Source organism: Hamadaea sp. (assembly GCF_013362815.1).
Taxonomy (GTDB): Bacteria; Actinomycetota; Actinomycetes; order Mycobacteriales; family Micromonosporaceae; genus Hamadaea.
Genome location: NZ_JABFVK010000014.1, coordinates 1 through 57458 on the forward strand (window position 1 = coordinate 1; position 57458 = coordinate 57458).

The window sequence follows — 57458 nt, forward strand, 5'->3', positions numbered from 1 at the left end:
GACGCGCCCGCCGGACCCGGCGCCGGACGCGCGCGCCGCGGCGGACGCGCGCGCAGCGCATCAAGCAGCGGACGCGTAAGGCGCATCACGCGCCGCGCGCGCCCGGAGCATCATGCGAGCGAGGCGAAGGCTCCCATCCGAGCAGCTGCCGAGCCTTCGCAATGCTCCACCGCCGCGCAGAGGTGTCGCCGGAGATGAGGAACGTCGAGCAACCGTCCCGATAGTCCACAGCGGACAGTACGGCGGCGGCGAGATCGCTGGCCGCGGTGGGTTCGACGAGTACGCCGTCGCCGGTGTGGTGCAGGATCGGTTCGCCCCACCGGGTCCAGGCCGGCCAGTCGGTGTCGGCGGTCGGCCAGGTGAGCCGCAGGATGGTCACCGTCATGTCCCATTCGCGGACGGCGGCTGCGCATACCTGCTCGCCGAGGTGCTTGGTGAGCCCGTAGAGGTCGGTCGCGTCCGATGGCTCGTCGCCGGTGAGCGTACGGTCGAGCAGGTCGCGGTAGACCGACAGGCTGCTGATGTGGACGGCGTGCGGGACGCCGTTCTCGTGTGCGGCCAGGAGCGCGAGGTGCACCGACTTCACGTTCACGTCGTACGCCTCGGCCGCCCCGACGGCGGGATCGAGGTCGTCGGATCCCATGGCACAGTGGATGACGACGTCGACGCCTTTCGTCGCGTCGCGCAGGGACGGCAAGTCGGTGGCGTCGCCTCGAATGAAGGCGCCGCTAGTGGGGGGTCGCCGGTCGAAGACGACGACGTCGTGCTCGCGGCTCAGAAAGGGGAGCAGGAGCGAGCCGACGTACCCGGAGCCCCCGATGAGCAGTATGCGCATCAGTCGATGATCCCACCAACGCGCGCGCCGAACGGAGATGATCGAAGCGTGAGCGCTTCCCGCCCGAGTTGGCCGCCGACGGTTCAGCCGATGCTGGCCACCGCCGGGGTCATTCCGGAGGGGCCGGGCTGGGCCTTCGAGTTCAAATGGGACGGCGTACGCGCCATCGCGTCCACCAGCTCGGCCGGCGATCTGCGCCTGATCAGCCGCAACGATCTGGACTTGACGAGCAGCTATCCGGAGCTGGCGGAGCTGGGGGCGTACCGGTCGCTCACGCTGGACGGGGAGATCGTGGCGCTCGATCCCACCACCGGCGCACCGTCGTTCGCGCTGCTCCAACGCCGCATGCACGTCAGCCGGCCGTCGGCGGCGCTGATCGCGGCCGTGCCGGTGCGCTATTTCGCCTTCGACCTGCTCTATCGGCGTACCACGCTGCTGTCGAAGCCGTGGAGTCAGCGGCGGGAGGGCCTCGACAAGCTCGGTCTCGGGGGCACGTCCATCGCGGTTCCGCCGTACTTCACCGGCGACGGCGCGGACGTGCAGGAGGCCGCGAAGCAGCAGCGGCTCGAAGGCGTGGTCGCCAAGCGGACCGACGGCGTCTACGAGCCCGGCCGCCGCTCGCGGGGCTGGATCAAGACGCCGCTGTTCGACACCGCCGAGGCCATCGTCTGCGGCTACACCGCGGGGGAGGGCCGTCGCGCGGGCACTCTCGGCGCGTTGCTGCTCGGCGCGTACGACGCTGCGGGCAGCCTGCGGTTCATCGGCCACGTCGGCACCGGCTTCAGCGACAAGGTCCTCGACCAGCTCATGGCCCTGCTCAAGCCGCTGGTCCGCGCGACGTCGCCTTACGACGAGGAAATTCCCAGGATGTACGCGAAGAAGGCGCGGTGGGTCGAGCCGAGTCTCGTCGGAGAGGTCATGTATCGCAACGTGACCCCGGACGGGCGGTTGCGGCATCCGTCCTGGCGGGGATTGCGCCCCGAGCGCCGGCCGGCCGAGGCCCGCATCACCTGGTGACGCCGCCCGTGGAAAACGGCTTGCCCGCTGGGCGCGACTGGAGTTTCCTCGTGCGGTGCGCCTTGACCCGATCGACATCGTCCCCTACGACCCCGCCTGGGAGACGGCGTACGCCGATGAGCGCGACCGGGTGACGACCGCGCTCGCCGGCTGGCTGACCGGTCCGGTCGAGCACATCGGCAGCACCTCGGTGCCTGGCCTGCCCGCCAAACCGATCATCGACATGCTGGCCCGCGTGCCGAAGTGGGATCCCGCGCTGACCTGGCCGCTCGCCGACGCACTCGCCGCCATCGGCTGGGTACACGCCCCGGAGCCCACCGACGACGCCCAGCGCAAGTGGTCGTTCTGTTTCCCCGACGCCAGGTGGCGTACGCATCACCTCCACGTGGTGGGCGAAGACTGGAACTGGCGGCCGCTGCTGGCGTTCCGGGATCACCTGCGGACGCATCCCGCCGACGCCGCCGAGTACGCCCGGATCAAGACCGAGCTGGCGGCGACGGATCGGCACGACCGACCGGCGTACCGAGCGGGCAAGGCGCCGTTCATCGAGTCGATCCTGACCCGGCTGTCCGCCGAGGGCGAAACACGGACGATCAAGCTTGAATGAGCGAGCACTCACTCAGTAAGCTCGTGCCGTGAAGACCGAGCCGAACCGACGCCGCCGAGTGCCCGCGATGGCCCCGGAGGACCGCCGCGCCGCGATCATCGCGGCGACGATTCCGCTGCTCAAGGAGCACGGGGTGCTGGTCACCACGAAGCAGATCGCCGAGGCGGCCGGAGTCGCCGAAGGCACCATTTTCGGCGTTTTTGCCGACAAACCATCCCTTATCCGCGCTGCCATCATGACCGTTTTCGACCCCACGCCGGTGGAGCGGGCGCTGTCGGCCATCGACCCGGAGCAGGACCTCCGCGGCCGCCTGGTGGACGCGGCCCAGATCCTGACGCGCGGGATGAAGGAGAGCGGCAAGCTCATCGGGCTCATCCGGACCTCCGCCAAGGGTGAGGACGAGTCGGGTGAACTGGTCGGCCGCATGAAGGAGATGCGCGAGCGGACCTTCGGCGCGGTCGCCCGGGTGATCGCGCCGGACCGGAGCCTGCTGCGCGTATCACCGGAGACGGCCGCTCACATGCTTGTCAGCCTGGTCTTCGCGATGGGTCACCAGGGGTTCTTCGGGCAGGCCACCCCGCCCGACGTCCGCCCGCTCGACGCCGACCAGATCGTCAGCCTGCTCCTCGACGGGCTGCTCGTCCGCGAGGAAGCCGGCTCGGACCTGCCGGACATCGGGACGATGCTGCTGGACGGCTGGGAGCGGGACCTGACGCAAAAAGCAGCGAATGACACAGCGAACCGATCGGGAGAATGATGCTCGTCCGCCTGTTGCGTAAGCACCTGCGGCCCTACCGGGGGGCGATAGCCCTGGTGGTGCTGCTGCAGTTCATCTCGACCCTGGCCACGCTCTATCTGCCCACGCTGAACGCCGACATCATCGACGACGGCGTGGTCACCGGCGACACCGGGTACATCATCAAGATCGGCGGGGTGATGCTGGGTGTCACCCTGATCCAGATCGCCTGCTCGATCGGGGCCGTCTACTTCGGGGCGCGTACCGCGATGGCGGTCGGCCGGGACATCCGGGCCGCGCTGTTCGACAGCGTGGAGTCGTTCTCCCTGCGGGAGGTCGGCAAGTTCGGGGCGCCGTCGCTCATCACCCGGACCACCAACGACGTCCAGCAGGTGCAGATGCTGGTCCTGCTCACCTTCACCTTGATGGTGGCTGCTCCGATCATGATGGTCGGCGGCGTGATCCTGGCGTTGCGGCAGGACGTTCCGCTGTCCGCGCTGCTGCTGGTCATCGTGCCGATCCTGTTCGCCATCGTGGCGTTCCTGGTCGTCCGCATGCGCCCGCTGTTCCGCCTGGTGCAGGAGCGTATCGACAAGGTGAACCGGGTCGTCCGCGAGCAGATCACCGGCATCCGGGTCATCCGGGCGTTCGTCCGCGACGAGCGCGAGCACGCCCGGTTCGGCGCGGCCAACCAGGAGCTCACCGACGTCTCGCTGGCGGTCGGCAAGCTGATGGCGACCGCGTTCCCGACGGTCATGCTGGTCGTGAACGTCTCCAGCGTCGCCGTCTTGTGGTTCGGCGGTCACCGGATCGCCGGGGGCGACATGGAGATCGGCGCGCTGACCGCGTTCCTGAGCTACCTCATGCAGATCCTGATGTCGGTCATGATGGCGACCTTCATGTTCATGATGATCCCGCGCGCCGAGGTCTGCGCCGAGCGGATCGAGGAGGTGCTGGACACCGAGTCCAGCGTCGTCCCGCCGGCCGACCCGGTCACCGACGTCACCCGGGACGGCCGTCTCGACCTGCGGCAGGTGGAGTTCCGTTACCCGGGCGCGGAGGAGCCGGTGCTGCGCCGGATCGACCTCACCGCCCGGCGGGGGGAGACCACCGCGGTCATCGGTTCCACGGGTTCGGGCAAGTCGACACTGCTCAACCTGGTGCCCCGGCTGTTCGACGTGACGGGCGGCGAAGTCCTGGTCGACGGCGTCGACGTACGCCGCATCGACCCGGCGCTGCTCGCGACGCTCGTCGGATACGTGCCCCAGAAGCCGTACCTGTTCTCGGGGACGATCGCGTCGAACCTGCGGTACGGCAACCCGGACGCGACCGACGAGCAACTGTGGCGGGCGCTGGAAGTGGCGCAGGCCAAGGACTTCGTCGCCGAGCTGCCCGACGGGCTCGAGTCGCCGATCGCCCAGGGCGGCTCGAACGTCTCCGGCGGCCAGCGCCAGCGCCTGGCGATCGCCCGGACGCTGGTGCTCGGGCCCGAGATCTACCTCTTCGACGACTCGTTCTCCGCCCTCGACTACGCCACCGACGCCCGGCTGCGGGCGGCGTTGAGGTCCGAGGTCGCCGACGCGACCGTCGTCATCGTCGCCCAGCGGGTCAGCACGATCCGCGACGCCGACCGCATCCTCGTCCTGGACGAGGGCGAGGTCGTCGGCGAGGGCACCCACAGCGAGCTCATGGCCGACAACCCGACCTATCGGGAGATCGTCCTCTCGCAGCTCACCGAGCAGGAGGCCGTCGCGTGACCAGCAACGAATCCCCGAACGGCAAGGCCGCCGCGCCGCAGGGCGAGGCACCGGCCGCTCCCGTACGCCGTCCGCAGGCCGGTCCCGCCTTCGGGCCGGGCCGGATGATGGGCGCCCCGGCGGAGAAGCCACTGGACTTCAAGGGCTCCCTCAAGCGGCTGCTGAAGATGCTGCGGCCGGAGCGGGGCATCGTCGCCGCCCTGATGGCCTTTGGCGTCGCCAGCGTCTTCCTGTCCGTGCTGGGCCCGAAGATCCTCGGCAAGGCGACCGACGTCATCTTCGCCGGGGTCGTGGGCCAGCAGTTCAAGGCACCTGGGATGACCAAGGACCAGGTCATCGCGGGTCTGCAGGCGTCCGGCCAGAACCGGGTCGCCGACATGCTGTCCTCAATGGACTTCACGCCCGGCCAGAGCATCGACTTCGACCGACTCGGCACGATCCTGCTCTGGGTGCTCGGCATTTACGTCGTGGCCTGGCTGTTCGGCGTGATCCAGGGCCGGCTGACCACGGTCGTCGTGCAGCGCACCATCTACCGGCTGCGCGAGCAGGTGGAGATGAAGCTGTCCCGGCTGCCGTTGAGCTACTTCGACAACCAACCCCGGGGCGAGGTGCTCAGCCGGGCGACGAACGACACCGACAACATCGCCCAGACGCTTCAGCAGACGCTGAGCATCCTGGTCACCTCGTTGCTGACGATCATCGGCGTACTGGGGATGATGTTCTGGATCTCGCCGCTGCTCGCGGTGATCGCGCTGATCACCGTGCCGCTGTCCATCATCGTGACGGCCCGGATCGGCAAGCGGTCCCAGCCGCAGTTCATCCGGCAGTGGTCCACCACGGGCAAGCTCAACGGGCACATCGAGGAGATGTTCACCGGGCATTCGCTGGTGAAGGTCTTCGGGCGGCAGAAGGAGGCCGCACGTACCTTCGCCGACCACAACGAGGCCCTGTACGCGTCGAGCTTCAAGGCGCAGTTCATCTCCGGGATGATCCAGCCCGCGTTGTTCTTCCTCGGCAACGTGAACTATGTGCTGGTGGCGGTGGTCGGTGGTCTGCGGGTGGCCTCGGGTGCGATGTCGCTGGGCGACGTCCAGGCGTTCATCCAGTACTCGCGGCAGTTCAGCCAGCCGCTGACGCAGGTCGCCAGTATGGCCAACCTGCTGCAGTCCGGGGTGGCCTCGGCCGAGCGGGTGTTCCAGCTGCTCGACGCGGAGGAGCAGTCGCCCGAGCCGCAGCACCCCGCGCGTCCGGCCGAGATCCGGGGACGGGTCGCCTTCGAAGACGTCTCGTTCAGCTACAAGCCGGACCGGCCGCTGATCGAGGACCTGTCGCTGTCGGTCGAGCCGGGGCACACCGTGGCGATCGTCGGGCCGACCGGCGCGGGCAAGACCACGCTGGTCAACCTGCTCATGCGGTTCTACGACGTGACCAAGGGCCGCATCACGCTCGACGGCGTCGACATCGCCGAGATGTCCCGCGACGAGCTGCGTGAGCAGACCGGCATGGTGCTGCAGGACACCTGGCTGTTCGGCGGCACGATCGCGGAGAACATCGCGTACGGGGCGGACAACCCGACTCGGAAGCAGATCATCGCAGCGGCCGAGGTGGCGCACGCCGACCGGTTCATCCGTACGCTTCCCGACGGCTACGACACCGTGATCGACGAGGAGGGCGGCAACATCAGCATGGGCGAGAAGCAGCTGATCACCATCGCCCGCGCCTTCCTCGCCGAGCCGACGATCCTCATCCTCGACGAGGCGACCAGCTCGGTCGACACGCGTACCGAGGTGCTGATCCAGCGGGCGATGAGCAGCCTGCGGGAGGGACGGACCAGCTTCGTCATCGCTCACCGGCTCTCGACGATCCGTGACGCCGACACCATCCTGGTGATGGAGAACGGGCAGATCGTCGAGCATGGCGACCACGCCGAGCTGATCGCCAAGGACGGGGCGTACGCCCGCCTCTACAAGGCCCAGTTCGCGCAGGCATTGGCCGAAGTGGACTGATTTCTGTCGCCAAACCGACCGGCCGCGGCCCAGTGAGGGACGCGGCCGGTCGCGCGTTCCGGCCTGCGTGGGAGCGACACCAGGCGGGGAGAAAGGCGGCAGAGCTCGGCCAAACGGGCAATGGTGAGGATCACCGTCACGGGGCACTCTTCACCGTGTCGAGGGGAGGCATCGTGCTGTCACGCGCTTCGCGGCTGGCCGTGGTCGCGCTGCTCATCGCCGGGGCCGTGCCCGCCGCGCAACCGGCGTACGCCGCCGGCCGCGGCTACGTCCGGCTGGCCCATCTGTCGCCGGACACTCCCGCCGTCGACGTGTACCTCTCCTCGCAGACCGGCGCGATCTCGGAGCAGGTCTTCCCCGGGGTGGGCTACGGCGTGATGTCGGCCTACCTGGCGCTTCCGGCCGGTGGCTACACGGTGTCGATGCGCGCCTCGGGTGCCCCGAAATCGGCTCCTCCAGTCCTGACGACGCAGGTCAGTGTCGCGGCGGGGGAGGCGTACACGATCGCCGGGGTCGGCCGGTATGCCGACTTGGGCCTGCGGGTGCTCACCGACGATCTGTCCCTGCCGGCGAACGGGCAGGCCAAGGTCCGCGTTATCCAGGCCTCCGTGCAGGCGCCCGTTCTCGGGGTGGCGCTACCCGACGGCACATCGGTCGCCGAGAACGTCGCGTTCGCCACCGCGACGGCGTACCAGCTGGTCAAGCCGGGTGACTGGCGGCTCGTGATCAGCCCGGCCGACGGCCGCGCGCCGACCGGCGTCGACTGTTCGCTCCAGCCTGGAAACGTCTACTCCCTGCTCATTCTCGACGGGCCGAAGGGTCTGCGCTCCGAGCTACGCACCGACGCGACCCGCTCCGGCGGCGTACCGACTGGTGGTGTCGAGACTGGTGCCGGCGGTGCCGCGCCCCCGCTGTGGCCGATGGCGGGTGCGTTGCTGCTGGTCGCAATGGGTGCCCTCTGGGGTCTGCGACGGCGGGCGGCCCAGGTGTGGTGACCGCGCCCGAGCCCGCGATCCGGCGCCATCGCGCGCCGGGGCCGGTCGGCGCGGTCCTGCTGGCGATGACCGCGGTCGGCGCGCTGGCGGGGGCCGTGGGTCTGCTGCGGGTCGACGCCGATCCGCGGCCTGCGGCGGCCTGGCTTCCCGGTTCGCCGACCGTCACCGCGAGCCCGGCCACATCGCCGCCGACTCGCTTGCGGATCGCCGCAATCGGCGTCGACACCCCGCTCATGCCGCTGCACCTCGACCTCGGCGGGCGGCTGACTGCGCCGAGCTCCTTCGAAAAGGCCGGCTGGTACGCCGAAGGCACCGCCCCGGGTGAGCCGGGTCCGGCGGTGATCGCCGGGCATGTGGATTCGATCCACGGCAAGGCGGTCTTCTTCCGCCTGCGCCAGCTCCGGCCGGGCGACCGGGTCGAGGTGTTGCGTGGCAGCGCTTGGGTCGGCTTCGTGGTGACCGCCGTCCACCAGTACGCCAAGAGCGCCTTCCCGACCGGCGAGGTCTACGGCCCGACGCCGGACGCGCAGCTGCGCCTGATCACCTGCGGCGGAGACTTCGACCGGGCCGTTCGGTCCTATGAGGACAATGTCGTCGTGTCGGCGGTGATGACATGACCGGCCGCAGGCTGGTCATCGGCCAGCACCGTTTTGATCATGCGAGCGCCGGCCGCAGGTCGGTGATCGCATGACCGAGACGACGGCTTTGATTGCGGGGCGGTACCAGCTGCTGGAACCGGTCGGCAAGGGTGGCATGGGCCGGGTGTGGCTGGCCCGCGACGAGGTGCTGCATCGGCAGGTCGCGATCAAGGAGGTCGTCCCGCCCGCCTGGCTGACGAAGACCGAACGTGGTCAGTTGCGGGAGCTGACGCTGCGGGAGGCACGGGCGGCGGCCCGGTTGAACCACCCCAACGTCGTCAAGATCTACGACGTGCTGCACTCCGAGAAGTGGCCGTGGATCGTGATGGAGTACGTCCCGTCGCGATCGCTGCACAAAGTGCTCGAGGAGGATGGCCCACTGCCGCCGCAGATCGCCGCCGAAGTCGGCCTGGCCGTGCTCGCGGCGCTGCAGGCGGCGCACGACGCGGGCGTACTGCATCGCGACGTCAAACCGCACAACGTGCTCATCGGCCCGGACGGCCGCGTCGTGCTCACCGACTTCGGCCTGGCCACGCTCGACACCGATGGGGCGATCACCCGGCCCGGCCTCATCGCGACGCCGCAGTACCTCGCGCCCGAACGCGCCCGGCTCGGCCTGTCCAGTGTGGAGTCCGACCTGTGGTCGCTCGGCGCGACCCTCTACGCCGCGGTCGAGGGGCGTACGCCGTATGCCCGGCCCAGTGTCGTCGAGACGCTCACGGCGCTCGCCACTCAGGAGCCGGATCCGTTGCTGCAGGCCGGACCGCTCAAGCCGGTCATCGAAGGTCTCCTGCGGCGCGACCCGAAGACGCGGATGACTTCGGCCGAGGTGGAGCGGCTGCTGACCCGGGCGGCCAACGGGCAGTCCACCGACGGCGACGCCCGACGCCGCCGCCGGATGCGGTTCATCCTGGCCGCCGTGCTGATCGCCGCGCTGGCGGCCGGTAGCGGCGCAGCCGTCGCCGCTGCGCGTACCGGAGACACCGATGGCGGCACCGATCCGGCGTCGCTGCTTTCCGCCTCGATCCAGGCCGGCGTGGTGGCCTGTGAACAGGTGGCTCCGGTCGACGCCCATCCGGTGCCCACCGACCGCCCCGGTCCGCCCGGTACGCCGAAACTCGTCACCGGGTTCACCTGGTACTTCCGGCCCGGCAGCTTCGGCGTCGGCGTACCGGTGGGGTGGAACTCGTGGGCGGTTGGGGCGACTGCCTGCTTCACCGATCCCCGGGGCGGGCGTGTGCTGGCGGTGGACCCGATCCGGCCGTCGACCCAGGACCCGCTCGACGGGGCTCGGGCCGAAGAGAACCGCCTGGTCGGCGCGGGTGCGTTGCCCGGGTACCAGCTCGTGCACCTCAAGGCGCTGTCGATGGCGCTGCCCGCCGCCGAGTGGGAGTTCACCTTCGACTCCGGCGGCGCACGGCGGCACGCGGTGGTGATCGTCGTGAGCCATCCGCTCGCCGACTTCGTCGTCTACTGGGCCACCGATGAGGCCGACTTCACGCCGAATCGCGCCCTCTACGACGTCGTGCGGGCGAGCTTCCGCCCACCACCGCCTGGGGCTGCGCCGAGGTAGGCCAGCCTTCGATCGCCACTCCGCAATGTCTTGACTTCGATCGATACGCGCTCCTAGCATTCATCGCCGTACGTCAGTAAGGCAACCTAACTGACAGTTCGGAGAGGAGCGTACGTGGAGCACGTCCGACTACGCCAGCCCCGGTTGCGGCGCCTGCTGGCCGCCGCGACCGGAGTGGCGACTCTCGTCCTCGGCGTGGTGGTCCCCGCCGCGCCCGCCGTCGCCGCGCCGACCCGTTACGAGGCGGAGAGCGCGACTATCTCGCAGGGGGCGGTGGCGACCAACCACACCGGATACTCCGGCGCGGGATTCGTCGACTACACCAACGTGTCCGGGAGCTACATCCAGTTCGCCGTCAACGCCGCCGGCGCGGGCACGGCCACCCTGTCGATCCGGTACGCCAACGGCACGACCACGAACCGGCCGATGGACATCGCCGTCAACGGGACGGTCGTCTCCGCCGGGCTGGCCTTCGCCGGCACCGGCAGTTGGGACACCTGGGCGACCAAGACCCTGACCGCCCCGGTCACCGCGGGCTCGAACACGGTCCGGGCCACGGCGACCACCGCCAACGGCGGGCCGAACGTGGACTATCTCGACTTCGAGGTCCAGGTCACGACGACCGTCGACTATCAGGCCGAGGATGCGGCCATCTCCCAGGGCGTCGTCGAGGCCAACCACACCGGTTTCACCGGCACCGGGTTCGTGAACTACGACAACGTCGTCGGTAGTTACGTGCAGTGGACCGTGAACGCCGCGTCCGCCGGCAGCACCAGCTTCACCATCCGGTACGCGAACGGCACGACCACGAACCGGCCGATGGACATCGCCGTGAACGGTGCGGTCGTGACGGCGGGGATGGCGTTCGGCAGTACCGGGACCTGGGACACCTGGGCCGAGCAGACCATCACGACCACGTTGTTCGCGGGCGCGAACGTCATCCGTGCGACGGCGACGACCGTCAACGGCGGCCCGAACGTCGACCGGCTGCGCCTGGGTTCGGGTGGTGGCGGTGGAGCACCGACCGCCGCGGAGTTGCTCGCCAAGCTGAGTGGTTGCAGCCAGATCTCGAACGGCAAGTACAAGACGGACTCCGACGTGTCGACGGCCACCGTCCCCGTATGCCAGAAGACAGGCGCGGTGTTCTGGCAGGCGGACATGGACATCGACTGCGACGGCGTACGCACCACGCAGTGCAACGAGAACACCGACTGCTGCTTCCAGGCCGACACGTTCTGCCATTCGTCGTCGGACAGCCCGCTCAACGCGGCCGGGCTGCCGTACGTGGTGGTGCCCAGTCCCAGCAGCACCTGGGATTACCGCAACTATTCGATCGGCTGCGGCACGGTCGTGGCGGTCATCTACAACAACAAGGTGGAGTACGCGGTGGTCGGAGACACCGGGCCGACCGCCATCATCGGTGAGGCGTCCTACAAGACGGCCTCCGATCTGGGGATCAACCCCGATCCCAGCAATGGCGGCACCGACTCCGGCGTCACGTACATCGTCTTCCAGGGTTCGCAGCGGGTCTCGCCGATCGAGAGCCACAGCGCGGCGATCACCCTCGGTCAGTCGCTGGCCAGTTCCTTCGTGAACAACAACTGAAACCGGACTTCTGACCTTTTTCGTCGCAGCTATCACCAGACCTCCCGTGCTCAATCGCCAGCCCTGTTACCTTGGGTCACCGATGGAGCACGGGGGGTGCACTATGCGGGTGACGCACCGCACAGCGGCGATCGCTGCCATGGTCATCGTCGGCGCGTTCGCCAACTACGCGCCTGCACCTTCATCAGCGCCTGCGGCCACGGGCTCGGATCAGGTCGTGACCTTCGCCGGGATCGCCGACGTCCGGTTCGGTGACACCGTCGCCGAGCTGACCGCCGACCATGGGCTCACGAAGCCGCCGGGCGCCTGTGTCATGCAGTTCGCCGACCTCACCGGCGTCGATCCGGTGTTCGTCGACAACCGCCTGGTGCTGCTGTGGGCCCATGCCCCGGTGCGTACGCCGGAGGGGATCAGCGAAGGCAGCGCCGTCGACGCGGTGCGGCAGGCGTACTCGGGTGAGGTCGAGCTGACTCCGCCGGCGGGCAGTCACGCGTACCCGGCGATCATGGTCCGGCAGGGGGATGCGGCGTACCTGTTCCTTCATGACGGGACGACCGTGCAGAAGGAGATCGCGGGCTACGCTGACTACGTCCAGCGGCTCTACACGGACGGCTTCGGCGCCTGCTGAGCCCGCTGGCGTTCACCGCCGAGCCCGGGAGAGCGCCATGGCCATGCCGTTCACCAGCGACGAGTACGCCGACCGCCTGGATCGGGTCGCCCGGGCGGCGGCCGGAGTGGGACTGGGCGGGCTGCTGATCACGCCCGGCCCGGATCTGGCGTACCTGTGCGGATATGAGCCGCCCACCACGGAACGGCTGACCGTGCTGGCGGTCGCCGTCGACCGGGAACCCGTCCTCGTCGTGCCCCGCCTGGAGCGCGGGGACGCCGAGAAGTGCCCCGGCGCCGGTCACCTCCGGCTGGTCGACTGGCGGGACGGGACCGATCCCTATGCGGTCGCGGCGGAAGTGCTTGGCGCTTCGGCGTACGCCATCTCCGACTCCGCCTGGGCCATGCACGTCCTGGGCCTCCAGCGCAGTGCGCCGCACATCGCGTACAAGTCGATGACCGAAGCCTTGCCCATGCTCCGGGCCGTGAAGGACGCCGCGGAGCTGGACCGGCTGCGCAAGGCCGGCGAGGCCGCGGACCGCGCGTTCGAGGCGATCCTGACCATGGCCTTCGCCGGGCGGCGCGAACTGGACGTGGCCGCGGACCTGACCCGGCTGCTGCACGACTTCGGCCATGAGCGCGTGGACTTCGCGCTGGTCTGCTCCGGCCCGAACGGGGCGAATCCGCACCATCACGCGGGCGAACGGGTCGTCGAGGACGGCGACATGATCGTGCTCGACTTCGGCGGCCTGCGCGACGGCTACGGTTCCGACATCAGCCGCACCGTGCACGTCGGCGAGCCGACCGCCGAGGAGCTGGAGATCCACGACATCGTCCGGCGTGCCCAGCAGGCCGCCTTCGACGCCGTCGCGCCCGGCGTGCCGTGCGAGGAGATCGACCGGGTGGCCCGGCGGATCATCACGGAGGCGGGGCACGGTGAGCATTTCGTGCATCGCACCGGGCACGGCATCGGGATGAGCGGGCACGAGCCGCCGTACCTCGTCGAAGGTGAGACGCGGCAGCTCGTGCCGGGGATGTGCTTCTCGATCGAGCCGGGCATCTACCTCAAGGGGCGCTTCGGCGTACGCATCGAGGACATCGTCACCGTGACCGAGACCGGCGGCGAGCGGTTCAACCTGACCACCCGCGAACTCGCCATCGTCGGCTGACGCTTCCCCTGTCGGGCGCTTTCCGCGCGGGCGCTTTCCGCGCGGGCGCTTTCCGCGCGGGCGCTTTCCGCGCGGGCGCTTTCCGCGCGGGCGCTTTCCGCGCGATCATGAACTTTCGGGCGTGATCGACCGGCGAGTCGCGTGCCCGGCATCCTGATCGATTCCGTTTCCCCGTGATCGACAACGGGTAGGGGACAGCCGTGCGTGTCATGGTCTTCGCCCCGGCGCCGCAGTTGACGGTGACCGTCGAACGCCCCGGCCGGGGTGGCTCCGACGAGATTCACCTCCACGCGGGCGGGCAGGGTGTCTGGCAGGCCCGGATGATCGCCTCGCTCGGTGCGCAAGTCGTGTTCTGCACCGCGCTCGGCGGCGAGGCCGGCCAAGTGCTCTCGACTCTCATCGAAGCCGAGGGGATCGAGGCGCGGGTGGTGCACACCCACTCGGCGACCGGGGCGTACGTGCACGACCGGCGCGCCGGCGAACGGCGTGAGGTCGCGGTCATGCCCGGTGAGGCGCTCGGTCGCCACGAGCAGGACGAGCTCTACGGGCTCACCCTCACCGAGGGACTGCGGGCGCAGGTGAGCGTGCTCAGCGGGATGGCCGAGACGCCGGTGCTGCCACCAGACGTCTATCGCCGGTTGGCCGGGGATCTCCGCCGCAACGGTGGCACCGTCGTCGCCGACCTGTCCGGGGCGTACCTCGATGCCGTGCTGGAAGGCGGGCTCACCCTGGCCAAGGTCTCGCACGAAGAACTCGTCCGGGACGGCCGGGCCGCCTCAGACCAGACCGCTGATCTCGTCGGAGCCATGCGGCAGCTGCGAGACAACGGGGCCAAGGCAGTGGTCGCCACTCGGGCCGAAAAGCCGGCGTTGGCGCTGCTGCCCGAGCCGGAGGACACGATCGTCGAGGTACGCATGCCGGAACTGGAACCTGCCGATCATCACGGTGCCGGTGACTCGATGACCGCCGGGATCGCGACCGTGCTGGCCCAGGGCGGTGACCTGCCCGCCGCCGTACGCCTCGGCGCGGCGGCCGGAGCGCTCAACGTCACCCGGCACGGGCTCGGCACCGGCCGGGCCGACGCCATCGAGCGCCTGGTCGAACGGGTGTCGCTGCGGGCGTACGACGGCGAGCCGATGCCGCCCATGGACGGCCACGCCACCCCGGACGAACTGGCACATCGGACACGACCGGGAGGTCCGGCATGACCAGGGTGGTGGTCACCAACGACGACGGCATCGACGCTCCGGGACTGCATCAGCTCGCGGCCAGCCTGCACGAGGCCGGGCTGGACGTGGTGGTGGCCGCGCCGTCCCGGGAACGCAGTGGTAGCAGCGCCGGGATCACGGCCACCGAGGAAGGCGGCCGGATCGTCGCCGAGGAACGCGAGCTTCCGGGGCTGCCCGGGCTGTGTGCGTACGCGGTCGCGGCGACGCCGGGGTTCATCGCGATGATCGCCGTCCGGGGCGCCTTCGGGGAACCGCCCGACCTCCTGCTCTCCGGGATCAACCGCGGCGCGAACTGCGGCAACGCCGTCCTGCACTCCGGCACCGTCGGGGCCGCCTTCACCGCCGCGATCGGCGGCGTACGCGCGATGGCGGTGTCGCTCGACGTCCCGCACGGCAAGGTGGACGGCGAACTGCACTGGGAGACGGCCGGACGGCTCGCCGTGGACCTGTTGCCGCTGCTCGACCAGGTGCCGACGTCGGTCGTGCTCAACCTCAACGTCCCCGACGCGGAGGAGGTCACCGGACTCCGGCAGGCCCTGTTCGGCGGCTTCGGCCAGGTGCAGATCGGTCTCGCCGAGATCACCGCAGGAGCGGTCCGGACCACTCTGGAGGAGACCGGCGAGCAGCCCAAACCCGGCACGGACCTGGACCTGCTGGCCCAGGGGTACGCCACGATCACTCCGGTCCAGCCGTTGCAGGAGGCTCCGATCGAGCTCTCCCTGCCGGTCGCCCTCCCCGCGCGCTGATCAACCCGAATGTGTCGGACCCCGGCCGTACGCTGCGCCCATGATCACGGAGTCGACTGTGGAGTTCACCGTGGCGACCGCGCCGTTCGCCCGGGCCGCCGCGCGGGCCGATCGGCTGCTGCCACCACGGTCGGCGCGCGCCGGTGGCGTCACGCTCACGGCGTCCGGTGACGGCGTACGGGTGGGCGCGTCGGGCGAGGAGGCGGCGGTGTGGGGCGATGTCCCGGCCGTCGTCAACGTCGACGGCGTCGTCGCGGTGGGCCGCCGGGCGCTTGCCTCGACGGTGGCTTCGCTCGACGCTGAGGAGGTCCGCGTACGCGTAGAGGGGTCGCGGCTGGCAATCCGCACCGGGACCGCCAGGTTCGCCTTGCCGCTGCTCGATCCGGCAGCGCTCGGGCCGGTCCCGGCACCGCCGCCGGTAGCCGGCCGGGCGCCGGTCGAGGCGGTCAGGTCGGCCGTCGCGGCGGTGGCCGGAGCTGCGTCCCGCGACGGCTTGCCGCTCTTCGGCGGCGTACGCCTCCGCTCCGACGGGGACACCCTCCGGCTCGCCGCCACCGACCGATTCCGGCTGGCGGTCGCGGCGGTTCCGTGGACTGCGGTGGGCTCGGTCGACGTGCTGATCCCGGCCGGTCTGCTCACCGAAGCCGTGCGGATGCTCACCGGACCGGAGGTCACGATGCTCGCCGAGGCCGACCGCCTCGGGCTGTCCTGGGCGGAGGGCGACCCGGCAAAGGGGGCCGCAGCGGAGGGCGACCCAGCGCAGAGTAGTCCAGCGGAGGGCGGCATCCTGCTGTCGTCGCTCGCGTTGCCGTTCCCGGATGCGCAGCTCGACCGGCTGCTGAGCGTACGCCCCGAGTGCACTGTGGACGTGGAAGCAGCCCTGCTTCGGGCGGCGGTCGAGCGCGCGATGCCGTTCGCCGGGCCGATCGGGACGGTGACCCTGGAAGCGGCGGACGGCGTCGTCGTGGTGCGCGGCTCGGACGACGGAGCCGGTGACTCCCGTGAGGAGGTCAAGGCCGAGGTGACCGGCTCGGCAAGGGCGTCCTACCAGGGTCGTTACCTGCTCGACGCGCTGCGTTGCTTCGGCGGCGAACGAGTGACCTTGCAGCTCCAGGCCGGCATCCAGCCGTCGAGCATTACCGCGGCCGCCGATCCAGCCGACGGCGCTGAGCTGCGTTATCTGGTCGTTCCGCTGCGTCCGGCTCCGTAAGCTGCAGCGGTGACCCGTGAGCTGATCGTCCTCGGCACCGCCAGCCAGGTGCCGACCCGCCAGCGCAGCCACAACGCGTACTTGTTGCGCTTCGACGAGTACGGCGTGCTGTTCGACCCGGGCGAGGGCGCCCAGCGCCAGATGCTGCTCGCCGGCTTGCCCACCTCAGCGGTCGACCGGATCTGCGTCACGCACTTTCACGGCGACCACTGTCTCGGCCTGCCCGGGATCATCCAGCGGCTGTCGCTCGACGGCGTCGACCATCCGGTGCCCGTGCACTTCCCGGCGAGCGGAGCGGTGTACTTCGAGCGTCTTCGCCATGCGAGCTTCTTCGTTGACAAAGCCCCGGTCGAGCCTGCGCCGATCGAGGCTGACGGGCTAATCGGGACCGGCCCCTTCGGTTCGCTGTACGCACGTCGTCTGCACCACTCGGTGGACTCCTACGGCTACCGTCTCGTCGAACCGGACGGGCGGCGCATGCTGCCCGACCGCCTGGCCGCGGCCGGCGTCTACGGCGCGGACATCGGCCGTTTGCAACGGGACGGCGGTCCGCTGCTCGATCAGGTCAGCGAGGTACGCCCCGGCCAGATCGTGGCGTTCGTGATGGACACCGGGTGGTGCCCGGCCGCCGTGGAGCTGGCCGCCGACGCCGATCTGTTGATCATCGAGGCGACCTTCCTGAACACCGAGACCGAGCTCGCCGCGATCTCCGGGCACCTGACCGCCGAGCAGGCCGGCCGGATCGCCGCCGAGGCGGGCGTACGCAAACTTGTGCTCACCCACTTCTCCCAGCGGTACGCCGAACCGCACGCGTTCGGCGAAGAGGCAGCTCAGGCGTATTCGGGAGAGATCGTGGTCGCGGAGGACCTCACACACATCCCGCTGCCCGCCCGCCGCTGAGGACGCGGGCGTGGTGATCGTCACTCAGCTCGCCGTTGGGTGATCGCCGATCATGGGGTTAGAGTCCGGTGTACGGAACGGTTTCGTACACATAGCTCGAGGGGGAGGGGACGAGCATGACTGACACCGCTGTCGACGTGCGCCGACCCGTCTCGCGCCGGGGGGCCGGTCGCCGCGAGGCGATCTGCGAGGCGGTCTTCGAGCTGCTCGCCGAGGTCGGCTACGACCGGATGACGATGGACCACGTGGCGGAGCGCGCGCACGCCAGCAAGGCCACGATATACCGGACCTGGTCGGACAAGCCGGAGATGGTGGTCGACGCCATCGTCCAGCATTTCGGCGAGGAACCGCCCCCGGTCGACACCGGGTCGCTGCGTGGCGACCTGCTCGACCTCATGGACCGCGCGTGCACGGCGGTGAACCGTGCCGACGGCGACGTCATCACCGGCCTCATCACCGCGGCCGGGCATACTCCCGCCCTGGCCTCGGCGCTGCAACGCACCATCCTGGAGTCGAAGGCGTACCTGTTCACGACGATTGTGGACCGGGCGATCGCACGGGGAGAGCTTCCCGAGGGGACCGGCGCCGGCACGCTCCAAGAAGTGATGCACGCCATGATCGTGAGCCATAAGACCTGGCAGTGCGGCCCGATGGCGGAGGAGTACGCGATCCACGTCGTCGACGATGTGCTCCTGCCTGTCCTGAAACGCACCACTTCCTGACATATCTAGCAAAGTCGATTTGTCGGCCGCGGTCACTAGCCTGACCCGGTCCGGCGGTGGGCGCGTGCGCCCGAAACCGCCACTCACCACCTCATTGGAAGGGACATTCATGTCCAACGACACCACGACGGCCCGCAACTCCGTCGCCACCCCGGCCCGCGCCGACGCCGGTCAAGCGGCGTCGCACCCGCCGGACCGCCGGCGCTGGCTGGCGCTCGTCGTCATCGCGATCGCGCAGCTCATGGTGGTGCTCGACGCCACCATCGTGAACATCGCGATGCCGTCGGCCCAGGAAGCGCTGAACATCTCGCAGGCCGACCGCCAGTGGATCGTCACGGCGTACACCCTGACCTTCGGTGGTCTGCTGCTGCTGGGCGGCCGGATCGCCGACTACGCCGGGCGTAAGCGGATGCTGCTCATCGGCCTGGCCGGCTTCGCCCTCGCCTCCGCGCTGGGCGGTGTGGCCCAGAACGGCGCCATGCTCTTCGCCGCGCGCGCCCTCCAGGGCGTCTTCGGCGCGCTGCTCGCCCCGGCGGCCCTGTCTCTGATCACGGTGACGTTCACCGAGGTCAAGGAGCGGGCCAAGGCGTTCGGCGTCTTCGGTGCGATCTCCGGCGGTGGCGCCGCCCTGGGCCTGATCCTCGGCGGTCTGCTCACGCAGTACCTCGACTGGCGCTGGTGCCTGCTGGTGAACATCCCGGTCGCCGCGATCGCGATCTTCCTGGCGATCCCGATCGTCCGGGAGAGCAAGGCCGAGGGCAACACGAAGTACGACATCCCGGGTGCGCTCCTGTCGACGGCCGGTCTGGTCGCCCTCGTCTACGCCTTCACCAAGGCCGCCGACGACGGCTGGGGCTCCAGCGTCACGCTGAGCCTGTTCGCGGTCGCGGCGGTGCTGCTGATCGCGTTCGTCGTCGTCGAGATCCGCAGCTCCCACCCGCTGCTGCCGATGCGCGTGATCCTGCACCGCAACCGGGGCGGTTCGTATCTCACCTCGGTCACCCTGGGCGCGGGCATGATGGGCATGTTCCTGTTCATGACCTACTACTTCCAGGGCACGCTGCACTACTCGCCGCTCAAGAGCGGTGTCGCGTACCTGCCGTTCTCGGTGGGCATCATCCTCACCGCCGGCATCGGCAGCACCCTGCTGCCGAAGATCGGCCCGCGAGTGATGATGACGGCCGGGGCGCTGCTGGCGACGGCCGGCATGGTCTGGCTGACCCAGCTGAAGGCGGACTCGTCCTACCCGACGCTGATCATGCCCGCCCTGTTCATCATGTCGGTCGGCATGGCCTGCTGCTTCGTGCCGCTGGGCAACACCGCGCTGTCGGGTGTGTCCAACCACGACGCCGGCGTGGCCAGCGCGATGATCAACACCTCGCAGCAGGTCGGCGGCTCGCTCGGCGTCGCGCTGCTCAACACGGTGTTCACCACCGCGGTGGCGAACTACATCACCGACCACGGCGCCCCGTCGCCGCAGATCCTGGCCGACAGCCAGATCCACGGCTACAACGTGGCGTTCACGGTCAGCGCCGTGCTGCTCGCGGTCTCCGCGGTGATCACCTTCGTGGCGATCCGCCGGGACAAGAACGCGGCTGCGGCTCCGGGGGGCGCGGTCCACATCGGCTAGTCGCACGTCAGACAACGGCGGGCTCCCCGGTGGGAGCCCGCCGTTGTCGTGTCGCTGCTATTTCGCGTACACCTCGAATTCCCAGAGCGAGTAACCGTAGGACGTGCCGCGCGTGACTCCCGTCATGCGCACATACCTCGCGCTGGTCGGGGTGAAGGCGTCGATGTCCAGGCCGCCGTTGCCCGCGGCCGTCGACCAGACGGTGGTCCAGGTGCTGTTGTCGGTCGAGGTCTCTATCTTGTACGCGCGACCGTACGCAGATTCCCAGTGCAACAAGACGCGTCCGACCGACTGGACGGAGCCGAGATCGACTTTGATCCAGTTGCTGTCGTTGTACGAGCTCGACCAGCGTGAGCCGTCGTTGGCGTCGACCGCCTTGCCGGGCGTGTAGCTGGTCAGGAACTGGGTGCTGGACGCGGTCGCGGTCTTGCCGTTGGCCAGGTTCGCGATATTGTCGCCGCGGTGTGCGGGGAACGATACGACCTGCTGATAGGTCGGGCGGTTCTGCCAGCTGATCTTGTCGTCGGTGATGCCGCCGAGCGGAGACTGCACGACGCTGTCCGCGCACCACTGATCACCGGCCGAGCAGTACTTGTCCGCCGGATAGACCGAGGTGGCGGGCGTCGCCGCCGCGCTGCTGAGCGTGCTGAGCAGCATCGACCGGCAGGCGGTCAGGCTGCCGCCGCCGCAGTAGGTCACCGCGAGCGGGCCGCTGACCGGGCGGGCGAGGACCGACCGCAGGTCCTTGCTCACGTAACCCCACCACCCGTGCTGGAACGACGAGCCCTTGTGGCCCTGGGTGTCGTTCAGCGAACCGCCGCTGCCGGCCGGATCCTGCTGCCCACCGGACGGCGACTCGTTGATCTGCATCGCGCCGACCAGGGAGGCGTACAGGCTGTCGCCCAGCGACGCCTTGAACTCGCCGGACACCAGCAGCGGCCACCAGGCGTCGAAGATCCGGATCGCGTCGGCGTACTGGTAGACGTGGGAACCGGCGGACGTCTCGGCCCGCCGTCCGCCCGCGTTCAGCCAGGTACGCAGACTGCTGACCAGCGCGGCTTGGTTCGCGTCGGTGACCGTCTGGCTTTCGACCACGTCCAGCGCCAGGTCCAGTGTCTCGGTCGCCCGGAGGTCGGTGACCGCGGCGGTGGCCATGACGCGTACGACGTCGGCGCGGGTGAGCTTGTGCCCGCCTGCGCTGGCCGCGCGTACGCCCTTGTCGAGGAGCTGTGCCCGGTGAACCGGCCCGAAACTGAAGTTGCCGTCGGCTGCGCTGTAGTCACCGGCCTGCTTGTTGTTCCAGCTGACGAAGAAGTCCTGGTTCACCGCCTGCGGGTGGGCGCTCGCCGGGGTGTACGCAGCGGCGTTGGTGTCGGGGTTCCAGCCGACCCACTCGTGTGCCGCGTCGGCCTTCTGCGGCAGGTTCGGGTCCGCAGTGGACTGTCGTTGCGGGTTCGATCCCGAGTTGAAGTACGCCGCCTGGGAGTTCGAGACGTAGAACCAGTTGAACGCGTACCCGACGTTGGCCGCCGAGTTCATGAACGCGGCGGCGTCGCCCATCTGCGACGGGTCGTTGAACATCTGGAAGCCGATCGCGGAGTCGGCCTCGTGCCGATAGGTCGACCGCAACGACGTGTACGCCGTCGGCACGCCCCCGGCCAGCCCGCGATGCGTGACGAGCCCGTACTTCGTGCGATAGGTGATCAGCGAGTACGACCCGGCCGGAGTCGAATCGGCCGTGGTGGGCTGCCAGGCGTTGTCCTGCCGCAGCGTCTCCATCGGCGTGCACACCCCACGGAACAGATACGCCATGGAGTTCACCGTCGGGGTGGACCCGCTGGTCTCACAGAGCTGGACGGCGTACGTGTCGGTGATGTCCTGCCCGGCGGAAGTGGCGCTCCAGGCGTAGTCCTGGCCCCGGCCGAGCTGCACATACAGGTTGACCCCGGCGAAGGACGCGCCCCGGGCGCTGATCCCCGGTCCCTGCAGCTCCTCCAGCATGAGTAGCTGCGGTGAGAAGTACCCGGTCTGCGGGCCGAACACCGCGATCGGGTTGCCGGTCGCGCTCAGCGCGCCGGAGACGACGATCGCGTTCGACAGGCCCTTGCGTTCGGTCGCCGGCTCGACGGCCTCGGCGGAGACTCCGGCACTTCCCGTTCGGTTGTAGACGACCGGTACGCCGGACGTCGTCCCCCGGTCGGGCAGCACCACGCCGGTGGCGTTCGCGGGCGACTGCCCGTACGGGAAGCTCTGCCCATTGTGGAGAGTCAGGAGCGTCTCGGGATCGTTCTGCTCCCGGAAGGCGCGCCAGACCTGGTCGCCGACGGTGACGCCGTATTTCGCCTGGGCTTCCACCCGGACCAGCGCCGACGCCATCTCCCCGCCGCCGCCTCCGCCGAACAGGCCGCCGACGACACCGGAGATGGCCACGATGTCGGTGACCTTGAACGGCACCGGGCCGCCCTCGTTCGTGACCGCGTCGAGGTGACCGGTCAGCACGTACTCGCCGGGGCAGTCCACCGGGGACTGCGTCATGCAGTGGTTGATGTACGCGTTCACCCCCGCGATGTACTGCGTGATGTCGGTGTAGAGCTGCGCTCCGCGCGTACCGCTGCTTTGGAGGGCGTTGACCTGGGCCTGCAGATCGGCTTCGGTGTACGGCGAATTACGCCAGACGCTCTGTTCCAGCGCCTGATTGCCGGGTGATCCGCCGGCGAAACCGGTGAGGGTTCCCCGGCCGACGTGCCGGAGCAGGTCCATGAGGAACAGCCGGTCCTGCGCTCCGGCGTACCCCGCGCCGAACATGGTGCCCTCGCGGGTGGTGCCCGTGATGTGCGGTACGCCAGTCGCCTTGTCGCGCACGATGGTGACGTCGGATCGGGGGCTGATCGTGCTCTCGACCTGTCCGGCCGGCACCCCGAAGGCGCCGTCGTTGTAGAACTGGCCGATCTGCTCGTCCGTCAGCCCGGTGTACGCGCTCAGCAGATTCGCGTACGCGGCGAGCTGGTCGGCGGAGTGGGCCGGGCGGGTGCCGATGCTCTGGTGCAGCAGGATTCCGGCCAGCGTGGCGTTGCCGTTCTCGCCCGGGGGCAGGATGTCGTTGCACTGATCGAGGCAGAAGTCGTTCGTTCGCAGGTACGCGCTCGCGGCGTACGCGGGGGCGGCCGGTGCGACGACGACCATGGCTGCGGTGAGGGCGAGCGCGAGGGTCGCCCTGGTTTGGAGTTTGACGGACATGGGCAGTGTCCTTTCACGACGGAACTCTCGGGTAATGCGAAAGGTTGTCGCGTTTACCGGACAGTAACGTTTAGCGCCGTCAATGTGAAGGGGTGTTCGAGATGTTCGCCTGGATCGGGGTCGCGCTCTTCGCCATCTCGCTGCTTGTGCAGTGGCTCGGCGTCGAGACGAACAACATCATCAATGCTTCGACGCTCAACACCGCGGGCCTGCTGTTCGTGGCCCTGTCGCTCGCCGGGTGGGCTCCCCGGGCTTACTTCCGGGGGCGGCGGCGCTGAACCCGGTCCGCCCGTGCGCGCGGCCCGCTGCGGCCCGCCCGTAATCGCGGCCCGCTGCGGTCCACTGCGGCCCGCTGGAAATGATCTAGGCGAGAAATGGCTGTCCTGGCAACCATTTCTCGCCTAGATCGACTCCGCCGTACGTGATCTTGAACAGAAAACGCTGCCATAGCGACGTTTTCCATCCAAGATCACGTGAAAGCGAGCGGAGTCAGAGGTCCTGAGGACGCGTCTTCCGCCCGGAAAGCACGTCCCGCATCTTGTCGATGGTGCCGAGCGCGGGATCCACAACCTTGTTCAGCGGCGGCGTCGAAGGCGTGTCCGGGTGTGGCCGGGTCGGTGCGGCCTCCTCGAAGATGTCGATGCGGTTGCCGAGTTTCACCTGCTCTTCGCGGTCGAGGCGACGGCGCAGCTCGGGGAAGATCTCCTCGTCGGCGGTGCGTACGTGCCGGCGCAGGTGGAGGTCGGCCCGGGCCAGCAGGGCGGCGAACTCGTCCGCGTCCGGGTCGGCTTTGTGGAGAGAAGCCAGGACGCGCAGCATCTCGCGGTCGGCTTCGATCTCGTCGTCGACCAGCCGGTCACCGTTGTCCAACGCGGTACGCGCGGCGGGGTAGAGCTCCTGCTCCTCGGCGGACAGATGGCGGCTCATCGCGGCGATGAAGGCATCCGCGATCTCCCGGGTGGCGGAAGTGGCGGAGACGGCGTCGTCGAGGAGGGTCTGAAGCCGGGTGTGCTCGTCGGCCAGGACGCGTGCGATGCTGCGTCCGCCCCACTCCTCGGACTCCCAGCCCTCCGGATCCGTTACAGTCAAGGCTCCTCCTTCGGTCGGCGTGGTGAATGCCCGTCCGGCCCGATTCCGAAACCCCGCCGGAGTGCCGATGCGCCGACTGACCCACCTCGCGGACACCCCTGGGCAGGGCTGGAGCGAGCAGGGCTACCTGCGGATCGTCGGCATCGCGATCGGCATAGCCATCCTGTGGTTCGCGATCCGGTCGATCTTCGGGAAGAAGAAGTAGGGTGCGTACATGGTCGGCGATGACTCGGCGCCCGGCTGGAGCGCGATCGACGCCGCGTTGGAGCGGCTCTACGGCGACGCGGTTCCGCTGCATGTCGCCCCGGAGCTGCCGTCCTACCTCGGCGGGGCGGAGGCGCTCGACGGGATCAGCATCTATCCGCGCGACGATCCGGTGCCGCACTGGCATCTGATCAGCTACGGGATGTCGGAGCTCTACGAGAAGCGCAACGGCAATCCGGTGGAGTCCGGGTTCGGCTTCGAGTTCACCCTCCGCGCCGTACGCCGTCCGGCCGGGGAAGCGCCGCCGGCCTGGGCGGTCATGCTGATCCAGCAGCTGTCGGCGTACGCACACGCGACGGGGGAGTGGTTCACACCGGGGCAGACGTTGCGGCCGGGCCGGTTGACCCTCGGCGACGACGACACCCGGCTGACGGCCTTGGGGTTCACTGTGGACAGTGAGCTGGGCACGATCCCTACGCCGTTCGGCGGGCTGGCGTTCCTGCAGATCGTGGCGCTCACCGACGCCGAGTACGCCGCCGCACAAGACGGGAACGGCCGGGCGGTGCTCGACGCGATCGGGGAGAAAGTCCCCCTACATGTGATCGACCCGGCGCGTACGTCGCTCTGGTGAGCGACGCCCGCGCCGGGCTGGGGGTTAAGACAGCTCAGGAGATGTCGCGGTTGCGGGTGATGAGCGTCCCGATGACGCCGGTGACCGCCGCCCAGGCGAGCAGGACGAGCCCGCCGACCCAGTAATGCGGCTGGTCCGGCAGATCCACTCCGCTGACGAGCAGGCCCGACGCGTTGGACGGCAGCGCCCAGGCCAGCTCCCGGATCCAGTCCTGGTCGAGCCAGTTCGACAGCAGCTGGACGATGATCGATACGGCCAGCGTGCCGACGAGGTACAGGATCAGCGCGGTGACGGTGGCGCCGATCTGGCTGCGGATCAGGACGCCGAAGCCGACGCCGATGAGCCCCCACAACGCGAAGGCGAGCAGGTTCAGCAGGATCGACCGGATCACCGACGAGTCGCCGAGTGCGATTTCGGCGTTCTCCGCGTTCAGGAAGATGACCGTGCCGATCACGCTGAGCACGGTCGTGACCGCCCAAAGCAGGAAGCCGAAGATGGCGGCCGCTGCGGTCTTGGCGACGATGACGGCGGTGCGATGCGGGGTGGCCAGGAACGTCGTCGTGGCGGTCTGGTGATAGAACTCGTTCGTCACCGTCAAGATGCCTAGCAGCAGCACGAACATCAGGCCGAAATACTGCCCGCTCGTGGCCATGTACGCCGTGAGCGCAGCCGGGTCGCCCATCGCGCTGATGGTCGCGGCCTGCTCGTCCGGTACGCCCTCAGGATGGAGGATGTAGTGCGCCTGGACGCAGTTGACGAGGAACGACAGGCCCCAAAGTACGACCGTGCCGAGCGCGAACAGCCACCACACGTTGGTGGTGCGGATCTTCAGGAACTCGCTGCGGATCAGCTTCATCGGATGGCCTCCTTGCCCGCAGTCAGCTCGAGGAAGACCCGTTCGAGGTCGGGCCGCTCGGTGACGAGTTCGTGGAGCGCGACTCCGGCTCGCAGAGCCGCCTCGCCGACGACGGCGGCGGTCGTGCCGGTGACGACGAGCGCGCCGTCGTCCTGGCGGGCGACCGTCGCCGAATCCAGCGCTGCGATCAGCTCGTCCGGCTTCGGCGTACGCACCCGGACCAGCCCGCCGTCGCCCATGTTGCCGACGATGTCGCCGACCGAGCCCTGCGCGACGAGCTTGCCGGCCGCGATGATGACGACGTCGTCGGCGAGCAGCTCCATTTCGGACAGCAGGTGGCTGGAGACGAGGATGGTGCGGCCCTGCGCGGCCAGCGACTGCAGGAAGTCACGCATCCAGCGGATGCCCTCGGGGTCCAGGCCGTTGGCCGGTTCGTCGAGGATGAGGACCTGCGGATCGCCGATCATCGCCGTCGCGATGCCGAGCCGCTGGCGCATGCCGAGCGAGTAGCCCTTGAACTTGCGGTTCGCAGCCGGGGTCAGCCCGACGAGGGCCAGCACCTCGTCGGCCCGGGACGCCGGGAGACCCGCCGCCGCGCAGATGACGCGCAGGTGATTGCGGCCGGTACGGCCCTTGTGCGCGCTGGACGCCTCCAGCACCGCGCCGACCCCGGCCATCGGGTCGGCCAGGTCGGCGTATCGTCGCCCGCCGATCGTCGCCGTCCCGGCGGTGGGACGGACGAGGTTCAGCAACATTCGTAAAGTGGTGGTCTTGCCCGCGCCGTTCGGCCCGAGGAAGCCGGTCACACGCCCCGGCTTCACGGTGAACGACAGCCCGTCGACGGCCTTGACCTGTTTGTAGTGCTTGGTCAGGCCGGACACGACGATCTCACCGTTGGTGATCTCACTGCCCATCGGCACAGTGTGTCTTACGGGGTCAACGCGAAACCATCAGGGTTGACCCTGGGTCTCGAAGTCCGTCCACAGCGTGGCGTGATCATCAGCCGATCGGCCATCTAGTAGCGACGCGAGGTGGTCGTCGGCCGGAGTGAGGCCGCGAAGGACGAAGCGATCGGCGTACTGGGCGACCCGGGCGCTCACCGGTGGCGGTGCGCCCAGGCGGGGCAGGGCGTCGAGCGCCGCCTCGAAACAGGTGGCCGCGGCGGCGGCGAACGCGGGGCGGCTCAACCCGTGCCGGGCCGCCTGCTGCCACACCCTTGGTATGCGCCGCAACGGCTCGCACGCGTCGGCCGCCCGGTCGGCGGCTCGGGCGTCGGTCAGCAGCGCGGTCGCCACCGCGAACGGGACGGTCCATCGATCGCCGGGCTGGGCGTCGATCATCCGCAACTCCAGGTACCCCCGGGGGCGTACCGGGGGAAACAGCGTGGTCAGGTGGTAGGCCAGATCGTCGGCGGTCGGCGTACGCGGTTGGCCGGTGCGGATCCAATCCCGGAACGTCAGACCCTCCGGCACCAGCCACGGCCCCTGCGTTGTGCGTACCGCTAAGACTTCGGCGTCGAGCGCGTAGCGTGCCCAAGCCTCGCGCGGATCGTCCCCGATCGGCGGCCGGGTGCGGCTGGGATCGAGGCTGGACCAGACCGCCTGCCGGGTGGAGCGCCAGCCGGTCGGCACGCCGCGTGCGATCGGAGAGTTCGCGAACGACGCGACCAGGACCGGCCCGAGGTCGTGTGCGAGCCGCCACCGTTCGCGGAAGCCGAGCGGACCCGGTCGTTCGTGTCCAGAGTGGACACAGACCTGCACGGATGCGGTGCCGGTCATCATCCAGCGGCCGGCGTCGCCGCGGCGGTCCAGGAAGGTCTCCATCGCCGCGTATCGGGGCGCGTCGAGCAGGCGGTGCGGCGGCCGGACGGGATCGAGACCCGCGCCCACCAGCGAGATTCCCGCATCGCCAAGCGCGGCCCGGGCGGCGGCCAGCTCGGTGGTCATCTCGGCGAGCGCCTCACCCAGCGTGTCGGCCGGCCGGGAGCTGAGTTCGAGCGCGCCACCAGGCTCCCAGGTCAGGGCGGCGCAGCGCGGCAACGCCCCGGCCGCCGTCAGAACGGCCTTCGCGGTGTCGAAAGGTATTCGTTCGCGCGGCAGGCGTTTGTCGACGAGCAGCCACTCGAGTTCGACGCCGAGCTGCGGGTCGGCTCCCGGCTGGACGGCGTGTGCCGCGACGAACTCCTCGGCCTCCCGTTCGCTGATGCGGCGAGCGGGTTCGGGTTCCGGCGGCACGTCGGGGACATCGGTGGTGACGGACGAGGGGCGAGCGTTCATGGCGCCCTCCGGCTCGGTTGAGACAGAGATATCCATAAATCATATGGGAAATGGGAAGTATCCTCCAAGGCCAGATTGTGTTGCGATATCTTCGCCAGATGATGAACACCGCCGCCCGCATCGCCGACGAGGTGCTGTTCGCCCAGGCCGCGGCGGTGGATCGGGCCGATCGCGTACCGGCGTCGCAGGTGGACCTGCTGGCCCGCGAGGGCTTCTACGAGGCGGTCGGCGGTCCGGTCGAGCAGGTGGGCCCGCTGGTGGCGGCGTTCGCGGGCGGCTGCCTGGCCACGGCCTTCGTCTGGCTCCAGCATCGAGGTCCGCTGCGGGCCGCGGATTCGTCTTCTTTCCCGGGGGTACGCGAAAAGTGGCGGACGTCGTTGGCGACCGGCGAGGTGCGCGGCGGGATCGCCCATTCCGGCGCCCGGCCGGGCGCCGGCGGGCTGACGGCGTACGAGTCGGCCGGGGGTTGGCGGCTGACGGGGGAGGCGGCCTGGGTCACCGGCTGGGGACTGATCGACGTGGTGCACGTCGCTGCGGTCGGCGACGACGGTCAGATCCGGTTCTTCCTCATGGATGCGGTGGCCTCGGACACCCTGCGGGCGGAGGTGGTCGCGTTGTCGGCGGCGTCGGCCAGCCGAACGGCGACGATCTCGTTCGCCGATCACTTCGTTCCCGGCGACCGCCTCGTCGCCGCCGAGCCGTACGCCGAATGGGCCGCCCGCGAAGCGTCCGGCTGGGCGCTCAACGGATTCCTGGCACTGGGCGTCGCCGAGCGGTGCGTCCGGCTACTGGCAGACGCCCCGGTCGTGCCGCAGCTCGAAGCCGAACTGGCCGCCTGCCGAACCGGTCTGCTGACGGCCGACGCGACTACTACTCCGGCTGCGCGAGCGACTGCGTCCGAACTGGCGATGCGGTGTGCCGCCGTGCTGGCAGTGCACACGGGCAGCCGCTCGGTACGCCTGGACTCGACCGCTCAGCGCCTCGTCCGGGAGGCGGCGTTCCTGCTGGTGTTCGGCAGCCGGCCGGCCATCCGTGACGAGTTGCTGAGCCGAGTCGTCCGTCCCCGTTAGACGGCGAAAAGGCGGGCCGCGACGACATCGTCACGGCCCGCCTTCTTGGGGATGCGAGGGGTTTACTTGACGGCGTTGACCGCCTTGACCACCGCGGTCGCGTTGCCCTGGTGCTTGGCGTACGCGTCGGGGAACGCGGAGCCCTGCACGGTCTGGGCGGCGACGGTGACGGCCATGTTCTGCCAACCCGGCACCCGCTGGAGTGCGCGGTAGAACTTCTTGGCCGACTCGGAGGGGTTCATGATCTCCTTGACGGTGCCCCAGCCGGTCGTGTACCGCTGCTGGAACAGGCCGACCGAGTCGTAGTCGGCGCCGGTGCCCTGGTGGGCGTACTTGAGCGACTCCGGCACGACATAGCTGGCCAGGTTGTAGAGGTTGCTCTCCTGCATCGCGGTGGCGACCGCGATGATCTGGCCCTTCTCGGAGATGCCGAGTTCCTGGCCGGCCTTGACGATGATGGCGGCGTTGTCCATCTGCGTCTGGTTGTAGCCGGCGGTGGGCTTGACCTTGGCCGGGGTGGTGGCCTTCTTGGTCGTGGACAGCTGGCTGCTCGTCGACTTGGAGGTGGAGCCGCCCTTCGCGGCGGTCGACTTGCCCGCCTCGGCGCTCTGGGTGGTGGTGACCACCTGAGCCGCCTTCGCGGTGTTGAGGGGCTCCGCCGTGGCGGCGGAGGTGTGGAGTAGGGCGCTTGCCCCAGCGACGGCCACCAGGCCGAACGCTGCGACACGGCGCGGGCTGGTCGTGAAGCGTTCGCGGATGAGGGTGAAGGCGTGCGAAACCTTGTCGGCAAGCACGGTCTTGACGTCGTTGTCTCGGCGCATCGGTCGACCTTAGCGACCGTCTTGCACCCCTGCCCACCTGCACATACGTCGAATGATCACTATGTACGCCATCAATGTGGGGGATAGACCGTACGCGATGGGCCCGGGAAGGCAGTCGAGGCGACAAAGTACGCAAAACGCCCATCCCGCCACTCTCGCGCTCAGCGCGTGAGTCGAAGGCGGATCCCTCGGCGCCGATCTCGATGCTCCGTCACGGCGTGAACACCAAGCGTAAACCCTTAGGGGATGGGTCACAAATCGGTCTCAGGCGGGCATTTTTCTACGCATAGCGATCTATGCGTCACGCAGCGTGAACGATGCCGGGGGTCGGCCGGGTTCCAGCCCGATCCGGCCGCCCCGCGTGATCAGATCTAGGGATGGGGCACTGGTTCGACCACGAGATCATCCGGACGGGTCGCCTGCCGCTGTTCTGCTTCTTCGCGGGCGTCGTCATCGGTTTCGCGTTCATCCGGATCTCCGTACGCCTCATCCGCGCTCAGGTCCGCTGGTGGCCCGGCAACGTCACCCCGGGCGGACTGCACATCCACCACGTCGTCTTCGGCGTCGTCTTCATGCTCATCGGCGGGGTCGCCGCGCTGGCCATCCCGCGCGGGCACGTGGCCGCCCTCTCGGCGGTCGCCGCCCTGTTCGGCGTCGGGGCGGCGCTCGTGCTCGACGAATTCGCCCTGATCTTGCATCTCGACGACGTCTACTGGACCGAACAAGGGCGTACGTCGGTCGACGCGGTGTTCGTCGCCGTCGCGGTCTCCGGCATGCTCCTGCTCGGGCTGCGGCCGGTCGCCGTGGAGGAGTTCCTGGGAGCTCGCTCCGAGGGCGGTGGCTGGGTCAACTGGGCGGTCGCCGTCGCCGGTACGCTCGTCAACCTCACACTGGCCGCGATCACCCTGCTCAAGGGCAAGATCTGGACCGGACTGGCCGGGTTGTTCATCCCGGTGCTGCTGTACGTGGGGGCCCTCCGGCTCGCCCGGCCGGGCTCGCCCTGGGCCCGCTGGCGGTACGTGGCGGACACGCCCCGGGCGCGGGCCAAGCTGGCCAAGGCGGAATGGCGGGAACGGCGGATCCGCCGGCCGCTCATCCGCGCCAAGATCTGGCTTCAGGAACTGGTGGCCGGTCGCTTCGAACCGTGAGCCGCCCTTGCCTTGGGCGCTGGATCACGGATCTGGGTCGAATCATGGCGCATGATTCGACCCGGATCCCTGATCCAGCCCCTGAATGAACGTCAGTGGTACTTCTGCTCGCCCGCAGTCACGGCAACGGGCAGGGTGTTCTCGGGCGGCGGCAACGGACAGGTGGCGTACTCGGTGAAGGCGCACGGCATGTTGTAGGCGCGGTTGAAGTCGATCCACACCCGCCCGTCGGCGTCCGGCGTGGGCACCTGAAGCGAGCGCGAGGCGGCGTACGTGGTGACTCCGCTGGTGGCGTCGCGGAACAGCAGGTCGAGAGAGCCGTCGCCGCCGTCGAACGCGGTGAGCGCCAGGTCCTGCCCGCCCACCGTGAACCGCAGTACGCCGATGGCCGACTCGGCGTGGGTCAGCCCGTCGATCACGGAGCCGATCTTGACCTCCTGCGCCTCGGGGAAGCGCTCGAAGCGGCCCTCGACGACCCAGGCCGGGTCGAAGGCGTACGCCGGAACGCCGGTGAACCCGGTCAGCGTGGGCGACTGCGGATCGCGTACGCGCAACGCCCACCAGCCGCCGCGCTCGATCACCTCCACCTGCACGTCGCCGTGGTGCACCCGGCCGGAGTCCGGTACGCGCACCTCGCCGTCGACCGGCGTATCCAGGTAGGTCAGCCCGTCGGCCAGGTCGGCGACGAGGTAGACGGTGTCGTCCACCACCCGCCATCGGCCGGGGACGGTGTCGAACGTGGCGGGGTCGGTGCCCAGCCAGTGCAGTCCGGTCAGGCTCAACCAGCCCTGCGGGTTGCGCAGGCTCCGGTCACGTCGTTCCCGCCAGCGCTCCCACTCGGCGCGGAAGTCCTCAGCCATGGTTCCTCCCAAGATCGTCCGGGAAGCGTACTCCGGGGCTGTGAACAAAAATAAGGCCGGTGGGTCGTCCCCACCGGCCTCACTAACCCACAAGGGTTACACGCGCAGCCATACCGTCGTGTCCGCCGGCGCGCGGCCGTCCTCGAGCGGCCCGCTGGCCAGCACGATCGTCCCGGCGGGGAGCTCCGCCGGGGCAGCGCCGAGGTTGGAGACGCTGATCAGGTCGCCGCGCTGGAACGCCAGCACCTCGGCCGGCGAGTCGAGCCAGGTCATCGGCGCGTCACCGAAAGCGGGCCGGATCGCCAGCGCCGCGCGGTAGAGCGTCAGCATCGACGCCGGATCGCCGTCCTGCGCCTCGGCGGTGTAATCCTTCCAGGCCGCGGGCTGTGGCAGCCACGGCTCGGCGTCAGCGAGCGGCGAGAATCCGAACGGCGGCTGGTCGTCCGACCACGGCAACGGCACCCGGCAGCCGTCCCGGCCGCGCTCGGTGTGCCCGGACCGCTCCCAGATCGGGTCCTGCCGCAGGTCGTCGTCGAGATCCTCGACCTCCCACAGGCCCAGCTCGTCGCCTTGATAGACGTAGACCCCACCAGGCAGGGCCATCGACAGCAACGCGGCGGCTCGCGCACGCCGGGTCCCAAGCTCCAGATCAGACGGTACGCCGTGGCGGCGGTCGTCGAAACCGAAGCCGGTGTAGTCCAACCGGCCGTACCGAGTGGCCACCCGGGTGACGTCGTGATTGGACAGAACCCAGGTCGGCGGCGCGCCGACCAGGGCGTGGGCGGCGTTGGTCTCGTCGATCACGGTCCGCAGCCGGGCCGGCTCCCAAGGGCAGAACAGGAAGTCGAAGTTGAACGCCGAGTGCAGCTCGTCCGGCCGCAGGTACCGGGCGAACCCTTCCGGGTCGGGTCCGACGATCTCGCCGACGAAGACGCGTTCCCGCTTCGGATCTGCGGCCGTGTACTCGTCCGCGATCGCGCGCCACCGCTGGTAGATGGCGTGCACACCGGGCTGGTCCTCGTACGGCTTGCCCACACCGGGCGTGAGCGAGGAGAGGTCCGGCAATCCGTCCGCCTTGACCAGGCCGTGCGCCACGTCGATGCGGAATCCGTCGACCCCACGGTCCAGCCAGAACCGCAGGATGTCGTCGAACTCGTCGACCACCTCGGGGTTGGCCCAGTTCAGGTCCGGCTGCTCCGGGGCGAACATGTGGAAGTAGTACTCACCGTCGGGTACGCGGGTCCAGCCCGAGCCGCCGAAGTTCGACTGCCAGTCGTTCGGCGGCAGTTCTCCGTTCTCACCACGCCCGGGCCGGAAGTGGAACCGGGCCCGCTCCGGCGAGCCGGGACCGGCCGCCACCGCCGCGCGGAACCAGGCGTGCTGGTCCGAGCAGTGGTTGGGCACGATGTCGACGATCACCCGGAGCCCGAGGTCGTGGGCCTCGCCGATGAGTGCCTCCACCTCCGCCAGCGTGCCGAAGATCGGATCGATGTCGCGATAGTCGGCGACGTCGTAGCCGGCGTCCGCCATCGGCGACGAGTACCAGGGGCTGAACCAGATCGCGTCGACACCGAGGGTCTTGAGGTGGCCCAGGCGGGCCCGGATGCCGGCCACGTCGCCGACGCCGTCGCCGTTTCCGTCGGCGAAGCTGCGGGGGTAGACCTGGTAGATCGCGGCGGTGCGCCACCAAGCGGCGGAGTTCGTCAAGGCTGTCTCTCTCCTGTGATGGATCTGTCGTCCTGTTGGATCGCCTTCAATGGGTGGTCGGGGCGCGCGGCTACTCCTTGACGGCTCCGGTGGTGAGGCCGGCCATGATGCTGCGCTGGAAGATCAGGAAGAAGATCACCGTCGGGATCGCGGCGATGACGGCCGCGGCGATCACGACGTTCTGCGGCGTGCCCCCGGCGAAGGCGTAGATCCCGACGCTGATCGTCCGGGTCTCCGGCGAGGGCTCCACCAGCTTGGGCCAGAGGAAGTCCTTCCAGACGGCGGTCACGGCGAAGATCGAGACGACCCCGAGGATCGGCCGGGAGATCGGCAGGATGATCGACCACAGGATGCGCAGCGGTCCGGCTCCGTCGACGATCCCAGCGTAGATCAGATCCTGCGGCACCGAGTCGAAGAACCGCTTGAGCAGGAAGATGTTGAACGCGTTGGCCACTGCCGGCAGCCAGATCGCGAACGGCGAGTCCAGCAGGCTGATGTGCAGGATCGGCAGGTCGATCGCGGTCAGGTACTGCGGGACGATGAGGACCATCGCCGGGATCATCAGGGTGGCCAGCATCGCGCCGAGAACCACGTTGCCGAAGATCGGCCGCAGCTTCGACAAGGCGTACGCCGCCGCCGTGTCCAGCACGAGCTGGAAGAGCAGTGCGCCACCCGCGTAGTAGATGGTGTTGAACAGCAGCTTGCCAAGCGTCAGGTTGTTCCACGCGTCGACGTAGTTCTGCGGGTCGGGGTTCGCCGGGAACAGCGTCGGCGGCGTCTGCGCCACCTCCTGGCCCGTCTTGAGCGCGCTGGTCACCATCCAGTACAGCGGGCCGATGAAGGCCAGCGTGAAGATCACCACGATGGCGATGAGCAGCGTCCAGTAGATCGCCGGTCCCTTGCCCCGGGTGAGCTGGGTGTGCGACAGCAGCGTACGCGGGCCGAGTTCACGAGTCGTCATCGTCAATCCTGCTTCGAGCTCAGGCGTACGTAGGCCGCGGAGAAACCGCCCAGCACCACGAGCATGATCACGCCCAGGGCGGCGGCTCCATTGAGGTCGTTCTGGAAGAAGCCGTGCTGATAGATGAGGTACGCCACCGAGGTGGCCGAGTCCTGCGTACCCGCGCCGTTGGCCAGGATCAGGGGCTCGATGAACAGCTGCATCGTCGCCACGACCTGCAGCATCGCCATCAGCGACAAGATCAGCTTGGTTTGCGGGATGGTGACGTGCCGGATGCGCTTGAACAGGCCCGCACCGTCCAGTTCGGCCGCCTCGTAGAGGCTGCCCGGGATGTTCTGCAACGCTGCCAGGTAGATGAGCACCGCACCGCCCATGTTCATCCAGGTGGACGCGAGCACCATTGCGGGGACCGCCATCGAAGTGGACTGCATCCATTGCGACGTCGGCAGGTGCAGGAACTTCAGGATGGCGTTGAACAGGCCGGCTTCGCTCGGGTCGTACGCGTAGTACTTGAACAGGAACAGCGCCGACGCGGGCGGCAGCATGACCGGCAGATACACCAGTACGCGCAGATACCCGCGCGCGTGGCGCAGCTCGTTGAAGATGATGGCCACGACGAACGGGACGGCGTAGCCGAGAACCAGCGCCAGGACCGTGAAGTACGCCGTGTTCTTCCAGGCCGTCCAGAAGCTCGGATCTTGGAAGATGCGTTCGTAGTTGTCCCACCCGACCCAGGTGGTCACGCCGCGGCGGGTGCGCTGGAAGCTCATGACGACGCCGCGAACCATGGGGTACCAGGAGAACAAGGCGAAACAGAGGACCGCGCCGATGAGGAAGGCGTACCCGGTCACATTGTTGGTGATCCGCTGAGCCGGCGCTTTGCGCGGCCGTCGCCCGCTGGGGGCCGGGTGTGATGCGTGGACGGGGCTGGGCGCCACGGTCGCCGAAGGCATTGCGATGCTCCTTGAGGTGAGGTGGGGACCGGCTCTCGCTCAGGACCGGCCCCCACGCCTACTGGCTGCGCCACCGGCGGGTGACGCCAGCGCCGGCCGCTACTTGGCGGCGGCGGCCAAGGCCTGGTTGACCTTGTCCTCGGCCTTCTTGAGCTCGTCGTCCACGCTCGCGTTCGGGTTGGTCAGGATGGCCGACATCGCGGAGTCGAGGATCGCGTAGATCGCCTGCGCGTTGGCCGGCTCGAACTTGATCGGGACGGGGTTGTTCGCGAACAGCGCGAAGTCGTCCACGGTCACGTTCGCGTTGGCGACCTTCAGGTCGTTGTCCGCCTTGAACGCGTCGCTGCCCGGGATGAACAGCTGCGGCTGCGGCAGGCCGACCGGGTTGTTCTCCGGCTTGGCCCGGACGTAGTCGAACTGGCCCTTGCCGACCGTGAGCTTCTCGTAGGCCAGCCACTTCAGGCCCGCCTCGACCTGCGCCTTGGACAGGCCCTTCTTGAAGAAGTAGCCCTCACCGCCGCCGAGGGTGCCCTTGGCCGGGCCGCCCTGTCCGGGCATCGGGGCCATCGCCCAGTCCTGGTACTTGCCCTGGAACTGGGTGACGATCGCGGTGGTGGCGTCGGGCGCGCCGACGAACATGCCGACCTTGCCGGCCCCGGCGTTGGTCAGGAGGTCCGCCCACTGCAGGAGCTGCTTCTCGCCCATGCTCTTGTCGGTGTACCGCATGTCCTTGAGGTTCTGGAGAACCTTCTTGCCGAGGTCGTTGTTGAAGTCGGCCTTCTTGCCGTCGGCCGTCACGACCTGACCGCCCTGCGAGAACAGCTCGGCGGTGAAGTGCCAGCCACCGGTGTTGCCCGCGCTGTAGTCGGAGTAGCCGGCGATGCCGTTGCCGAGCGCGGAGATCTTCTTCGCCGCCTCTCGGACCTCTTCCCACGTCTTCGGCGGGTTCTTGGGGTCGAGCCCGGCCTGCGTGAAGAGGTTCTTGTTGTAGAGCAGACCCATCGAGTAGTTCTTGGTGGGAATGCCGTATAGCTTGTCGCCCTCGCTGAAGGCGGCCTTCGCCTCCTTGGAGATGCTGTCCCAGGTGGGGATCTGGTCCTTGGTGGCGTACTGGGTGATCTCCATGGCCTGCCCGGAGTCGAGCACCTGCTGCAGGTCGGTCATGTACGCGTAGAAGACGTCGGTGACGGTGCCGCCGGCGAGCCGGGCGGTGAAGTCCGGCGGGTTGTTGCACTGGGCGCCGACCGACACGCTCTTGATCGTGATGTTGGGGTTGAGCTTCTGGAACGCCTCGACATCGGCGTTCCAGTCCTTCAGCAGCTCCTTCTGCGAGCCCACCGGCATGCAGTCCACGGTGATGGTGACCTTGTCACCGCTGCTGGACGAGTCGTCGCCCTTCGTCGAACAGGCCGCGAGGGCGAGCCCGAGTCCGGCCACGGCCGCGAGGGCTGCCACCCTGCGGTACTGCGTTACGGACATCTATCCATCCCTTCGGGGAACGGGTTGTCGCTGAGTGGGCTCACTGTAACTATGGCGACTCCTGGCGGCAATACTCCGACAACACAATGCAAAATTACGACTTTGCAACGGTGATCGCGAAGGACTCTTGCATTGAGGGTCTGAGCTGCAGTTTTGCGGGCACGAAGAAGCCCCGCCGGGGCGTACGCCCGACGGGGCTGTGCAAGAAACGATGCGCGGAGGGACTAGGCGGCCGGTGCCGGACCGGTGGAGCCGCGTACCACCAACTCGGGCTCGAAGAGCAGCTCATCGGTCGGGATCGGGTTGCCCGCGATCGCGTTGATAAGCAGCGCCACGACCGCCTGGCCCATCGCCTCGATCGGCTGCCGGACGGTGGTCAGCGGCGGTTCCGTGCAAGTCATGAACGAGGAGTCGTCGTAGCCGACCACGGAGACGTCGTTGGGCACGCTGCGGCCGAGGCGGCGGACGGCCCGGATCGCGCCCAGCGCCAGGACGTCGGAGGCGCAGATCAACGCCGTCGCACCCCGCTTCATCAGCCGGGTTCCGGCGGCGTGCCCGCCTTCCAGGGAGAAGATGGTGTGCTCGAAGAGGTCCGGCTGAGCCGCCTTGGCGCTGTACGCCTTGAGCTTGCGCAGCGACGGCATGTGGTCCTCGGGCCCGATGATGAGGCCGATCCGCTCATGGCCGAGCGCCACGAGATGCTGGTACGCCTGCTCGACGGCGTGCGAGTCGTCCGTCGACACCCGGGGGAACTTGAGCCCGTCTATGGCTGCGTTAACAAGGACGGCCGGCAGACCCCGGTCGGCGATGCGGTGGTAGTGCTCGTGGTCGGCCGCGCCCTGGGCGTAGTTGCCCCCGGCGAAGATCACCCCGGAGACGTGCTGGTCGAGCAGCATGTCGACGTAGTCGCCCTCGGAGACGCCGTGCTGCGTACGCGTACAGAGCACCGGGGTGAACGAGCGGCGGGCGAGCGCGTCGGCCACCACCTCGGCGAACGCCGGGAAGATCGGGTTGCCCAGTTCGGGCAGGACGAGTCCGACCAGGCGGGCCCGTTCCCCGCGCAGCTTGGTCGGGCGCTCGTACCCCAGCACGTCGAGCGCGGTCAGCACGTTGGTCCGAGTGGCCTCGGAGATCCCGGGCTTGCCGTTGAGCACCCGGGAGACCGTGGCTTCACTGACTCCGACGTACTTCGCTACCTCAGCCAGTCTGCGCGTCATGAGTGCAAGCGTAATGCATCAGCGTGCAAGTCACTTGCACGAGCCAGTGTGGGATTCCCGTCAGCCCGCGAGCAGCTCCGGCAACCGGCGCATGTCATCGAAGACGACCGTACCGGTTCCGGCGAGCTTCTCGCCAGAGGTGACGCCGCCGGCGTACGCGAAGCAGCGCATCCCGGCCGATCGGGCCGCCCGGACGCCCGGTTCGCTGTCCTCGACCACTACACAGCCGGCCGGATCGACGCCGAGCGTACGCGCAGCGTGCAGGAACAAGTCGGGGAACGGCTTGCCACGTTCGACCATTGTGGAGCTGAACAGGCGATCCCCGAAGTGGTGGCTCAGTCCGGTCAGTTTCAGGCTGTGCCTCGTCTTCTCCAGCCGCCCACTGGACGCGACGCAGACCGGCAGATCGATCCGGTCCAGCGCCTCGGCGATGCCGTCCACCGCCGTCAACTCGGCGTCGTGTGCGGCGGTCATCCGCGGCATCCACAGGTCCGGCCACTCCGGCACCGGGCGGCCCAGCCACTCGGCGATCTTCTCCTGGATGGTCGGCAGCGACTTGCCGACGAAGTGATCGACGATGTCGGCCTCGGTCGCCTGGTAGCCGTACTCGGCGAGCATCTCGATGTTCAGCCGGACGGCGATCCGCTCGCTGTCCACCAGTACGCCGTCGCAGTCGAAGATGACCAGTTCAGGTTTCGCCACGCCGCCACCTTAGGCGGTCGAGCGACCCGGGCGGCCGGCGTACTGGACGACTGTGCCGAACGCCATGTCGAGCAGCGAGCGACGGCGTACGTCGAACAGCACCGTCACCAGGCCGACGAACCAGATCGGGGCGAAGAGCAGACCGAACACGGCGCGCAGCACCGCCCGGATCAGGCCGATGCGGCGGCCGTCGGTCAGGCGTACGACGGTGCCGAAGACGCTGCCGCCGATGGTCTCGCCGGTCAGCCGCCAGCACCCGGCGAAGTAGACCGCCGGGGTGAGGTTGGCGCCCCAGTCCAGCGCCCTCAGCAGCCACTTCGGCGGCGTACCGGCGACGACTTCCCACATCAGCGGCAGCCCTTTGCCCACCACGACCACCGCGATCGCGACGATGAGGACGTCCAGGCCCAGCCCGGCCACGCGCGACACGAGTCCGGCGTACGCCCGCTGCTCCATCTAGCTCGCCGGGCTGGAGGAGAGATGGAACAGGCGGCGGAACCCGGATTCGAGCCGGTCGTCGGCGGCGGCCGTGCTCTCGCGCAGATCCCCGGCCGCGTCGGCGACGACGTCGCGGCTCTGCTCGGTGATCAGATCCCGCAGTTCTGCGCTCTCCGTCAGGTCCTTGATGACGATCGGGAGCACCTTCTCCTGCAACAGCGGAGTCGCCGCGTCGAGGAGCCGGGGCAGCATCGTCGCCTCGATGAGCGGCATGGCCGATTCCAGCAACCGCGGCAGCAGTTTGACCTCGATGAGCGGCAGCGCGGCGTCGAGGAAGCGCGGCAGGACGGACTCGGTCAGGTAGGGCATCAGGTCGTCGATCACCCGCGGGACGACCTTGGCGGCCGCGAAGTCGATCGGAACCTCGACGGCCGACCGCATCGCGTGCTCACCGGCGGTGGCCGCCCGCTTCACCCAGTCGCGGGCCGCGTCGGCCGCCAGTACGGCGCTGCCGAGGGCGACTTCGGGCAGGCTGGCTCGGGTCGTATCGGACATATCGCCCAGTCTACGGCTCCTTCGCGATGACCTTGGATAGAACGCGTCGCTATGGCAGCAGAAACCATTCAAGATCGACTGCGGAGCGGCGCTGGCCCGCCCGGTGAGGGCTGAACTGGTACCGTGGAGAGCACTCACCCGAGACGACACAGGAGGGCGACGTGGCGACGACCGCGAACCCGATGAACCGAGCCCCGCAGGCACTGCCGCGGCCGGTCGTCGAGGTATGCGGCGTACGCGTACGTCGAGTACGGGTAGCCGGCTGACGGCCGGTCCCCGCGAACCCCAACTCCTGTCAAGCCCACCTCACCCAGGTGTGGCGTCTCGAAAGGTGCACACCAATGCATCCAGCGATCCCTGAGAAACCCAGCCTGGACGGGCTCGGCGACAAGTGGTCGGCCCGATGGGAAGCCGACCAGACCTACCGGTTCGACCGGTCCGCGACCCGGGACCAGGTCTACTCCATCGACACGCCGCCGCCCACGGTGAGCGGCTCCCTGCATCTCGGGCACGTCTTCTCGTTCACTCAGACGGACGTGCTCGCCCGGTATCACCGGATGACCGGCAAAGCCGTGTTCTACCCCATGGGCTGGGACGACAACGGGCTGCCGACCGAGCGGCGAGCGCAGAACGTGTTCGGCGTCCGATGCGACCCGACTTTGGCGTACGACCCGGCGGAGGCCACGCCGGGCACCTTGGACAACCCCGCGAAGGGCAAGGACTCCAAGAAGGTGTCCCGGCGGCGGTTCATCGAGCTGTGCCAGCAGCTCACGGCGTACGACGAGCGGCACTTCGAAGAGGTGTGGCGGGCTGCCGGGCTCAGCGTCGACTGGTCGCTGAACTATCAGACGATCGGCGATCGGGCTCGTGCCGTCGCGCAGCGGTTCTTCCTGCGCAACATCGAACGCGGGGAGGCGTACCTGGCCGAGGCGCCGACGCTCTGGGACGTGACCTTCCAAACCGCGGTGGCACAGGCCGAGGTGGAGTTCCGCGACGGCGACAGCACCTTCTACGACCTGCGGTTCGAGGGCCCGTCCGGGCCGCTGACCGTGGCGACCACCCGCCCCGAGCTGCTGCCCGCCTGCGTGGCACTCGTCGCGCACCCGGACGACGAGCGCTATCAGAGCCTGTTCGGCAGCGTTGTGCGTATCCCCTTGTGGAAAGCGGAAGTGCCGGTGATGCCGCACAAGGACGCGGATCCGGCGGTGGGCACCGGCCTGGTGATGGTGTGCACGTTCGGTGACCTGACCGACGTGACCTGGTGGCGCGACCTGGCCTTGCCGATTCGCGCGATCGTGGGGCGCGACGGCCGGCTGCTGCCCGATGCTCCGTCCGGAATGGACAGTGAGCGGTACGCGGCCGTCGCTGGTCTGACCGTGAAGGCGGCGCGGCGCGAGACCGTGCGGATGCTGCGCGAGGAGGGGCTGCTGCTGGCGGAGCGCCCGGTGCGGCACGCCGTGAAGTACTACGAGAAGGGCGATCTGCCGCTGGAGATCGTCACGAGCCGCCAGTGGTACATCACCAACGGTGGCCGGGACGACGGTCTGCGGGACGAGATGCTGCGCCGGGGCGAGGCCCTGAACTGGTACCCGCCGCACATGCGCGGTCGCTACGAGTCGTGGGCACGCGGCCTGACCGGCGACTGGCTGATCAGCCGCCAGCGCTACTTCGGCGTGCCCATCCCCGTCTGGTACCCCCTCGACGAGCAGGGCGAACCCCGCTACGACACGCCCTTGCTGCCCGCGGAGGGCCGGCTGCCGGTCGATCCCAGGGCCGAGACGCCCGACGGGTACGCACCGGAGCAGCGCGACCGGCCCGGCGGTTTCACGGCCGACCCGGACGTGATGGACACCTGGGCGACTTCGTCGCTGTCGCCCGTGATCGCCGCCGGAGACCTGCTCGACCAGGTGTTTCCGATGGACCTGCGGCCGCAGGCCCACGAGATCATCCGGACCTGGCTGTACACCACCGTGCTGCGGTCCCACCTGGAGTACGACGAGCTGCCCTGGAAGAACGCCGTGATCTCCGGCTGGGTGCTCGCCGACGACAAGTCCAAGATGTCCAAAAGCTTTTTGTCCAAGTCCGGCGCATCTGTGTCCACGCCGCTCGGTGCGATTGCCGAGTATGGCCCTGACGCGGTGCGCTATTGGGCCGCGTCCGGGCGTCCGGGGGTGGACATCGCGCTGTCGCCGGAGCAGATGCGGATCGGACGGCGGCTCGCGGTGAAGCTGCTCAACGCTTCCCGCTTCGTCCTTTCGTTTCCGGCTTCCGCTTCAGATGCTCCGGTGACCGCGCCGTTGGATCTCGCCATGCTGGCGCGGCTTTCCTCCGTGGTCGCGACGGCGACTTCCGCCTTCGAGGCGTACGACTATCCCGGCGCTCTGTCGACTGTGGAACGCTTCTTCTGGGAGTTCTGCGACGACTACCTCGAACTCGCCAAGCCCCGGGCGTACTCCGGTTCCTCCTCGGCCGTCGACGCCATGCGGACCGCGCTCGATACGCTGCTCCGGCTGTTCGCGCCGTTCCTGCCGTTCGTCACCGAGGAGATCTGGTCTTGGTGGCGTACCGGGTCGGTGCACCTCGCTCCGTGGCCGGTCTTGACGGTGGCGTCCTCAGACGGTGCTTCGACGGTGGCGTCCTCGGACGGTGCTTTGACGGTGGCGTCCTCGGACGGTGCTTTGACGGTGGCGTCCTCGGACGGTGCTTTGACGGTGGCGTCGGAGGTGATCGCGGCCGTTCGGCGGGCGAAGTCCGAGGCCCGGCTGTCGCAGCGCGCTCCCGCGTCGGCGGTGACCGTCACCGGTCCGGCTGCCTCGCTTGACGCGCTTCGGCTTGTCGCCGACGATCTTCGCGAGGCCGGCCAGATCGGGTCCCTTTCGCTTGCCGCCTCCGGCGGCTCGCTCGCTATCACCGTGACCCTGTAACGGTTTTCCCTGCAGATCACGGATGTGCATGCTTCCCGGCGCTCGGAAGCATGCACATCCGTGATCCGGTCCCACGCGGCGGCGTTGACAACGGCGTAAGACGGGCTTAACGTCGGCGCACCACATTTGGTGACTAGTCAACACATCGGAGAACGACGTTGTCTGACGATCCGCATCGCGAGCTGTACGACCGCCTTCAGCAGATCTACGTGCTGCTCGACGACGGTGACCGGCGAGCGCTGCGATCAGTCGGGTTGACGCCGACGCACTTCACGGTGCTCCGACTGCTCGATCCCACGCGCGAAACGGGGCGGACCATCACTCGGCTGGCCGAGCTGATGCTCTGTACGCGCGGCAACGCCACGCGCCTGGTCCAGCGCTTGGCGGAGTCGGGGCTGGTCACCACCCGGTCGGACCGCGGCGACCAACGCCTGGTGCAGGTCTTCCTCACACCTGCGGGGGCGGATCGGCTCGCCGCGGCTTCCGTGTACCACGCCGCGGCCAACCGGCTGCGGTTCGCCTGGCTGCCGGCGGCCGATCTGCGCCGGCTGACCGAGCTGGCCGGCGTACTCGCCGATCAGCTGGCGAAAAACCTCGAAGGACAGAGCGACACCACCCGCCCGCGCTGACTTCGCCTGCCGCCGGTCCAACCCGGGCCGGCGGCGCGTCCACAGAGGAGACCGCAATGCAGCGGAGATCCCGCCTGACCGCCGCGCTCAGCGTCGGCATACTGCTGGCGGCGCTCGGCCCGGCCACGTCCGTCCGCGCCGACGCCCCGGTGAGCAACCGGGCGAGCCTGAAGCAAGACCTCTGCTATCAGGTCGTCACCGACCGGTTCTTCGACGGGAACACCGGGAACAACAATCCGGCCAAGAGCCCGGGACTCTACGACTCGACCAAGGCCAACTGGAAGCTCTACTGGGGTGGCGACTTCGCGGGCATCCAGGCGAAGCTGGCGTACCTGAAGAACATGGGAGTGACGTCGATCTGGATCTCGCCGCACGTCGACAACATCGACAAGGCGGCGGTCTACGGCGGCACCGCCAATGCCGGTTACCACGGGTACTGGGCGCGGGACTTCAAGAAGCCGGAGGAGCACTTCGGCACGCTTGCGGAGTTCGACGCGCTCATCGCGGCCGCGCACAGCAACGGCATCAAGGTCATCATGGACTGGGCGCCGAACCACACGAGCCCGGCCAATCCCGCCGACTCGACGTTCGCCGAGGCCGGCGCGCTCTACGACAACGGCACCTTCCTCGGCAACTACGTCTCCGACCCGAACGGCTACTTCCACCACAACGGCGGGATCACCAACTGGGACGACCGCTACCAGACGCAGTATCTCAACCTCGCCGACCTGGCCGATCTCGAGCAGCAGAACAGTACGGTCGACAACCTGCTCAAGACCGACGCCAACTACTGGATGGACCGGGGGGTCGACGGCGTACGCGTCGACGCGGTGAAGCACATGACGGCGGGCTGGCAGAAGTCCTTCGCCGACACGGTGCTGAGCCACAAGGACACGACCCTGTTCGGCGAGTGGTACCTCGGCGGCCAGTCCGATCCGCTGTATGCCGACAACGTCCGGTTCGCCAACACCAGCGGCATCTCGGTGCTCGACTTCTACATGAACATCGCGATGCGTAACGCGTTCGGCTCGGGCGGCTCGATGACGGCGCTGGACGCGGCGATCACGAAGACCGGTCAGGACTACAAGTACAAGGAAAACCTGATCACCTTCATCGACAACCATGACATGTCGCGTTTCCTGACGCTGAACAACAACCAGTCGCTGCTGCACCAGGCGCTCGCGTTCATGCTGACCGTCCGGGGTACGCCCTGCCTGTACTACGGCACCGAGCAGTACCTGCACAACGACACCAGCGGCGGGGGAGACCCGTGGAACCGCCCGATGATGCCCGGCTTCAGCGAGACGACGACGGCGTACCAGGTGGTCAAGAAGTTGTCGGCGCTGCGGCAGACGAACCCGGCGCTGGCCTGGGGCACCCACCAGCAACGGTGGATGAACAACGACGTCTACATCTACGAGCGCAAGTTCAACAACGACGTCGTCCTCGTCGCGATCAACAAGGGCGCGTCGGCGGCCAACATCACCGGGTTGAACACGGCACTACCCGCCGGGACCTACTCCGACCAGCTCACCGGTACGCTCGGCGGCGGCTCGCTGACCGTCACCAGTGGGTCGGGCGGCAACAATCCGGCGAACGCGTTCACGTTGAACGCCGGGAATGTGGCGGTGTGGTCCTACCACCCGGGTGAGCCGAGTACGCCGCAGATCGGCAGCGTCGGGCCGACCCTGACCCGGGCCGGCAACACCATCACGGTCGAGGGCCGCGGCTTCGGCACGAGCGGCACGCTCAAGGTCGGCGGCGTCACTGCGTCGACGACCAGCTGGACCGCGAACCGGATCAAGGCGACCGTCCCCGCCGGTGTGGCGGCCGGAACCGCCTCGGTGACCGTCACGACGACCGGTGGCACGAGTAACGGCTACGACGTGGTCAACGAGTCGGCGGCACAAGTCCCGGTGACCTTCACGGTCACCAACGCCTCACCGACCAGCGTCGGAGACAACATCTACCTGAGCGGCAGCGTCTCCGAACTCGGAAACTGGTCGACCAGCAAGTCGGTGGCGATCGGTCCCATGCTCGCGCCGAACTATCCGACCTGGTACGTGACGGCGAGCGTACCGGCGTGCACCACAGTCCAGTTCAAGTTCCTGAAGATCACCTCAGGTGGCGCGGTGACCTGGGAGAACGGCTCCAACCACAGTTACACCGCACCATGCTCGGGCACCGGTGCGACCACGGTCGGCTGGCAGTACTGACGCTCAGCCCGTCCGTGTTGATCATGGACTCAGGGGCGGCGACACGCCGTCGTCGGGGACCCTGGGTTCATGATCAACGGGAAAGCCGGAGCTAGCGGGAGTAGACCGGGGTGAGGGTGGCCCGGGCGATCGTCGCGAAGGTCAGGTTGAACCCGACGGCGGCCGGCGTCGCGTCGTCGTCCAGATCGGTCAGCGCAGACCCGAGGGCGTGCACCGCGAAGATGTAGCGATGCGGGGCGTCTCCGGGCGGCGGGCATGGGCCGCCGTACTCGGAGTCGCCGAAGTCGTTGCGCACGGCGAAAACTCCGTCCGGCAGCCGCCCGTCGACGATCTCCGTGCAGTCGGCGGGGAAGCCGACGGCCGACCAGTGCCACCAACCGCTGCCGGTCGGAGCGTCCGGGTCGAGGCAGGTCACGGCGAAGCCGACGGTCTCGGCCGGGAAGCCGGACCAGCGCAGGTGCGGGACCGCGTTGCCGCCACCGGCGTACGTGTGGACGAAGTCGAGCGGCACCGGCTTTCCTTCGGTCAAGTCGTCGCTGACCAGCTCGAACGACGGAACTTCGGGAAGGGCGTCATAAGGGAATTGGGCTCTGGCTCGCATGCGTCTCACCCTAATCGAGATCCGGTACGGTTTCCGGCATGCGCTTCGGACTTCTCGGCACCGGATATTGGGCCACGGAAACTCAGGCGACGGCATTGGCCGCCCATCCGCGGGCGGAGCTCGTCGCCGTGTGGGGCCGCGATCCGGCGAAAGCCGGTGCCGTCGCCGAGCGGTTCGGGCTTCAAGCGTATGAGCTGATAGACGACCTGTTGGCCCAGGTGGACGCGGTGGCCGTGGCGCTGCCGCCGCACATCCAGGCGCCCTTGGCCGCGCGTGCCGCACGGGCCGGCAAGCATCTGTTGCTGGACAAGCCGCTGTCCCTGACGGTCGACGACGCTGAGGATGTCGTGGCCGCGACGCGCGAAACCGGCGTCGCCAACCTGGTCTTCTTCACCAACCGGTTCGACCCGGTGGTCGCCGCGGCGTTGAGCGAAGCGGAGCAGACCGGTGGCTGGTTCGCCGGGCGCGTCTCGCTGTTCGGCGCGATCGACACCCCGGGCTCGCCCTACGCGCAGTCGCAGTGGCGGCACGAGCAGGGCGGTCTCTGGGACGTCGGCCCGCACGCGCTGGCCCGGCTGCTGCCGGTGCTCGGTCCGGTCCGCCAGGTGACGGCGCTCGCGGGAGCCCGGCTGACCGGGCATGTGTTGCTGCGCCACGAATCCGGCGCGGTGAGCGAGATGAGCCTGACCATCCACGCGCCGCAGGCCGCCGGGCACTTCAACAACGTCTTCTACGGCGAGTCCGGCATTCTGGAGCTGCCTGGCGGGTCCATCAGCGCCGTCGAGGCGTTCGGCAACGCGGTCGACGAACTGCTCGCGCTCGCCCAGGCTCCGGGGGCTACTCACCCGTGCGACGTGGTTTTCGCAGCTCAAGTGGTACGCATTTTGCATGCCGCGGTCGAGTCGGTCGAGTCGGGGCGCACCATCACCGTTGCCCCGTCGCGTTGATCCGCGGGGCTGCGCCATCGTTGCGTTGATCATGAACCTATGGTCGGGGTTTGGGTTAGACCCGGCCCATAGGTTCATGATCAACGCGAAAGGCCCCGGGCAAGCCCGGGGCCTTCGTCGTGCGTACCCGCCTTACGAAAGCGCGGGGTAGGCGTTGGCCATCAGCTGCTGGAACTGAGCCGAGAACCACTGGCCGGCCAGCGGCGCGTTGGGCAGCGCGCCCGACATGTTGTTGCCGTTGAGGCTGTTGCCGGTGTACGTCGGGTCGCACATCCGGTCGAAGCCCTTGCCCTCGTCGTTCGGGATGTCGCTGCTCGCGCCGTCCGACTCGCCCGGAGGCTTGATCCAGACGTACGCGTCCAAACCGGCGGCCGGGCTGGCGGTCGGCCGGTAGCCCATGCCCGCGCCGGCCTGGTTGCACCAGTTACCGGCGTGGATCCGGCGGTCGATCCGCGAGTTGTTCACGAAGGTGTTGACGTCGGTCGACGTGCTCGGCGCGGTCGGCCGGAGAGCCGGACCGCCCGCGGCACACGGCGTCTGGACGCAGTTGCCCCAGCCGTTGCGGGAGGTGTCGATCAGCATGCCGAGACCGGACCCGAAGCCCTTCGCGATGAGGGCGTTGCGCAGCCCGATCGCGTACGACTGCTCGTCGACGTACTGGTTCCAGTCGACCCACTTCGACTGCCGGACCGAGGTGCCGTTCACCGTGGTGCCGATGGTGAAGTACGGCTCGACCGTGGCCGAGGTGTTCGCCGTGTTCGTGATGAAGCCGTCAACGCTGTTCACCCCGGCGGTGGTGCCGGCGATCGTCGAGTAGAACAGGTTCACGACCGGGCCGAAGTTGCTGTCCCACCCGAGCCAGGCGTGGTGCCCCGCGTCGATGTACGTGTAGACGTTGGACAGCGCGTGGAGCTTGTTCAGCGCGTACTGGACGCCCTGCACGTAAGCGCCGGTGCTCTGAGCCTCGGAGCACTTGGCGAAGCTCAGGTTGGTGAGGAGGTTCGGCAGCGAGTCCGGCTCGATGACCGTCGAGATCCGCAGGCCGCGGTACTTCGTGTCGGCCATGATCCCGGCGATCACGTCGATGTACTCGGCCTTGTACCGGGCCAGCCCGTTGTTGGCGATCAGCAGCTCACCGTTGGAGGCCAGCGCCGAGCAGTCGCGGTTGGGCAGGTCGTAGATCACGAACTCGATGACCACCGGGGCGCTGCCGTTCGCAGCGTCCTGGGCGACCGCCGCGTCCAGGTGGGCCCGCAGGCCCATGGCGCCGTTCACGCCGTTGATCGCGGCGATCCGGTCCAGCCAGACAGCCGTCGAGGTGTTCGAGATCCGGCTGCCGCCGGGCTCGGCGTTGGCGTGCGCCTTCCACTCCGGGTTGACGTAGCCCGTCGCACCCGCGTACGGGTTCTCGACGTGGGTCCCGGGCGGGGGCGGGCTCGTCGTCGAGCTGGAGCTCGGCGACGTGCTCGAAGAGGGCGAGGTGCTCGACGACGGTGACGTGCTGGACGACGGAGACGTGCTCGAGCTGGGGCTCGTCGACGCGCTCGGGCTCTTCGACGAGCTCGCCGACGCGCTCGGGCTCGTGGTGGCTCCGGTGCAGGTCACGCCGTTGAGCGTGAACGCCGTCGGATTCGGGTTGCTGGACGTCCAGGCGCCGTTGAACCCGATCTGCGTCGAGCCGTTGGTCGCCAGGGCGCCGTTCCAGCTCATGCTGGCCGCGTTGACGTGCTGGCCGGACTGAGTCCAGGTGGCACTCCAACCCTGCGTGACGCTCTGACCGGCGGCCGGGAAGTCGAAGCCGAGGTTCCAGTTGCTGATCGGGTCGCCGAGGTTGGTGATCGTGACGTAGGCGGTGAACCCGCCCGGCCACGGGTTCGGTGCGCTGTAGTCGACCCGGCAGCCGGCGGCCGCGCTCGCCGAAGACGCCATGGCGACGACTCCGGCCGAGGCCAGCGCGACGACTCCGGCGGCGGCGACGGCACGGCGTACGGGCGACCGCAACGCCTGCCGGAACCTGCCGTGGAGGGGGACAGATCTCATCAGGACACTCCTTGGGCGTGGAGGAAGTGACCGTCATCATGGCATGGGAACGCTCCCATGGCAACAGGTAGGTAACTCCCTGGAAATGACGCCGGTCGTTCCACAGTGGCCGGTCAGGCCCCGGTCGATCATCATCGGCGGCGTTCCGGCGGAGGTCACGCGGTGGGTCTGCCGAACTCGGGGCGGTTGGGGCGATACCGTCAGATCGTGACTGATGGCACAACCCCGCCGACGCCGGTCCCGGACGAGCCGGGCGAGCGGCGGCGGAGGAGCCGGTTGCCGGTGCTGATCGTCGCGCTGATCGTGGCGGTGCTGGCCGCCATCGCCTGCCTCGCGGGAATGATCGTCGTCGTGGAGAAGGACCGCCGGCCGCCGCCCCCGCCGCCGATGATCTCGCCGTCGCCTCGGCCGAGCGAGCGGCCGACCTCCCCGGGTGGTGGGCCGACCGGCGGAGACTCCGACGGCCCGCCGGGCAACGCCCTGTTCCGGCCGCGGGTGCTGCTCAGGCCGTGAGCGCCTTGCGTACGGGGGCGAGGCGGAGCAGCCGGACGATCTCCGCGGGGAGGACGGCTGTCGCGGTCGGCAGCTCGGCGGTACGCACCATCGCGTACGCGACCGCAGTGAACGGCTGCTCCCGGGCGGTGTCCAGCACCTCTGCGGCCAACTCGGTCTCATCGAGCCGACGGGCGCGGTCCCACATCCGCAGGCACCGTTCGATCGTCGTACGCGCGGCCAACCGGCCCCTGGTCAGGATCGCCCGGTTCAGTCCGCATACCTCGATGGTGGCCTCGCCCCGGGCGGTGAGCCCGACGTAGGAGCCGGTCGTCAGGGACAGCCGCAGGTGGTCGGCCGGATCGTCGACCGTCGGGTCGACCAGCAGCGGGTTGCCTTCGGCGTCCAGCGGGTACCGGTCGCGTTTGTAGTGCCCGTTGCAGATCGAGCAGGCCAGCAGATGGTTCAGCCAGTCGAAGGTACGCAGCGGGTTGCGGGACAGTGGCTCGAAATGGTCCACATCGGACCCTTGATTGTCGCCGCAGTACATGCATCGTTCCAGCCCGGGTGCCATGCCACCCAGCGCCTGGCGGATCGTCGGGCGTACCGTGCGATCGCGGGACCAGATGCGGCGCGCCTCGGCCGAGCGGCGCGGGCCGGGGACGGCGGCGATCCGTTCGGTCAGGTCGAGCATGCGGGCCAGGGCGTCGGTAGGCAGCTCGGGGCGCCGCAGGGGAATCACGCGCGCCGCTCCCGCAGGTACGCCGCCCGCCGCCGGAGCCGAGCCCGGACCTCCTCGCTTCTCGCCTCGGGCGAGCTGGTCAGCAGCGCTTTCAGGTCGGTGAACCGTTCGGCCTGGGCCGGACTGGCCGTCCCGTCGAGCACCGCCATCTCCAAGACGACGAGTTCCTCCCGCAGTCGGCGTGCCCCGTCCGAGTAGGGCGAGACGACGCCGAACAACTCCGACTGGGCCGCATCGTCACCGCTGCCGAAGATCACGCGGTGCAGGAGATCGTCGTCCGCCCGGAACGGCGTACGCCCCGGGTCGAGCCGGATCGCGACGTCGGCCGCCTGGCAGGCGTAGGGGCTGTGGGTCGCCACCACGAACTGCACTCCCGGGAACGCCTCCTTGAGGCGGAACCCCACCGCACGCTGCGCCACCAGGTCGAGGTGCAGTTCGGGCTCGTCGATCAGCACGAGGCCCTCGGCGTCGGCCTCGGCCCGGGACGCCAGGTCGTCCAGCAGCACCGCAACCCGGTCGCCCGCTGGCAGGTCCCGCTCGCTGCGGTAGTGCGCGAGCACCCGGGGGACCGGCTCCACGACCTCGGGATCACCGTCGGCGAGCCGGGCGAGCAGGGCCGACTTCCCGGCGCCGTTCGGCCCGGTGATCACCACCCAGCCCGGGTAGGTCCCGTCCGGCCGGGACAGCTCCAGCCACCGGGCGCCGAAACGCTCGGCAGGCGGTCGGATGCGCTGGGCGTACATGATGATGAGCGTAACGGTAGGTTCGTCGCATGAGTGAGTTGACGACGCGCCTGGCGGACGGCCACGAGACCGAGGCCTGGCGTGAGCAGTGGCTGGACCGGCTGACCGCGCAGGCCGCGCGGACCCGCCGCCCGTCGCGGACCGAGCAGGCGGTCCGGCGGCGCGAGCGAGCCGAGGACGCCGTGGTGTGGCGGCTGCTGGAGAGCGGCACGCCGGTGGGCTACCTGAGCATGCTCCAGCTGGCCGAGGACGGCACCACGATCGTGGTGCTCGAAGAGCTGCGGATCGACGAGCCGTATCGGCGGCGCGGCCTCGGTCGCGCGGCGATCGAGGTGGCCCGCGAGTGGGCGCGGGGCCGGGCGCCGCGGATCAGCGTGAGCACCGACCCGACCGATCCCGCGCAGCTCGCGCTCTTCCGCGACGCGCCGATCGGCTCGCAGAACATGCACAAGGACCTCGGCGAGCGGCCGTCGATGCCGGCCGGGATCATCGCGCGCCGGATGTCCGCCGAAGAGTTCGGCCCGTGGTGGCACGAGCAGATCATCGGGTACGCCGAAAGCTTCGTCCTCAACGGACTGTTGACGGAGGAGCAGGCGCGCGAACGGGCGGAGAAGCAGTCGGGCGAATTGCTTCCGTCCGGATTGGACACGCCGTTGCACGACATCTACACGATCGTCGCCGAGGACAAGCCGGTGGCGTCGATCTGGGTGTGCCACGAGGTCGAGCCGAACACCAGTTTCGTCTTCGATGTCGTCGTCGACGAGGGCCACCGAGGCAAGGGCTACGGCCGGGCCGCTATGGTGGCCGCGGAGCAGTCGGCGCTCGCGCACGGCAGCCAGACGCTGGGGCTGAACGTGTTCGGGCACAACGACGTCGCGCTCGGTCTCTATACGAGCCTCGGGTACCGCCCCACCAGCCAACTGCGGACGATCACCGTCTAGGCCGCCGGTGCTGCAGCTCATCACGAAGGCGGTCATCGACCGCGGCGCGCAGGGCATCGCCGCCGCGGTCAGCCGCCTCGTGCACAGCGGTGAGCTGCCCGCTGGCACCCGGCTGCCCACCGTACGCGCGATCGCCACCGAACTCGGGGTCAGCCCGACGACGGTCAGCGAGGCATGGAGCTGGCTGACCCGGGCCGGGCTGATCGCCACCCGGGGCCGGTCCGGGACCATCGTGCTCGGTGGCGACGGACTTCGTTCGCGGATGCGGTACGCCCGACTCGCTCCCGGAGTGGTGGCGGCGACGGACTTGTCGACCGGCGTACCGGATCACGAGTTGTTGCCCGACCTCACCGAGTCACTGCGCCGGCTCGGCTCGGAACCCTTGACCGCCAGCTATCTCGACGATCCCGTGCTCCCCGCGCTGGCCACGCACCTGTTCGACCATTGGCCGTACGCCGTCCAGCAGCTCACCGTGGTGGACGGCGCGCTCGACGCCCTCGACCGGATCATGCGGGCCCACCTCCGGTTCGGCGACCGCGTACTGGTGGAGAATCCCACCTTCCCGCCGATCCTCGACCTCGTCGACTCGGCCGGTGCGACCGCGGTGCCGCTTTCCTTGGATCGCCAGGGAATCACACCGTCGTCATTGGAGTCTGCGCTCGGCGCCGGCGCGCTGATGCTGATCCTCCAGCCCCGCGCGCACAACCCCACCGGAGTCTCGATGACCGCCCGGCGCGCCTCCGAACTCGCCGCCCTGCTGGAAGGCCATCCGGCGGTGATGATCGTGGAAGACGACCACGCTGCCGACATCACCAGTGCGCCGGCGGTCTCCCTCGGGTGTCACCTGCCGGGGCGTACGGTCCGCATCCGCAGTTTCGCCAAAAGCCTGGGCCCGGACCTGCGGCTTGCCGCCGTCGGCGGTCCCACCTCCGCGCTCGCCCCGGTGATCGATCGCCGGATGCTCGGACCGGGCTGGTCGAGCCGGCTTCTGCAACACATCCTGCTCGACCTGCTGACGTCGCCGTCGACCGCGGTCCTCCTGGAGAACGCGCGCACCGAGTACGCCCGCCGGCGGCTCGCACTGCTCGCCGCCCTCGCCCAGGAGGGCGCCGTCGCCACCGCCGACGACGGCATCAACCTCTGGCTCGAAGTCGCCGACGAACGCTCCGCCATGGTCGCGCTCGCCGCTCACGGCGTCGCTGTCGCTCCTGGCGCTCCCTTTGAAGCCGCTCCGCTCGGGCGCGACCACGTTCGCGTCACCGTTGGGCTTGTTCGGGACGGCTTTCCCGAACTCGCCTCCGTTCTCGGCGCTGCCGCTCGGGCTGTTCCTCGCGGGGGCGCTCGGTCTCGCTCGTTGCCTCGCGGCTCTCGCTGAGCGCTGCGCCCCGCTTCCGCCCCGCTCCGCGCTTCCGCTCCGCGCTGCGCTTCCGCTCCGCGCTGCGCTTCCGCTCCGCGCTGCGCTTCCGCTCCGCGCTGCGCTTCCGCTCCGCGCTGCGCTTCCGCGCTGCGCTTCCGCGCTGCGCTTCCGCGCTGGATCAGGGTTCGCGGTCGAATCTTGACCCAAGATTCGACCCGGAACCCTGATCCAGTGCCGCGCGGGTTCCCTGCCGATCACGGTTACGCATGCCTCCCGGGCCGGTTTTGGCATGCGTAACCGTGATCTGCAGCTGAACTCAGGTTCCGGTTCCTGAACCCTGACCGGTCGTGTCCTGCTGACCTTGTTGACCTTGCTGGCCTTGTTGACCGCCGAAGCCGCCTTGTCCGTCGCCACCGGGGAAGCCGCCCCGGCCGCCGAAGCCGTACCCGTCCTGCGTAATGCCTGGCGGTCCGCCTTGCCCGCCACTCTGCCCGCCCGAGTCGGACGAGCTGGTCGTGGCGGCGGAAACGCCGAACCCGGCCGCGAACGCGATCCCGAGCGCGGCCACCCCGCCGGCGATCTTCTGCCACGGTTTGAGCGCCCGATTCGGTGCCGTCGGCGTGGCCGGGTCCGACTCCGGGGTCGCGTACATCGGTGTGCTGAGCGCGGCGAAGTCCCGGGCCGGCTCTTCGGCGGGCACCGCGCTGGACGAGACGTCACTCATGATTCGGTACTCCTGACTGCGCGGCCCTCGCCGTCGCCCGTCGAAAGCTACGAGCGCGTCATCGCCACGCCCTCCGAACGGCCTGTGAGTTCTCTGGGCACCCCGCTGCGCTTTGTCGATCATGGAGTTTCCAGTCACGGCACACTGACTGCAATCCTGGCGGCTCGCGCAAGCGCTCCCCGGCGAGAGACCACGGTTAGAGCCTGTTGTTAAGGGTTCGGGGCGCGCGCCAAGATCGTGTGCCCGTGGTCTGCGGAAATCGGCCTTCTGCCGCATACCACGGGCACCTGTCGGGCGATGCGAGCCGGAATCGGAGCATGATCGTCGGCTCCCGACGATATCGCGAGATGGCGTCTGCTTCGGGGGTTCGCCGTTGTCGAATTATCCGAGTTCCATGATCATGGTCAATTCTGGGCTGTGAATAGCAACGCAGAATTGACCGTGATCATGGCAGCGCATGCCTTGCCAACAGGCTTAACTCCGTGATCAACGGGGTGACGTGAGGTAGACGACGGCGTGGGGGCCGAGCGTCAGCGAGGCCCAAGCGCCAGCCGGGCCGCCGGCCGAGGCCGGGTGGGCGTACACCGAACCGAGGTTGCCCACGCCCGAGCCTCCGTAGCACGAGGCGTCGGTGTTCAGCACCTCGCGCCACGTACCCGGGGCGGGCAGCGGAACGTGATATGCCCCGTGGGCCACTCCGGCGAAGTTCGCCACGCAGACGACGGGTGGGCCGTCGTGCGACCGGCGAGCAAAGGCCACCACATTGGACGCCGGATCGGAGTGCAGCCATTGCCAGCCGTCCGGGGACGTGTCCAGTTCCCACAGCGCCGGATGCGCGCGGTAGAGCGTATTCAGGTCGCGGAGCAACGACTGGACTCCGCCGACGAGCGGATCGGCGCGTACCGCCCAGTCGAGACCCCAGGCCTCGCTCCACTCGTGTTCGACGGCCAGTTCGGCTCCCATGAAGACGAGTTTCTTGCCGGGGAAGGCCCACATGTACGCGAGCAGCCCGCGCAGTCCGGCCACCCGTTGCCAGCGATCGCCGGGCAGCTTGGCCACGAGGGATCGCTTACCGTGCACCACTTCGTCGTGGCTGAGCGGCAGCAGGAACTGCTCGTCGAAGGCGTACAGGCCGGGCAGGGTCAGCTGATCGTGCCGTTCGTGCCGCCACAGCGGATCTTGTTCGACATAGGACAGCGTGTCGTGCATCCAGCCCATGTTCCACTTGAGACCGAAGCCCAGCCCGCCCCAGTCGACCGGCCGGGAAACCGCCGGCCAGGCGGTCGACTCCTCGGCGATCATCACGACGCCCGGGTGGTCGGCGTACACGGCGGCGTTGAGTTCGCGGAGGAAGTCGACGGCTTCCAGATGCGTATTGCCGCCGTGGACGTTCGGCGTCCATTCGCCCGGTTGCCGCGAGTAGTCCAGATAGAGCAGTGAGGCGACGGCGTCGACGCGAAGTCCATCCACATGGAACTCCTCGCACCAATACCGCGCGTTGGCGATGAGGAAGTTGCGGACCTCCGGCCGCCCGTAGTCGAAGACGAGGCTGCCCCAGTCCGGGTGCTCACCGCGGCGCGGGTCGGGATGCTCGTACAGCGGGGTGCCGTCGAATCGCGCCAGCGCCCAGTCGTCCTTCGGGAAATGCGCGGGCACCCAATCCAGCAACACTCCGATGCCGGCCTGATGCAGGCGGTCGATCAGCTCGCGGAAGTCGTCCGGCGTACCGAGGCGGGCATCCGGTGCGTAGTATCCGGTCACCTGATAACCCCAGCTCGGGCCGTACGGATGGGCCATCGCGGGCAGGAATTCGACGTGGGTGAAACCAAGGTCGACGACATGATCGGTGAGTTGGTCGGCAAGCTCCCGATAGGACAGCCCGGGACGCCACGATCCTAAATGGACCTCATAGACGCTCATCGGCTGCCGGTGATGCTCGCCCGACCGCTCCTTCATCCATTTGTCATCGCCCCAGTGGTACTCACTGGACCAGATCTCCGACGCGGTGTCCGGTGGCGTCTGGGCCCGGCGCGCCATCGGATCGGCCTTGTCGCGCCACTCACCGTCCGCGCCGAAAATCCGGAACTTGTAGCGCTGTCCGCGTCGCGCCTCGTCCGCTGCTCCACACCAGACACCACTCGGTCCCTGCTTTTCCAGGGGTACGCCGTCGGCAGCTCCCCAGCCGGTGAAGTCGCCGACGACCTTGACTTCACGGGCATTCGGAGCCCAGACGGCGAACCGGCAGCCGCCGCCGGCTTCCTCGTGTGCACCCAGGACGGTCCACAGTCGCTCATGACGGCCGTTGGCGAACAAATACAAATCGAGATCAGCCGGCTGCTTCATGCGTACAACAGATTCACGCCGGAAGGGACACTGAGCTGGGGGAGAGTCCCGATCTTGACCCCGACGGAACCGGCTGTGCCCGCCCTCCGGTAGGCGGCCGCGGTGCGTGTGGCGATGCTTTGCCACGCGTAGCGTTCGCGCAGGACGAGACGGCCGTGCTCGACCATGCGGCGCGCCCCGGAGCGATCGGCGAGCAGGCTGCCGACCGCGGTGGCCAGCGCGCCCGGATCGCTGTGCGGGAAGGTGACGCCGTTGACGCCGGGCTGGACGATCTCGGCGAGCCCGCCGGTGGCCGCCACGGCGAGCGGCGCACCCGCGGCCGCGGCCTCGAGCGCGACCATGCCGAACGGCTCGTAGAGGCTGGGGACCACGGTCGCGTCGGTGGCCCCGAGGACGGCGGGCAGCTCGCCCGCGTTGAGGAAGCCGGTGAAGGTGACGCTGCCGCCGAGCCGAAGTTTCGCGGCCTGTTCTTGCAGCTCGGAGCGGTAGGGGCCGTCGCCGGAGATGACCACGCGCAGACCGGGGTGCTCGGCGCGCAGCTGCGGGATCGCGCCCACCAGATGCTGTACGCCCT

Annotated in this window: 52 protein-coding genes (1 of these 52 running past the window's edge); 29 read left to right on the forward strand and 23 right to left on the reverse strand. The window is 69.0% G+C overall.

Annotation, left to right across the window (positions count from 1 at the left end; genetic code table 11):
• Window positions 1-85: 85 nt before the first annotated feature.
• Window positions 86-835, reverse strand: a complete 750-nt coding sequence (locus tag HOV77_RS07975) for an NAD(P)-dependent oxidoreductase (RefSeq protein WP_290859710.1) — start codon at window positions 833-835, stop codon at window positions 86-88.
• A gap of 48 nt (window positions 836-883) precedes the next feature.
• Between HOV77_RS07975 and ligD the strand changes: the two genes are divergently transcribed.
• The 17 genes from ligD (at window position 884) to HOV77_RS08060 (ending at window position 19981) form a co-directional block, all read left to right on the forward strand.
• Window positions 884-1852, forward strand: coding sequence for a non-homologous end-joining DNA ligase (ligD, locus tag HOV77_RS07980; RefSeq protein ID WP_290859712.1), 969 nt, complete (start codon window positions 884-886; stop codon window positions 1850-1852).
• Between the two features lie 55 nt (window positions 1853-1907).
• The gene (locus HOV77_RS07985) at window positions 1908-2459 is read left to right on the forward strand and encodes a GrpB family protein (RefSeq protein WP_290859714.1); all 552 of its coding nucleotides are present in this window, start codon (window positions 1908-1910) and stop codon (window positions 2457-2459) included.
• Between the two features lie 28 nt (window positions 2460-2487).
• Window positions 2488-3216 (forward strand): TetR/AcrR family transcriptional regulator, encoded by a 729-nt coding sequence (locus HOV77_RS07990; RefSeq protein WP_290859716.1) that lies wholly within the window; start codon window positions 2488-2490, stop codon window positions 3214-3216.
• A complete protein-coding gene (locus HOV77_RS07995; protein WP_290860001.1) occupies window positions 3216-4952 on the forward strand; it encodes an ABC transporter ATP-binding protein in 1737 nt (578 codons plus the stop codon). Before HOV77_RS07990 ends, HOV77_RS07995 begins: the two co-directional genes overlap by 1 nt.
• Before the next feature lie 104 nt (window positions 4953-5056).
• On the forward strand, window positions 5057-6958 hold the full coding sequence (locus HOV77_RS08000; protein ID WP_290860004.1) for an ABC transporter ATP-binding protein: 1902 nt from the start codon (window positions 5057-5059) through the stop codon (window positions 6956-6958).
• 173 nt (window positions 6959-7131) lie between these two features.
• A complete protein-coding gene (locus HOV77_RS08005; protein ID WP_290859718.1) occupies window positions 7132-7953 on the forward strand; it encodes a DUF4397 domain-containing protein in 822 nt (273 codons plus the stop codon).
• The gene (locus HOV77_RS08010; RefSeq protein WP_290859720.1) at window positions 7950-8570 is read left to right on the forward strand and encodes a class F sortase; all 621 of its coding nucleotides are present in this window, start codon (window positions 7950-7952) and stop codon (window positions 8568-8570) included. Before HOV77_RS08005 ends, HOV77_RS08010 begins: the two co-directional genes overlap by 4 nt.
• Before the next feature lie 70 nt (window positions 8571-8640).
• Entirely contained in the window at window positions 8641-10164 is a 1524-nt protein-coding gene (locus HOV77_RS08015; RefSeq protein WP_290859723.1) for a serine/threonine-protein kinase, read from the forward strand.
• A gap of 114 nt (window positions 10165-10278) precedes the next feature.
• Window positions 10279-11769 carry a glycoside hydrolase family 75 protein gene (locus HOV77_RS08020; protein ID WP_290859726.1) on the forward strand — a complete coding sequence of 497 codons (1491 nt, stop codon included), beginning with the start codon at window positions 10279-10281 and terminating at the stop codon, window positions 11767-11769.
• 109 nt (window positions 11770-11878) lie between these two features.
• Window positions 11879-12397, forward strand: a complete 519-nt coding sequence (locus HOV77_RS08025; protein ID WP_290859729.1) for a hypothetical protein — start codon at window positions 11879-11881, stop codon at window positions 12395-12397.
• Window positions 12398-12434: 37 nt separating this feature from the next.
• Window positions 12435-13544: a Xaa-Pro peptidase family protein gene (locus tag HOV77_RS08030; protein ID WP_290859731.1), complete on the forward strand. Its 1110-nt coding sequence runs from the start codon at window positions 12435-12437 to the stop codon at window positions 13542-13544.
• A 209-nt stretch (window positions 13545-13753) separates the two neighbouring features.
• Entirely contained in the window at window positions 13754-14752 is a 999-nt protein-coding gene (locus tag HOV77_RS08035) for a PfkB family carbohydrate kinase (protein WP_290860006.1), read from the forward strand.
• Window positions 14749-15519: a 5'/3'-nucleotidase SurE gene (locus HOV77_RS08040; RefSeq protein WP_290859733.1), complete on the forward strand. Its 771-nt coding sequence runs from the start codon at window positions 14749-14751 to the stop codon at window positions 15517-15519. Before HOV77_RS08035 ends, HOV77_RS08040 begins: the two co-directional genes overlap by 4 nt.
• 40 nt (window positions 15520-15559) lie before the next feature.
• Window positions 15560-16729 carry a DNA polymerase III subunit beta gene (locus tag HOV77_RS08045; RefSeq protein WP_290859736.1) on the forward strand — a complete coding sequence of 390 codons (1170 nt, stop codon included), beginning with the start codon at window positions 15560-15562 and terminating at the stop codon, window positions 16727-16729.
• Window positions 16730-16738: 9 nt separating this feature from the next.
• A complete protein-coding gene (locus tag HOV77_RS08050) occupies window positions 16739-17629 on the forward strand; it encodes a ribonuclease Z (RefSeq protein WP_290859738.1) in 891 nt (296 codons plus the stop codon).
• A 116-nt stretch (window positions 17630-17745) separates the two neighbouring features.
• Window positions 17746-18351 carry a TetR/AcrR family transcriptional regulator gene (locus HOV77_RS08055; RefSeq protein ID WP_290859740.1) on the forward strand — a complete coding sequence of 202 codons (606 nt, stop codon included), beginning with the start codon at window positions 17746-17748 and terminating at the stop codon, window positions 18349-18351.
• Between the two features lie 109 nt (window positions 18352-18460).
• Complete coding sequence (locus HOV77_RS08060) at window positions 18461-19981, forward strand: MFS transporter (RefSeq protein WP_290859742.1); 1521 nt, start codon at window positions 18461-18463, stop codon at window positions 19979-19981.
• Between the two features lie 57 nt (window positions 19982-20038).
• On the opposite strand, the gene HOV77_RS08065 is transcribed toward HOV77_RS08060, so the two are convergent.
• Window positions 20039-23218, reverse strand: coding sequence for a penicillin acylase family protein (locus HOV77_RS08065; RefSeq protein ID WP_290859744.1), 3180 nt, complete (start codon window positions 23216-23218; stop codon window positions 20039-20041).
• 101 nt (window positions 23219-23319) lie between these two features.
• Here HOV77_RS08065 and HOV77_RS08070 point away from each other — a divergent pair, with 101 nt between their 5' ends.
• Window positions 23320-23496 carry a hypothetical protein gene (locus tag HOV77_RS08070; RefSeq protein ID WP_290859746.1) on the forward strand — a complete coding sequence of 59 codons (177 nt, stop codon included), beginning with the start codon at window positions 23320-23322 and terminating at the stop codon, window positions 23494-23496.
• 211 nt (window positions 23497-23707) lie between these two features.
• Here HOV77_RS08070 and HOV77_RS08075 read toward each other — a convergent pair whose 3' ends face one another.
• Window positions 23708-24307: a hemerythrin domain-containing protein gene (locus tag HOV77_RS08075; protein ID WP_290859749.1), complete on the reverse strand. Its 600-nt coding sequence runs from the start codon at window positions 24305-24307 to the stop codon at window positions 23708-23710.
• Window positions 24308-24374: 67 nt separating this feature from the next.
• Between HOV77_RS08075 and HOV77_RS08080 the strand changes: the two genes are divergently transcribed.
• Both HOV77_RS08080 and HOV77_RS08085 read left to right on the forward strand, forming a co-directional pair.
• Entirely contained in the window at window positions 24375-24512 is a 138-nt protein-coding gene (locus tag HOV77_RS08080) for a hypothetical protein (protein ID WP_290859751.1), read from the forward strand.
• A gap of 9 nt (window positions 24513-24521) precedes the next feature.
• Entirely contained in the window at window positions 24522-25142 is a 621-nt protein-coding gene (locus tag HOV77_RS08085; RefSeq protein ID WP_290859753.1) for a suppressor of fused domain protein, read from the forward strand.
• A 34-nt stretch (window positions 25143-25176) separates the two neighbouring features.
• Here HOV77_RS08085 and HOV77_RS08090 read toward each other — a convergent pair whose 3' ends face one another.
• Genes HOV77_RS08090 through egtA form a run of 3 tightly spaced genes read right to left on the reverse strand, consistent with a single transcriptional unit; the run spans window position 25177 to window position 28274 of the window.
• A complete protein-coding gene (locus HOV77_RS08090) occupies window positions 25177-25998 on the reverse strand; it encodes an ABC transporter permease subunit (RefSeq protein WP_290859755.1) in 822 nt (273 codons plus the stop codon).
• Window positions 25995-26912 (reverse strand): ATP-binding cassette domain-containing protein, encoded by a 918-nt coding sequence (locus tag HOV77_RS08095; RefSeq protein ID WP_290859757.1) that lies wholly within the window; start codon window positions 26910-26912, stop codon window positions 25995-25997. The genes HOV77_RS08090 and HOV77_RS08095 overlap by 4 nt, the downstream gene beginning before the upstream one ends.
• A gap of 36 nt (window positions 26913-26948) precedes the next feature.
• Window positions 26949-28274: an ergothioneine biosynthesis glutamate--cysteine ligase EgtA gene (gene egtA, locus HOV77_RS08100; protein ID WP_290859759.1), complete on the reverse strand. Its 1326-nt coding sequence runs from the start codon at window positions 28272-28274 to the stop codon at window positions 26949-26951.
• A 98-nt stretch (window positions 28275-28372) separates the two neighbouring features.
• Between egtA and HOV77_RS08105 the strand changes: the two genes are divergently transcribed.
• Window positions 28373-29344: an acyl-CoA dehydrogenase family protein gene (locus HOV77_RS08105; protein ID WP_290859762.1), complete on the forward strand. Its 972-nt coding sequence runs from the start codon at window positions 28373-28375 to the stop codon at window positions 29342-29344.
• 62 nt (window positions 29345-29406) lie between these two features.
• On the opposite strand, the gene HOV77_RS08110 is transcribed toward HOV77_RS08105, so the two are convergent.
• Window positions 29407-30165 carry a hypothetical protein gene (locus HOV77_RS08110; protein ID WP_290859764.1) on the reverse strand — a complete coding sequence of 253 codons (759 nt, stop codon included), beginning with the start codon at window positions 30163-30165 and terminating at the stop codon, window positions 29407-29409.
• Window positions 30166-30542: 377 nt separating this feature from the next.
• Between HOV77_RS08110 and HOV77_RS08115 the strand changes: the two genes are divergently transcribed.
• Window positions 30543-31313, forward strand: a complete 771-nt coding sequence (locus HOV77_RS08115; RefSeq protein ID WP_290859766.1) for a hypothetical protein — start codon at window positions 30543-30545, stop codon at window positions 31311-31313.
• A gap of 92 nt (window positions 31314-31405) precedes the next feature.
• Here HOV77_RS08115 and HOV77_RS08120 read toward each other — a convergent pair whose 3' ends face one another.
• The 9 genes from HOV77_RS08120 to HOV77_RS08160 all read right to left on the reverse strand — a co-directional run bounded on the left by HOV77_RS08120 (window position 31406) and on the right by HOV77_RS08160 (window position 40185).
• Entirely contained in the window at window positions 31406-32173 is a 768-nt protein-coding gene (locus HOV77_RS08120; protein WP_290859768.1) for a DUF1684 domain-containing protein, read from the reverse strand.
• Window positions 32174-32269: 96 nt separating this feature from the next.
• Window positions 32270-33880, reverse strand: coding sequence for a glycoside hydrolase family 13 protein (locus tag HOV77_RS08125; RefSeq protein WP_290859770.1), 1611 nt, complete (start codon window positions 33878-33880; stop codon window positions 32270-32272).
• A gap of 70 nt (window positions 33881-33950) precedes the next feature.
• On the reverse strand, window positions 33951-34841 hold the full coding sequence (locus tag HOV77_RS08130; protein WP_290859772.1) for a carbohydrate ABC transporter permease: 891 nt from the start codon (window positions 34839-34841) through the stop codon (window positions 33951-33953).
• A 2-nt stretch (window positions 34842-34843) separates the two neighbouring features.
• On the reverse strand, window positions 34844-35794 hold the full coding sequence (locus tag HOV77_RS08135; protein WP_290859775.1) for a sugar ABC transporter permease: 951 nt from the start codon (window positions 35792-35794) through the stop codon (window positions 34844-34846).
• 99 nt (window positions 35795-35893) lie between these two features.
• The gene (locus HOV77_RS08140; protein WP_290859777.1) at window positions 35894-37273 is read right to left on the reverse strand and encodes an extracellular solute-binding protein; all 1380 of its coding nucleotides are present in this window, start codon (window positions 37271-37273) and stop codon (window positions 35894-35896) included.
• 224 nt (window positions 37274-37497) lie between these two features.
• Window positions 37498-38490, reverse strand: a complete 993-nt coding sequence (locus tag HOV77_RS08145; protein ID WP_290859779.1) for a LacI family DNA-binding transcriptional regulator — start codon at window positions 38488-38490, stop codon at window positions 37498-37500.
• A 60-nt stretch (window positions 38491-38550) separates the two neighbouring features.
• On the reverse strand, window positions 38551-39192 hold the full coding sequence (locus HOV77_RS08150; RefSeq protein WP_290859781.1) for an HAD family hydrolase: 642 nt from the start codon (window positions 39190-39192) through the stop codon (window positions 38551-38553).
• 9 nt (window positions 39193-39201) lie between these two features.
• The gene (locus HOV77_RS08155; RefSeq protein ID WP_290859783.1) at window positions 39202-39648 is read right to left on the reverse strand and encodes an RDD family protein; all 447 of its coding nucleotides are present in this window, start codon (window positions 39646-39648) and stop codon (window positions 39202-39204) included.
• Complete coding sequence (locus HOV77_RS08160) at window positions 39649-40185, reverse strand: hypothetical protein (RefSeq protein WP_290859790.1); 537 nt, start codon at window positions 40183-40185, stop codon at window positions 39649-39651.
• Between the two features lie 341 nt (window positions 40186-40526).
• Between HOV77_RS08160 and valS the strand changes: the two genes are divergently transcribed.
• From valS to HOV77_RS08175, 3 genes are all read left to right on the forward strand, one after another.
• Window positions 40527-43109, forward strand: coding sequence for a valine--tRNA ligase (gene valS, locus HOV77_RS08165; protein ID WP_290859796.1), 2583 nt, complete (start codon window positions 40527-40529; stop codon window positions 43107-43109).
• Window positions 43110-43267: 158 nt separating this feature from the next.
• Entirely contained in the window at window positions 43268-43738 is a 471-nt protein-coding gene (locus HOV77_RS08170; protein WP_290859798.1) for a MarR family transcriptional regulator, read from the forward strand.
• Window positions 43739-43794: 56 nt separating this feature from the next.
• Window positions 43795-45954, forward strand: a complete 2160-nt coding sequence (locus tag HOV77_RS08175; RefSeq protein WP_290859800.1) for an alpha-amylase family glycosyl hydrolase — start codon at window positions 43795-43797, stop codon at window positions 45952-45954.
• 91 nt (window positions 45955-46045) lie between these two features.
• Here HOV77_RS08175 and HOV77_RS08180 read toward each other — a convergent pair whose 3' ends face one another.
• On the reverse strand, window positions 46046-46555 hold the full coding sequence (locus tag HOV77_RS08180) for a YbhB/YbcL family Raf kinase inhibitor-like protein (protein ID WP_290859803.1): 510 nt from the start codon (window positions 46553-46555) through the stop codon (window positions 46046-46048).
• 38 nt (window positions 46556-46593) lie between these two features.
• Between HOV77_RS08180 and HOV77_RS08185 the strand changes: the two genes are divergently transcribed.
• Window positions 46594-47502 (forward strand): Gfo/Idh/MocA family oxidoreductase, encoded by a 909-nt coding sequence (locus HOV77_RS08185; protein ID WP_290859805.1) that lies wholly within the window; start codon window positions 46594-46596, stop codon window positions 47500-47502.
• A 132-nt stretch (window positions 47503-47634) separates the two neighbouring features.
• Here HOV77_RS08185 and HOV77_RS08190 read toward each other — a convergent pair whose 3' ends face one another.
• A complete protein-coding gene (locus HOV77_RS08190; RefSeq protein WP_290859807.1) occupies window positions 47635-49542 on the reverse strand; it encodes a glycoside hydrolase family 6 protein in 1908 nt (635 codons plus the stop codon).
• Between the two features lie 207 nt (window positions 49543-49749).
• Between HOV77_RS08190 and HOV77_RS08195 the strand changes: the two genes are divergently transcribed.
• Window positions 49750-50055 carry a hypothetical protein gene (locus HOV77_RS08195; RefSeq protein ID WP_290859809.1) on the forward strand — a complete coding sequence of 102 codons (306 nt, stop codon included), beginning with the start codon at window positions 49750-49752 and terminating at the stop codon, window positions 50053-50055.
• On the opposite strand, the gene HOV77_RS08200 is transcribed toward HOV77_RS08195, so the two are convergent.
• A complete protein-coding gene (locus tag HOV77_RS08200; protein ID WP_290859811.1) occupies window positions 50045-50776 on the reverse strand; it encodes an HNH endonuclease in 732 nt (243 codons plus the stop codon). The genes HOV77_RS08195 and HOV77_RS08200 overlap by 11 nt on opposite strands.
• Entirely contained in the window at window positions 50773-51519 is a 747-nt protein-coding gene (locus HOV77_RS08205) for an ABC transporter ATP-binding protein (protein ID WP_290859813.1), read from the reverse strand. The genes HOV77_RS08200 and HOV77_RS08205 overlap by 4 nt, the downstream gene beginning before the upstream one ends.
• 29 nt (window positions 51520-51548) lie before the next feature.
• Here HOV77_RS08205 and HOV77_RS08210 point away from each other — a divergent pair, with 29 nt between their 5' ends.
• The gene (locus tag HOV77_RS08210; RefSeq protein ID WP_290859815.1) at window positions 51549-52460 is read left to right on the forward strand and encodes a GNAT family N-acetyltransferase; all 912 of its coding nucleotides are present in this window, start codon (window positions 51549-51551) and stop codon (window positions 52458-52460) included.
• Between the two features lie 7 nt (window positions 52461-52467).
• Window positions 52468-53835, forward strand: a complete 1368-nt coding sequence (locus HOV77_RS08215; protein ID WP_290859822.1) for an aminotransferase class I/II-fold pyridoxal phosphate-dependent enzyme — start codon at window positions 52468-52470, stop codon at window positions 53833-53835.
• 298 nt (window positions 53836-54133) lie between these two features.
• Here the strand turns inward: HOV77_RS08215 and HOV77_RS08220 are convergent, their stop codons facing one another.
• From HOV77_RS08220 to HOV77_RS08230, 3 genes are all read right to left on the reverse strand, one after another.
• Complete coding sequence (locus HOV77_RS08220) at window positions 54134-54541, reverse strand: hypothetical protein (RefSeq protein WP_290859828.1); 408 nt, start codon at window positions 54539-54541, stop codon at window positions 54134-54136.
• A 486-nt stretch (window positions 54542-55027) separates the two neighbouring features.
• Window positions 55028-56884, reverse strand: a complete 1857-nt coding sequence (gene glgB / locus HOV77_RS08225; RefSeq protein ID WP_290859830.1) for a 1,4-alpha-glucan branching protein GlgB — start codon at window positions 56882-56884, stop codon at window positions 55028-55030.
• Window positions 56881-57458, reverse strand: partial view of a glycosyltransferase family 4 protein gene (locus HOV77_RS08230; RefSeq protein ID WP_290860008.1) — the final stretch only. 667 nt of this gene lie beyond the right edge of the window; 578 of the gene's 1245 nt are visible here — the last part of the coding sequence; the start codon falls outside the window, past its right edge — the gene reads right to left on this strand; its stop codon occupies window positions 56881-56883. Before HOV77_RS08230 ends, glgB begins: the two co-directional genes overlap by 4 nt.

Excerpts from the sequence above, each read along its gene's own strand:
- HOV77_RS08015 (WP_290859723.1), top strand. The coding sequence starts at position 8,641 with ATGACCGAGACGACGGCTTTGATTGCGGGGCGGTACCAGCTGCTGGAA.
- HOV77_RS08110 (WP_290859764.1), bottom strand. The coding sequence starts at position 30,165 with ATGCGCCGAGACAACGACGTCAAGACCGTGCTTGCCGACAAGGTTTCG.
- HOV77_RS08155 (WP_290859783.1), bottom strand. The coding sequence starts at position 39,648 with ATGGAGCAGCGGGCGTACGCCGGACTCGTGTCGCGCGTGGCCGGGCTG.
- HOV77_RS08000 (WP_290860004.1), top strand. The coding sequence starts at position 5,057 with ATGATGGGCGCCCCGGCGGAGAAGCCACTGGACTTCAAGGGCTCCCTC.
- glgB (WP_290859830.1), bottom strand. The coding sequence starts at position 56,884 with ATGAAGCAGCCGGCTGATCTCGATTTGTATTTGTTCGCCAACGGCCGT.
- HOV77_RS08180 (WP_290859803.1), bottom strand. The coding sequence starts at position 46,555 with ATGCGAGCCAGAGCCCAATTCCCTTATGACGCCCTTCCCGAAGTTCCG.
- HOV77_RS08090 (WP_290859755.1), bottom strand. The coding sequence starts at position 25,998 with ATGAAGCTGATCCGCAGCGAGTTCCTGAAGATCCGCACCACCAACGTG.
- HOV77_RS08140 (WP_290859777.1), bottom strand. The coding sequence starts at position 37,273 with ATGTCCGTAACGCAGTACCGCAGGGTGGCAGCCCTCGCGGCCGTGGCC.
- HOV77_RS08030 (WP_290859731.1), top strand. The coding sequence starts at position 12,435 with ATGGCCATGCCGTTCACCAGCGACGAGTACGCCGACCGCCTGGATCGG.
- HOV77_RS08160 (WP_290859790.1), bottom strand. The coding sequence starts at position 40,185 with ATGTCCGATACGACCCGAGCCAGCCTGCCCGAAGTCGCCCTCGGCAGC.
- HOV77_RS08080 (WP_290859751.1), top strand. The coding sequence starts at position 24,375 with ATGCGCCGACTGACCCACCTCGCGGACACCCCTGGGCAGGGCTGGAGC.
- HOV77_RS08055 (WP_290859740.1), top strand. The coding sequence starts at position 17,746 with ATGACTGACACCGCTGTCGACGTGCGCCGACCCGTCTCGCGCCGGGGG.
- HOV77_RS08120 (WP_290859768.1), bottom strand. The coding sequence starts at position 32,173 with ATGGCTGAGGACTTCCGCGCCGAGTGGGAGCGCTGGCGGGAACGACGT.
- HOV77_RS08210 (WP_290859815.1), top strand. The coding sequence starts at position 51,549 with ATGAGTGAGTTGACGACGCGCCTGGCGGACGGCCACGAGACCGAGGCC.
- HOV77_RS08105 (WP_290859762.1), top strand. The coding sequence starts at position 28,373 with ATGATGAACACCGCCGCCCGCATCGCCGACGAGGTGCTGTTCGCCCAG.
- HOV77_RS08065 (WP_290859744.1), bottom strand. The coding sequence starts at position 23,218 with ATGTCCGTCAAACTCCAAACCAGGGCGACCCTCGCGCTCGCCCTCACC.
- HOV77_RS08040 (WP_290859733.1), top strand. The coding sequence starts at position 14,749 with ATGACCAGGGTGGTGGTCACCAACGACGACGGCATCGACGCTCCGGGA.
- HOV77_RS08115 (WP_290859766.1), top strand. The coding sequence starts at position 30,543 with ATGGGGCACTGGTTCGACCACGAGATCATCCGGACGGGTCGCCTGCCG.
- HOV77_RS08095 (WP_290859757.1), bottom strand. The coding sequence starts at position 26,912 with ATGGGCAGTGAGATCACCAACGGTGAGATCGTCGTGTCCGGCCTGACC.
- HOV77_RS08070 (WP_290859746.1), top strand. The coding sequence starts at position 23,320 with ATGTTCGCCTGGATCGGGGTCGCGCTCTTCGCCATCTCGCTGCTTGTG.
- HOV77_RS08060 (WP_290859742.1), top strand. The coding sequence starts at position 18,461 with ATGTCCAACGACACCACGACGGCCCGCAACTCCGTCGCCACCCCGGCC.
- HOV77_RS08085 (WP_290859753.1), top strand. The coding sequence starts at position 24,522 with ATGGTCGGCGATGACTCGGCGCCCGGCTGGAGCGCGATCGACGCCGCG.
- HOV77_RS08035 (WP_290860006.1), top strand. The coding sequence starts at position 13,754 with ATGGTCTTCGCCCCGGCGCCGCAGTTGACGGTGACCGTCGAACGCCCC.
- HOV77_RS08135 (WP_290859775.1), bottom strand. The coding sequence starts at position 35,794 with ATGCCTTCGGCGACCGTGGCGCCCAGCCCCGTCCACGCATCACACCCG.
- valS (WP_290859796.1), top strand. The coding sequence starts at position 40,527 with ATGCATCCAGCGATCCCTGAGAAACCCAGCCTGGACGGGCTCGGCGAC.
- HOV77_RS08205 (WP_290859813.1), bottom strand. The coding sequence starts at position 51,519 with ATGTACGCCCAGCGCATCCGACCGCCTGCCGAGCGTTTCGGCGCCCGG.
- egtA (WP_290859759.1), bottom strand. The coding sequence starts at position 28,274 with ATGAACGCTCGCCCCTCGTCCGTCACCACCGATGTCCCCGACGTGCCG.
- HOV77_RS07975 (WP_290859710.1), bottom strand. The coding sequence starts at position 835 with ATGCGCATACTGCTCATCGGGGGCTCCGGGTACGTCGGCTCGCTCCTG.
- HOV77_RS08190 (WP_290859807.1), bottom strand. The coding sequence starts at position 49,542 with ATGAGATCTGTCCCCCTCCACGGCAGGTTCCGGCAGGCGTTGCGGTCG.
- HOV77_RS07995 (WP_290860001.1), top strand. The coding sequence starts at position 3,216 with ATGCTCGTCCGCCTGTTGCGTAAGCACCTGCGGCCCTACCGGGGGGCG.
- HOV77_RS08185 (WP_290859805.1), top strand. The coding sequence starts at position 46,594 with ATGCGCTTCGGACTTCTCGGCACCGGATATTGGGCCACGGAAACTCAG.
- HOV77_RS08130 (WP_290859772.1), bottom strand. The coding sequence starts at position 34,841 with ATGACGACTCGTGAACTCGGCCCGCGTACGCTGCTGTCGCACACCCAG.
- HOV77_RS08145 (WP_290859779.1), bottom strand. The coding sequence starts at position 38,490 with ATGACGCGCAGACTGGCTGAGGTAGCGAAGTACGTCGGAGTCAGTGAA.
- HOV77_RS08045 (WP_290859736.1), top strand. The coding sequence starts at position 15,560 with ATGATCACGGAGTCGACTGTGGAGTTCACCGTGGCGACCGCGCCGTTC.
- HOV77_RS08175 (WP_290859800.1), top strand. The coding sequence starts at position 43,795 with ATGCAGCGGAGATCCCGCCTGACCGCCGCGCTCAGCGTCGGCATACTG.
- HOV77_RS08220 (WP_290859828.1), bottom strand. The coding sequence starts at position 54,541 with ATGAGTGACGTCTCGTCCAGCGCGGTGCCCGCCGAAGAGCCGGCCCGG.